Here is a 57,671-nt window from a genome sequence, read left to right on the forward strand (position 1 = left end):
CGACGTCACCGTCGAGGCGCACACCAGCGTGTTCACCGACCCCGCGATGCTGCCGCTGCTCACCAGGCTCGCCGAGCCGGCCTGCACGAGCGGCGCCGTCAGCCGTGACCAGGCCGACGAGTGGCTCACCGAGCAGCGCCGACGCGCCGAGGCCGACCGCTTCCTCCTCGCCATTCCGTTCTTCGTGGCCGCCGCCTCCGCCTAGACGAGCAGTCCGGCCACCCGCGGATGCCCCTGAGCATCGCCGGCCACGAGGCTGACCGAGACTCGTTGCCCGGGCGCACCACGAAGCGTCTACTGGTCAGAAGGGATCGGTGAACGACGTCGGCTTGCCGGTGGCGTGGGCGTATGCGATCTCCCTGCTCGTGGACTCGCCGATATACCCGCCTGGGTTGACGACCAGAACCCGGTCAGCCAGGTCGATCTTGCGCAGATGGAGGGCGTCCAGCGCGGTCTTCTGCTCGTTGGTGATCAACTCGTCTGCCTCGTGATCCTCGGCGCGCAGGAAGACGCCTGGCGCGACGACGATGACACCTGCGAAGGTCAGATCACGGTTCGCCGCGCTCATTTCGTCCACGAACCGGGTAGAGCCGCAGATGCAGACAATCTCAGGTCGGTCGGGCACGGCTCAGTCCTTCGGGTCGAACAGGAAACCGTCAGTGGCGCGTAGACATCGCAGACGGGCATACGAGCCAACAGTTTACGCAGCGAGATGGACACCACGCGGCTGCACCGTCGCAGGCGGGAGGCGTGGCCCGTGCTGGGAATGACGCTGCTCGACGCCGAGGTCTGGGGTGCACCCGGCTCACCAGCCTCCTTTAGCAACACGGCCTAGTTCAGAGAAGCTTGCGTCCGATGCTCGCTCCTCCGGCCCGACCGTCGCAGCGAGACCGGTTAACCGAGATTTGCGACAACCTGATCGATCGGATCGTCGAAGCGCGGCGCGAGAGCTGGCTCGGCAAGGTGGAATGCCTTGAAATCAGTCTGGCCGGCGCCGGGGGAAAGCTGCCCAACTCGAAGCCGTTCTCAAGCCGACGGTAGCGCGGTTCCGGGACCGGGTCCCGCACGTGTCGGCCTTGCGGCCGGAGTTGCTAGGGAAGCGGCGTCCAGCCCCAGGGGAGGCGTCCCCCAGTCCTCCCAGTCGAACAGGCAGAAGTGCGGGCTGGTCACGTTCGCCCAGTTCAGGTCCGCATGCGGGGAAAGTGGTGCTGATGGCCTCCGTGACGCGGCCCTGCGTGATGGTGACGGTGTCCGGCGTCGCGATACGGGTGGTGTGCTGCGCGGCCAGGCAGTCCAGCGAGGTGTTCAGCGTCGCCCACCACGTGTCCGAGAGGTCCGGGCGGACGGTCAGCGCTCCACCCGGCTTCACCGGGGCTGCGGGGAGGAGAGTCGTCTCATCGGCCCGCCACATCGCCCCGTCGGCCTCATCCAGCCAGGCCGCGCCTGCGGACCACTCGGGTTTGACGAGACGGGCCGGGAATCGAACGAGGCGCTGGAGTCGGAACCGGAGCCGGAGGGTGGCGACTCGGGCGCGGACATCCTCAAGTGCGTCGGCAGGCAGATCAAGGTGCTGCGGGAGCGGGCGCGGCTGAGCCGCATCGAATTGGGCGAACGGCTCGGCTACGGCCCGGACATGATCGCCTCGATCGAACAAGGGCAGCGCCCGCCGCAGCCGACCTTCCTGGACGACGCGGATGAGGTGCTGGACGCGTTCGGACTGCTGAGGGCGGCGAAGGACGAGGTCGCGAAGGCGAACTTTCCGACGTTTTTCCGCAACGTGGCGGGCGTGGAGACGCGAGCCGTGGAGTACCACGCGTTCGAAATCCAGGTCGTCAACGGACTCCTGCAGACCTGGCCTGGTTCAAGAGCAGCTACAGCAGCAGTGAGGGCGGCGCCTGCGTGGAGGTGGCCACCGACGCGGTCGCCGTTCACGTCCGGGACTCGAAGGACCCGCACGGTGCGCAGTTGACCTTTGCGTCGCCGGAGTGGGGCACGTTCATCGCAGCACTCTCACTCAAAAGCTGAGCTGCTCGTCCCCCGTGCGTCGCGCCTCAGTGCCGGATCAGGCCGCCGATCGGGACGGGAGCGACGTGGCCGGTTGCCGGAAGGGTCTGCGCCAGGGCGAGGCCGATGTCGACCAGTGATGAGCGGCGCAGGCCGGCGACGTCGGGGAGCGGTGTCCAGACTGACTCGGCGGTTTCGCCGTTCGGCTCAGGCCGGAGTTGGCCGCCGGTGATACGGACCTGGTAGAAGACGCCGACATTCTGGTGCTCGGGTAGACCGGGCAAGGGGCGGTCGGCCGCGGGAATCACCCTTGAGTCCACGCCCAGCAGGCGTTCGACCACCGCGTCGCAGCCAGTCTCCTCAGCGACCTCCCGAATCACCGCATCGATCGGATCCTCCGCATGCTCGACTCTGCCTCCCGGAAGAGTCCAGTTGGTCTCGCCCTTCGCTGGTACGTGACGGGCGAGCAGCACCCGCCCGCCCTTGATGCACACGGCGTACGCCGCCAGCCGGAAACTCATCCCCGCACCTCCCACTGAGTCCTCTCCCACATCCGAGATCCGCGCATCGCTCAGGGCTGACCTGCCCGATCACGAGACCGGTTCAGGGCCGAATATCGCCGTTTCCGTGTGTCTGGGCCCGGATAGACACCAGCAGAACAATCGCCTAAGTACAGAGTGTCAGCCCGCACATGAACGGCAGTACGGGGCAGGGGGCCGCCAGGGCCCCTCGTTCCCTCGACGCCATCGGGAGCGGCCGTTGTTGATACTTCTGGATCATGCGCTTCCGGCCGACGCCCTGTCTCTCGTGCGCGGTTCGGAGGTGTGCTACCGGCCCGCGCTGGCCCGGCGGCGACGGGAGGGGCGAGGCGGGCGGGGTGATGTGCTCGCCAGGCGGCGACCGGACGCGCTGCTCACGCGGAGCGTGCCCGATACGGCGGAGGCGGCGGCCTGGCGTGGCGCGGCGGGGCGCGAGGCCCCGCTGGTCGTGGTGGTGATCCCGTCAGGGTCGGAGGGCGGGCAGGCGCGCCCTGTTCCCGACCCGGCGGCGGGCCCACAGCTGATCGTGCGGCGTCTGCGGGAGCGGTCCCTGGCGGGCCGGGAGCCGCCCGCCGCGCTGTACGCCCGTGCCCTGGCGCTGGCGGAGCGCAGCTGGGTGACGGCGGTGACGGCACCGGAGCTGTCCGCCCGGATCACCTCCGGGCGGCACCGGCGCGGCTCAGTGGCGCTGGTGGGCGCCGGGGTGGTGAACCTCGTCACCGGACTGCGATTACTCCGAGCGGGCCACGAGGTGTCCGTCTACGACAGCGCGCCCGACCCCAGATCGGGTGCCCACTGGATGGCCTACGGAGCCAGCAGGGGCGGTGGCGACGGGCGGATGTTCACGCTCACCGAGACCGACGGCTACCACGGGAACGCGTTATCCGGTCCGGTCCCGTTTCTCCGTGAGCCCAAGGACAACGGCTGGTGCCTCGCCGTCCCGTCCGCCCTCCGCGAGGAGGAACGGGCCTGGGTCCGGGACAACGCGCGGATACCGCCGTGGCTCGCCCGCTCGTACACCGAAGACGTGCTGCTCTTCAATCAGGTCGCCAAGGAGTCGTGGGACGGACTCGCCCGCAGTGAGGCCGCGCTCTTCCACGACGTCGGGCTGCGCCACGGCATCCTCCGCCTCTACACGGATCCGGGAAAGCTCCGCGCCCACTTCGCCCGGCAGCGCCACCTCAGCGCCGCCCGCGCGGTGTTCTCCCCGGCCGAGGTGGCAGAGCGGTATCCGGCGCTCGGCGGGGCCTGTGCCTCCGGCCTGCTGGCCGGGGGCTTCGAGGTAACCGGATTTACCGTTCAGATACACCGCTTCCTGGCCCGGCTGATCGGCCTGCTGGAGGACGGCGGGGCCGCGTTCCACTGGGGGCAGCCGGTCGAGGCTCTGCGTGGCGGGCCGGGCGCGCCGCTGGAGGGGCTGTGCCGCGCGGGCGTGCCGGTGCACGCCGACAACTATGTGCTCTCGCCGGGCGTGTACGGCGGTGACCTGCTGCGCGGCACGGCCACGGACGGGCTCGTCCACGGTGTGGTGGGCACCTGGCTGACCCTTCCGAACGTGCGGCCCGCGCTCAGAAACTCCCTGAAGATCAGCAGAACAGGTCACCTGACGGAGGACGCCAACGTCACCGTGACGGCCGGACCGGGCGGCGAGTCCACGCTGGTCGTCGGGTCGGGCTACGGCTGGACGGGCGCGGACCCCACGCACATCGACCCGGCCCGGCTGGATGTCCTCCACCTGGCCGTCGAGGACACCGCGGCGACGTTCTTCCCGGAGGCGTTCGAGGAGGCGCGCCGGACGGATTTGCTGCGGCGGAGCCGGAGGCACTGCGTGCGCCCGTGGACGGCGTCGAGCCTCCCCGTCCTGGAGGTCGCGCCGAACGCGCACGGCGGGCTGGTCGTGGTGACCGGCGGTCACAACACCGGCGGATTCGCGCAGGCCCCCGTGGTCGCCCAGGCCGTCGCCGCCGCCCTGCACGGCGAGGCGCATCCGATGCACACCCGCTACCACCCGGACCGGCTCCGCGTTTTCTACCGGCAACGATGAGAAATCGCAACGATGAGAAACAATGAGAGACGAGAAAGGGCCGCTATGACGATGGAAGAGAACTGGCGAAAGCGCGGCAGCTCCTTCGGCCAAGGCGTCCAGCAGTACGAAAGGACGCGCCCCGGCTATCCGCCGGAGAGTTTCCGCTGGGTAGCGGGCGAGGAACCGCGCACGGTGCTCGATCTCGGTGCCGGCACGGGCATTCTCACCCGCGCGCTGCTGGCCGACGGCCACCGGGTGATCGCGGTCGAGCCGGACGAGGAGATGCGGGAGGCGCTCAGCGCGTCCGCGCCCTCGGCGACCGCGGTGGCCGGGAGCGCGGAGAACATCCCGCTCGAGGACGCGAGCGTCGACACGGTCGTCGTCAGCCACGCCTACCACTGGTTCGATCCCGGCCCCGCGCACGCGGAGATCGCCCGGGTGCTGCGCGCGGGCGGGGTCCTCGCCGCCCTGTGGAACCTCCGTGACGAGGAAGTTCCCTGGTCGGCGGAGCTGTCCCGGATCCTCGCCGACGAGGACACCGGAACGGACCCGGAGACCCCTGCGGCGATCATGCTGCACGGCACCCTGGCCGCGCTGCGCGCCAACGACCCCGAACGGCTCTCGGGATGGTTGCGGAATCCCACCTTCGGGCCTCGCTTCGGCCCGATCGAACGTGGTTTCTATGAACACGCGGACCGGAAAACCGTCGAGTCCCTCATCGAACTCATCAGCTCTCGCTCCTATTATCTGAACTGCTCGCCGCAGCGTCAGAAGGAACTCAGGGAGAAGATCCGGCAACTCGCCCTCACCCATCCCGATCTCGCCGGACGTGAGGAATTTGATCTACCGTATGTGACCGTCGTCTTCAAGGCGCAACTCCTTCCCTGAACAGCCCGGACGCCCTGACCACCAGACCGTCCGATCCGCGAAGACCGTCCAGTCCGGGCAACCCGCCCGGCCCACCGGCCCGCCCAGCACAGGAGCCACCGTGCTCGTTCCCGTCGCACCGTCCGTATACAGGTCGCCGGACGGCAAGGACATCCGCTGGGCGGGCTTCTTCACCGGCCACCGCGTCCTGGACGAAGGACGCGTGGCCGGTACCGCTCAGCAGCTTCTCGGGATGGACTGCGCCTCCGTCGCGGAGCACGCGAAAAGGGAACTGTCGCCCTACTACGCGGATTCCGCCGGGAAATTCCCCGCGCTGCTGCTGCACTCCGCCACCCCCACCCTGCGGTCACTCGACGGCGACCTTGCCTCCCTCGTGGCGGATCAGGTCCCGCACGACGTGGCGACCTATGTGGAGGCCCGCTCCGTCTTCCTCGGCGCGGCCGCGGATCTCGCCGTCGGCCGTACCGCGCCATGGGCCGAAGCGGTCGGTCACTGGAGGATCCCGGCCGTCGACGTGGGCGACGTGGAGCACTACTACCTCAGCCACGCCCTCCTCACCCTCGCCATCGACCACGAGCGGGGTGCCGACACGCCGCTGGGCCGGATCATCGGCTGGCTCCGTGACCGCCCCGAAGCGGTGATCCGGCTGTACGCGCTGGACCTGGAGATGCAGATCTTCCTGCTGTGGCTGCGCCGCAAGACCGGGCGGCACAGGCTCGTCACGGACGCGAACAGCCCCGCGGTCGCCACCCGGTGGAACCGCAAGGCCCATCTGCACCCCACCGTCGAGGCCGCCCGGACACTGGCCGAGGAGGGACTGTCCGCCGACGCGCTCCTCATCGCGGAGCAGCTGCTCAGCGAGGCACATCAACGCCTCGGCCTGCGGATCCCCGTACTCCCCGGCTACACGGTGCCGCGCGCGGGAGTGTCCCGCGAGGCCTTCGTGGCCGGGGTGCTCGACGCCGCCGAACTGCTCCGTACCCGCTACGGGCTGCGTGCGGCGGCGCTCAAGCCGAGTGAGGCGGGCGACGGTGCCCGGATCGTCGGCGACCTCGACCTCACCGATACCGCACGCCTCGCGGCGGAGGCCCGGGCGGCCCATCCGATGGGGGACGACTGCCTGCTGGAAGCCTGGGTCGACTTCCTCCCGGCGGAGCTCGACGGTGCGCGTCTGCCCGTCGTCCCCTCCGGGCAGTTCCGGTACGGGCTCGTCGCCGACGGCCTCACGCTCCAGACGCTGGACGGGTTCTCCTGGCGGGGCAACAGCTCCCTGGACGAGAGCGGCTGGGTCACCCTCGGCCTGCCGGGCGAGGCGTACCGGACGATCCGCGAGGCGCTCCACGCCATCCGGGCCGCGTTCGTCGGCCCGGAGAGCCTGCGGGACGGCAGCCATCAGGGGCTGGCGACCGGCGGCGTCGACTTCGCCGTCGGCAGCGTGGGCGGCCGGTTCGGCGACCGGCTGCTGGTCGGCGCGATGGACTTCAACCTCTCCTCGCACGGTTCCGAGTATCTGCGGACCTTCCAGGACCTCGCGCGGCGCGAGGGCGTCTCGGACCGCTACGCCGCCACGCGGGTCTTCCGGCCCGCCGCCACCCACACCCTCGCCCGGATGGAGGCCACCGCGGCCGCTCTGGCCCCGCCGGGCAGCATGATGCGGGCTGTGGCCTGCGTACCGGAACGCTGGGGAATGGTCGCCGCGACAGGTCCGGACCCGGGCACCGCGGCACACCGGACCGAGCAGCTTCTCGCGACCCTGCTCGAAGCGCACCACCCTCGGTGAACACCGCTCCGTGATATGCGAGTATCCCGGTCACGGGCGGCTCCGGTCACGGAGTCACCCCCGCTCGTACAGCAGGCCGTTCCGGGACCCGGGGCGGCCTCCGTGCTCCGAGACAGGAGGCGCCGATGGCGCAAGCGCAGACGCACGAGATCGATCCGTCCTTCCTCGAACTCCCCTTGCGCGCGCTCGCGGACGCCGCGCTCGCCCGAGCGCGGGCGCTGGGGGCGGGGCACGCGGACTTCCGGTTCGAGCGGGTCCGGGACGCCTCGTGGCGGCTGCGTGACGCGCGCCTCGCGGGATCCTCGGACAGCACCGACTCCGGTTACGCCGTACGGGTGGTGCACGGCGGGGCCTGGGGGTTCGCCTCCGGCGTGGATCTGACGATGGACGCGGCGGCCCGGGTGGCCACCCAGGCCGTGGAGATGGCGAAGCTGTCGGCCCGGGTGATCGAGGCGGCGGGCTCAGAGGAAAGGGTCGAGCTGGCCGACGAGCCGTCGCACGGGGAGCGGACCTGGGTATCCGCGTACGAGGTCAACCCGTTCGAGGTACCGGACGCCGAGAAGACCGGGCTGATGGCCGAGTGGAGCGAGCGGCTGCTGGGCGCCGACGGAGTCAGCCATGTCGACGCGACGCTGATGACCGTTCAGGAGAACAAGTTCTACGCCGACACGGCGGGGACGGTGACCACGCAGCAGCGGGTCAGGCTGCTGCCGCAGCTCACCGCCGTGGCGGTTGCGGAGTCCGGCGACTTCGACTCGATGCGCACGCTCGCGCCCCCGGCAGGGCGCGGCTGGGAGTACGCACGGGGCACCGGCTGGGACTGGGACGGCGAGCTGGCGCGGATGCCGGAGCTGCTCGCGGAGAAGATGCGCGCGCCCAGCGTCGAGCCGGGGGCGTACGACCTGGTGGTGGACCCGTCCAACCTCTGGCTGACCATTCACGAGTCGATCGGCCACGCCACCGAGCTGGACCGGGCGCTGGGCTATGAAGCGGCGTTCGCGGGCACCTCGTTCGCCACCTTCGACCAGCTCGGCACGTTGAAGTACGGCTCGCGGCTGATGAATGTGACCGGTGACCGCACCACCGAGCACGGCCTGTCGACGATCGGCTATGACGACGAGGGCGTGGCGGCACAGTCCTGGGACCTGGTGCGGGACGGCACGCTGGTGGGCTACCAGCTCGACCGGCGGATCGCCAGGCTGACGGGCCTGGGCCGCTCCAACGGCTGCGCGTTCGCGGATTCGCCGAGTCATGTCCCGGTCCAGCGGATGGCGAACGTGTCGCTGCAACCCGCACCGGACGGGCCGTCCACCGAGGAGCTGATCGCCGGAGTGCGGCGCGGGGTCTTCGTCATGGGTGACCGGTCGTGGTCCATCGACATGCAGCGGTTCAACTTCCAGTTCACCGGCCAGCGTTTCTACCGGATCGAGAACGGCAGGCTGGCCGGTCAGCTGCGCAACGTGGCCTACCAGGCGACCACCACGGACTTCTGGGGCTCGATGGAGGCGGTCGGCGGCCCGCAGACCTATGTGCTCGGCGGGGCGTTCAACTGCGGCAAGGCGCAGCCCGGACAGATCGCCGCCGTCTCGCACGGCTGCCCGTCCGCGCTCTTCCGCGGCGTCAACATCCTCAACACCACCCAGGAGGCCGGTCGATGAGCAAGCCGCACGAGATCGTGGAGCGGGCGCTGGAGCTGTCCCGGGCGGACGGCTGTGTCGTCATCGCGGACGAGCGGTCCTCGGCCAATCTGCGCTGGGCGGGCAACGCGCTCACCACGAACGGCGTGACGCGGGGCCGCGAGCTGACCGTCATCGCCACGGTCGACGGCGGACAGGGCACCGCCTCCGGTGTGGTTTCACGCTCCGCCGTGACGGCCGCCGAACTGGAGCCGCTGGTGCGGGCGGCGGAGGAGGCGGCCCGTGCCGCCGGACCAGCCGAGGACGCGCAGCCGCTGGTCGAGGGGGCACCCGCGTCCGCCGACTTCACCGACTCCCCCGACGAGACCTCCCCCGAGGTGTTCGCGGACTTCGCGCCCGCACTCGGCGAGTCGTTCGCACGGGCGCGGGCCGCAGAGCGCGAGCTGTACGGGTTCGCCAGCCACGAGACGGTCTCCAGCTATCTGGGCAGCTCGACCGGGCTGCGGCTGCGGCACGACCAGCCGACGGGCACGCTGGAGCTCAACGCCAAGTCCGCGGACCGTACGAGGTCGGCCTGGGCGGGCCGGTACACCCGCGACTTCACCGACGTCGATCCGGGCGCCCTCGATGCCGAGCTGGCCCTGCGGCTGAGCTGGGCCGAGCGGCGCGTCGAGCTGCCCGCCGGACGCTACGAGACGCTGCTGCCGCCCACCGCCGTCGCTGACCTGCTGATCTACCAGCTGTGGTCCTCCGGCGCGCGGGACGCCGCCGAGGGCCGCACCGTGTTCAGCAAGCCCGGCGGGGGCACCCGGGTCGGTGACACGCTCTCCCCGCTGCCGCTGACACTGCGCAGCGATCCGGCCGCACCCGGGCTGCAGGCGGCGCCGTTCGTGATGGCGCACACCTCGGGCGACGACGTGTCGGTCTTCGACAACGGGCTGCCTCTCGCGCCCACCGACTGGGTACGGGACGGCAGGCTGGAGCGGCTGCTCAGCACCCGGCACAGCGCCGGGCTGACCGGACTGCCGGTGGCGCCGCCGATCGACAACCTGCTGCTGGACGCGGGCGGCACCGCCTCGCTGGAGGAGATGGTCTCCCGCACCGAACGCGGGCTGCTGCTGACCTGCCTGTGGTACATCCGGGAGGTGGACCCGGCGACGCTGCTGCTGACGGGGCTGACCCGGGACGGGGTCTATCTGGTGGAGGACGGCGAGGTGAAGGGCGCGGTCAACAACTTCCGGTTCAACGAGTCGCCGGTCGACCTGCTGACACGCGCCACGGAGGCGGGGCGCAGCGACCGTACGCTGCCGCGCGAGTGGTCCGACTACTTCACCCGCGCCTCGATGCCGCCACTGCGGGTGCCGGACTTCAACATGAGTTCGGTCAGCCAGGGCGTGTGACCACCGGGCCCCCACGGTGAACGCGGCGGCGGGCCGCCCGCCGCCGCGCTGACGACGCTCCCCCTGGCGCGGGGGAGGTCGTTAGACTCGCTGTCGTCCCATCCGCAACCCGATCCCCAGGACGACAGACGTGACACGCCTCGGCGACTCCGTAACGCGCGCCAGCGAGCTGCTGGCCCAGGACCTCTCCATCGACAAGACCGTCGAGCAGTTGCTCACGGAGACCGGGTCGCGGCGTTCGCTGGATCTGAGCGATCTCTCGGCGACGGAGCAGGCCGCGCTGATCGCCGCCCGCGCGGTGGACGTGCTGCCGTCGGAGGAGAAGCTCGCCGAGACGATCGCGGCCAAGCGTGCCGAGGGCAAGGGGCTGCAGGTCAAGCTGGGCATCGACCCGACGGGGGCCGAGGTGCACCTCGGGCACGCGGTGCCCGTGATCATCCTCAGCCGCTTCCAGCGGATGGGGCACGAAGTCACCCTGATCATCGGCGACATCACCGCCAAGATCGGCGACCCGTCGGGCCGTACCGCCGAGCGCCCCGCGCTGACGGACGCGGACATCACCCGCAACCTCGCGGGCTACCGCGACCAGGTCAAGCCGTTCTTCGACTTCGAGAAGGTGCGCTTCCGGCACAACAGCGAGTGGCTGGCCGGGCTCACCTTTCCCCAGCTGATCGGCATCCTCTCCCAGGTGCCCGCCTCCCAGCTGCTGCAGCGCGACGACTTCCGCACCCGGCTGGCGGCCGGGTCGGGTCTGACCATGTCGGAGCTGATCTACCCGGTCGCGATGGCGGTGGACTCGGCGGAGATCGCGACGGACCTCGAGCTCGGCGGCATGGACCAGCTGCTCAACATGCAGATGGGCCGCAAGGTGATGGAGATCTACGGGCAGCGCCCGCAGCTGATCGCCACCAACGCGCTGATCGAGGGCACCGACGGGTCCGGCGCCAAGATGTCCAAGTCCAAGGACAACTACGTCGCGCTGAACGCGTCCGCCGAGGACGTCTTCGGCAAGATCATGTCGATTCCGGACCGGCTGATGGCCCCGTACCTGCGGGCCTGGACGGAGTGGACGGACGCCGAGATCGACTTGGCGCTCGCCCGTGTCGAGGCGAAGACGCTGCATCCGATGGACCTCAAGCGCGTTCTGGCGGGCGATGTGGTCACCGCACTGCACGGCATCGACGCGGCGATGGCGGCGCGGCATGGCTTCGCCGCGCAGTTCTCCCGCAAGTCCTTCGCGGAGGTCGGGACGCTGCCCTCGGTGGACCTCGCCGAGCACGGCAGCGAGGGCATCGCCGCCCTGCTCAGCAAGGTGCTCGAGTTCACTCCGAGCGCCTCGGCCGCCCGCCGGATCGCGAAGCAGAACGGGCTGCGGCTGATCGTCGAGACGGACGGCGGCCAGCGCGCGCTGGTGCTCGCGGAGGCCGACGCGTTGCGCCCGCTCGGCGAGGTGGTGCCGGAGAAGCTGGCCGAGGCGGACCTGAGCGGCGCGGTCTACCTCAAGGCCGGGCGCAAGATCGCGGAGGTCCGCGGGCTCTAGGGCCTGGCTCTGGCGCCCTTGTTCTTTCCTCTGAGGGTCGCCCAGAGCGGTGTGCCGAGAGCGACCACCAGGACGGCCCCGGCCAGCTGCAGCAGATGCCGGATCCAGTCGATTCCCTTCGTGTCGTCGACCCCGATACCGGAGGCGACGGCGTTCCCCAGAATGCTGCCGAGGATGCCGAAGATCACCGTCAGCCAGAGCGGAATAGCCTGTTTGCCCGGCAGTACGGCGCGGGCGAGCACGCCCAGCACCAGTCCCACCAGGATTGCCCACAACCAGCCCATGTTCTCGCCTCCGCGGATCGGCGGGCCCGCGTACGCACCCGTGCTTGTACCTGCGCACACCTGTCAGTGTCGTACGGACGGGGCAGGGGCGCACGGCGGAAAGCGGCGCCCCCGGACACCGGAAGGGGGGTGCCCGGGCGTACCGTGGAGACGTCCGGATGCTGAGGTGGCCCGCGCTCGATCAGGTGGTGGATACGATGCGCAAGCAGAAGAGTCCCGAGGTCTTCCGGATCACCGGAGCCCGGCAGGGGCTGGCGGACGACGTGCGCGGCAGGCAGCGGCGCTATGTGATCTCCATGCTGATCCGCACTCTCTCGGTGGTGCTGACCGTGGTCCTGTGGAACGTGCAGCGACCACTGGCCGTCGTGACACTGGCGCTGGGTGTGCTATTGCCGTACGTGGCCGTGGTCATCGCCAACGCGGGCCGGGAGAACTCCCCCAGGATGCCGTCCAGCTACCTGCCGGGGCCCTCGCGCCCGATGCTCGACGCGACGACGCCCCCTCGGGAGACCGAGCGTGACGAGCCCAACAAGACGCCGCATGAACGGCGTTGAGCTGCGGAAGCCCATGTGATCCGGAAAACCTCAGAGCAATAGTGCGGTTCCGGTGCACTGCGCATGCCCCCGCATGCCATACTTCTGGAGCGCTCCGCATCCCCCGTCGGAGCGACGGACCGACGCCGGGCGGCTCCCCCCGTGGCTGCCCGGCGTCGCCATGTGCGGGGCCCGGGTGTTGCAATAGGGCCGTGATCCCTGCCGAGAACCCCGAATCCCCCCTCTGCTCCGCCAAGGCCTGCCGCGCGCCCGCCGTATGGGTGCTTGCCTGGAACAATCCCAAGCTGCACACCCCTGAGCGGCGCAAGACGTGGCTCGCCTGCGACGAGCACCGCGAACACCTGTCGTCGTTCCTGAATATGCGCGGTTTCCTGAAGGACGTCGTGCTGCTGACGGACTGGGAGTCCGCCGGCGGGGAGTCCGCGGGCGGGGGCTCAGCCGCCGATGGCTGACATCGGGCGGTCGGGCTGGATGAACGACGGGTCATCGATTCCGGCGCCCGCCTTCTTCCCCCACATCGCCAGCTTCCACAGCTCGGCGATCTCCTCGTCCTCCGCGCCGCTTCGCAGGGCAGCGCGCAGATCCGTCTCCTCCCGGGCGAACAGGCAGGTGCGCACCTGACCGTCGGCGGTGAGCCGGGTGCGGTCGCAGGCGCTGCAGAACGGGCGGGTTACCGAGGCGATGACGCCGACCCGGTGCGGACCGCCGTCGACGATCCAGCGCTCCGCGGGTGCGGACCCGCGCACCTCCTCGCCCTCGGGCGTCAGCGTGAAGCGGGTGCGCAGTGAGGCCAGGATGTCGCCGGCGGTGACCATGCCCTCGCGGTGCCAGCCGTGCTGCGCGTCGAGCGGCATCTGCTCGATGAAGCGCAGTTCGTAGTCGTGCTCGACGGCCCAGGCGAGCAGATCGGGGGCCTCGTCGTCGTTGAGCTCCGGCATCAGCACGGCGTTGACCTTGACAGGAGTCAGCCCCGCCGCGCGGCCTGCCGCCAGCCCGCGCAGCACGTCCGCGTGCCGCTTGCGGCGGGTCATCCGCTGGAAGACCTCGGGGCGGAGGGTGTCGAGCGAGACGTTGACCCTGTCGAGCCCCGCCGCGTGCAGCGCCTCGGCCGTACGCTCCAGGCCGATGCCGTTGGTGGTGAGCGACATCCGCGGACGCGGGTCGAGCTCGGCGCAGCGCTCGATGATGCCCACCAGGCCGGGGCGGAGCAGCGGCTCACCGCCGGTGAAGCGGACCTCCTCGATGCCCAGCCGGGTCACGGCGAGGCCGATCAGGCGGACGATCTCGTCATCGCTGAGCAGATCCGGTTTGGCCAGCCACTGGAGCCCTTCTTCGGGCATGCAGTAGGTACAGCGCAGATTGCAGCGGTCTGTCAGCGATACGCGCAGGTCAGTGGCTTTCCTGCCGTATGTGTCGAGCAGCATCTGGTGGCCCTCCCACGGTTGCTACGTGCTCCGCAGCGTACGTGACGCCTGTGACATTCAACAGTTCGTTGAATGCCACAGGCGTCAACCGTCCGTACGCGGGTGCCCAGCCGGGGTCGGGCGACCGGTCAGTGCGCGCCCGTACCCGTCAGGGACCGCACCTCCAGTTCGGCGAACTTCTTGCCGTCCTTGTCCTCGTCCTTGCTGAGGATCGATCCCAGCCAGCCGAGCAGGAAGCCGAGCGGGATGGAGATCAGCCCGGGGTTGCTGAGCGGGAACCACTGGAAGTCGACACCCGAGAACATCGCGTTCGGGCTGCCGGAGACGACCGGCGAGAAGAACACCAGGAAGACGGACGAGAAGAGCCCGCCGTAGATCGACCAGAGGGAGCCCTGGGTGTTGAACCTCTTCCAGAAGAGGCTGTAGAGGAGCGTCGGCAGGTTCGCCGAGGCGGCGACCGCGAAGGCGAGCGCCACCAGGAAGGCGACGTTGAGCTTGCCCGCGAAGATGCCGAGCACGATGGCGACGGCACCGATGGCGACCGCCGCCAACCGGGCCGCGGCGACCTCCTCCTTCTCCTTCGCCTGGCCCTTGCGGATGACGTTCGCGTAGATGTCGTGCGCGAACGAGGAGGACGAGGCGAGGGTAAGACCCGCGACCACCGCCAGGATCGTGGCGAAGGCGACCGCGGAGATCAGGGCGAGCAAGGTCGCACCACCCGCCGAGTCGGCGCCGCCGCCGATCTCCTGGGCCAGCAGTGGCGCGGCGGTGTTGCCCGCCGCGTCGGAGTCGGTGATCTCCTTGTTGGAGAGCAGCGCCGCCGCGCCGAAGCCGAGCGCGATGGTCATCAGATAGAAGACGCCGATGATGCCGATCGCCCAGTTGACCGACTTACGGGCGACCTTGGCCGAGGGCACCGTGTAGAAGCGGATCAGGATGTGCGGCAGCCCGGCGGTGCCGAGGACCAGGGCCAGGCCCAGCGAGATGAAGTCGATCTTCGAGGTGGTGCTGACGCCGTACTTCAACCCCGGCTCGAGGAAGGACGCCCCCTTGCCGCTGTTCTCCGCCGCGGCACCGAGCAGGGTGGAGATGTTCCAGTTGAACTTGTGCAGCACCAGGACGGTGATGAGCAGGGTGCCGACGATGAGCAGGCACGCCTTTATCATCTGCACCCAGGTGGTGCCCTTCATCCCGCCGATCGTGACGTAGAGGATCATCACGACGCCGACCAGCACCACGATGAGGTTCTTGCCCACGTCGCCGGTGACGCCGAGCAGCAGGGCGACAAGGGCGCCGGCGCCGACCATCTGGGCGAGCAGGTAGAAGATCGACACCACGATGGTGGACGTCCCGGCCGCCGTACGCACCGGGCGCTGGCGCATCCGGTAGGCGAGCACGTCGCCCATGGTGAAGCGGCCGGAGTTGCGCAGCGGTTCGGCGACCAGCAGCAGGGCGATCAGCCAGGCGACGAGGAACCCGATGGAGTAGAGGAAGCCGTCATAACCGGAGAGGGCGATAAGACCGGCGATCCCCAGGAAGGACGCCGCGGACATGTAGTCGCCGGAGATGGCGAGGCCGTTCTGGAAGCCGGTGAACGAGCGGCCGCCGGCGTAGAAGTCGGTGGCGTCCTTCGTACGCCGCCCGGCCCATACGGTGACGCCGAGCGTGGCGGCGACGAAGACCGAGAAGAGAGTGATGATCAGAGTGCGGTGCTCGCCTGCACCCTCCGCAGACAGCTGTACGAGCGAGTTCACGCGCCGCCCTCCAGACGCTTCTTGATGGCCTCGGCCCGGTCATCGAGCTTGGCCTCGGCATGACGGGAATACCACCAGGCAATGACAAAAGTGGTCACGAACTGGGCGATACCGAATACGAAGGCGATGTTGAGATTGCCGAGCACCTTGGTGCCCATGAAATCGCCTGCATAGTTGGACAACAGGACATAGAGGAAATACCAGATGATGAAGGCGACGGTGACGGGAAAAGCGAACGAGCGCTGCGCTCGGCGCAGTTCACCGAACTCGGCGCTTTGCTGAACCTCGAGGAAATCGGGGCGTTCCGACGGGGGATCGGAACTCGCTCCCTGCGGCAGGGTGACCACGGAGACTCCAGACAGAACGAGAGGGGACGAGCGGTGTGTCCTGGGTCACTTTTGGCCACACCGTCCGCGCATCGTAGAGGGACGAAGGTCCACGCAACCAGAGGGCGGCGGTCGAAAATCTGTAGCCACACCCGGTCGCGGCGATCTTTCCTGGCTGGTCCATTGCTGACCCGTACACATCAGCGATAACTTCCGGTCACCTGCAGGCACGAGCAAAGGACATGGAGACCCCATGGATTCGAAGCCCTTCAGACGACGGCGCGCCCTGGCGCTGCCGCTCGGGCTGGCCCTGACCGCCTCCCTCTTCGCGTTCCCGGGCGCGAGCACGGCGCTCGCCCAGGCGCCGTCCACCACGAAGTCCGGCGAGAAGCTCAGTTACGTCGTCAACACCGACACGGACGACGAGACGATCGAGCGGGTGCGGCGGGAGATCTCCGCGGCTGACGGAACCGTCATCTCGGCCCACGAGAAGATCGGCGTCCTCGTCGCGCACTCCCAGAACCCGGAGTTCGGCGCGACGATGCGCGCGGTCGAGGGGGTCGACTCGGCCGGGGCGACTCGTACCGCCCCGCTCACCGCCGCCTCCAGCACCGACGTCGGCAAGCCCGAATACCTCAAGAACCCCAAGGCCGTGGCCGAGAAGCTGGCCCGGAGCAAGGGCGCCGACGCGCTTCGCGGCGGGGGCGCGCGGACGGAGCCGCTGGAGTCCCTCCAGTGGAACATCCCGGCCATCAAGGCCGACAAGGCGCACAAAGTCAGCGAGGGCAGCAAGAAGGTAACCGTCGCCGTCATCGACACCGGCGTGGACGACACCCATCCGGATCTGAAGCCGAACTTCTCCGAGCGGCAGTCCGCGAGCTGCGTCGGCGGTACGGCGGACACCTCCCCGGGCGCCTGGCGCCCGTACGCCGAGGGCGGCAGCTACCACGGCACCCATGTCGCGGGCACCATCGCCGCACCGCGCAACGGAGTGGGCGTCACGGGCGTCGCACCCGGCGTGCAGGTCTCCTCGATCAAGGTTTCCGAGCAGCACAGCAGCCTCTTCTACGCCGAGGCCGTCGTCTGCGCCTTCACCTTCGCCGCCGAGCACGGTGTCGAAATCACCAACAACAGCTACTACGTCGACCCGTGGCTGTTCAACTGCCCCGACCAGGCAGACCAGGCCGCCATCGCGGACGCCGTCGGCCGTGCCGCGAAGTACGCCGAGCGCAAGGGCGTCCTCAACGTGTCCTCGGCGGGCAACTCCAGCCATGACCTCGCCGCCGACGAGATCACCGACGACACCAGTCCGAACGACACCACGCCGGTCACCCGCACCGTCGACCCGGCCGAGTGCGTGGACCTGCCCACTCAGCTCCCCGGCTCGGTAACCGTCTCGGCGACCGGCGCCCAGCCGCTGAAGTCGTACTACTCCAACTACGGCGAGGGCGTCATCGACGTCGCGGCGCCGGGCGGCGACAAGTACCAGATCCCCGGCGGTGACGCCAAGGACGGCAGGATCCTCTCCACCATGCCGGACGGCGAGTACGCCTTCCTCCAGGGCACCTCGATGGCCGGTCCGCATGTCGCGGGCGTGGCCGCGCTGATCAAGAGCGAGCACCGGCGGTCCACGCCGCAGGAGCTTCAGTGGCGGATGAAGGCCTGGGCGGACAACCCGGGCTGCCCGACGGAGCCGTACGACCCGGAAGGGGACGGCGAGGTCAACGCGGAGTGCGCGGGCCACCAGAAGGTGAACAGTTTCTACGGTTACGGCATCGTCGACGCCCTGGACGCCGTACGGAAGTAGCCACGCAGAAGTAACCGCACAGGCGTCACGCTCAGCAGTGATCCTCAGCGGGGGGCCGGGTCCGGACGGGCCCGGCCCTCCGCTGTCAGCCCGCCGCCCGGGGCCGCCGAGGGCGCTTCACAAGAGGTGGACGGCGGCTGCCACCCCGGGCCGCGCACGACCCGCCCCACCCGCTCGGACCAGCTGCGAGCGGCCCGCACATCGCGCCCTATCGCCGCGTACTCATGCGTCGCCACCCGGAGCGGGTTGAAGGTCTCGATGTTCTTGGTGAGGCCGAACACACAGCTCTCGGTCTCGGGTACGAACGAGCCGAAGAGCCGGTCCCAGAGGATCAGGATGCCGCCGAAGTTCCGGTCGAGGTAGCCGCCCTGGGAGGCATGGTGCACCCGATGGTGTGACGGCGTGTTGAAGACGAACTCGATCGCGCGCGGCAGCCTGCCGATCCGCTCCGTGTGGATCCAGAACTGGTAGACGAGGTTGACGGCGGAGAGGAACGCGAGCGCCGCCGGATGCACGCCGAGCACGATCAGCGGGAGATAGAAGGGCCAGACCGTCCAGGTCGTCCAGGGCTGGCGCAGCGCCGTGGTGAGATTGAACTTCCGGCTGGAATGGTGCACCACATGACAGGCCCACAGAATCCGGATCACATGGTGTCCCCGGTGCGACCAGTAGTAGCAGAAGTCCTGGCCGAGCAGCATCAGCGGCAGCGTCCACCACAGCACCGGAATGTGCAGGGGCGTCAGTTCGTACACCCCCGCGTAGACCGCGACGATCGGGATCTTCCAGAGGGCGTCGAAGGCGAGGCTGCCCAGCCCCATGGTGACGCTGGTGGCCGCGTCCCTGGTGTCGTAACCGGCCGCGTCCTCGTCCGGACGCAGGCGGTAGCTCACCATCTCGAGGACGCTGAGCAGCACGAAGGCGGGAACCGACCAGAGGAGGACGTCGGGCAGGTGAGACAACATGTCAGCAAAGTAAATGCCCTCGCGGCCCATGACTAGGGGTGGTTACCGAGAAGTAAGAAGAAGTCTCCGCACACCGCCGCAGGCGCCGCGCCGCCCGACGAGCCGTCACCCCGTCATCTCGTCGCCCCGCCCGCACCCTTCGGGCCCGCGTGGGGCCGGACGGGTGTCATGCACTGTCAGTGCCGGGCCGTATCCTCTGGGACCATGCTCGAAGACCAGACGGCACGTCCGGATGAGAGCGCGGGGGCGGCACACATCCCCGCGCAGTCCACCACCGGCCCCAACGACGCCGCCGGGTCCCCCGGTCCCCGATGGCCGTCGGGGTATCCGGACGGCTACGCGGTGGTGGACGTCGAGACCACCGGCCTCGCGCGCGACGACCGGATAGTCTCCGCTGCCGTCTACCGTCTCGACTCCCGTGGCAACGTCGAGGATCACTGGTACACCACGGTGAACCCGCAGCGCGACCCGGGCCCCACCTGGATCCACGGGCTCACCTCGAAAGTGCTCGCCGACGCCCCGCTCTTCGACGAGATCGCCGACGACTTCGCGCAACGGCTCGCGGGCCGGGTGCTGGTGGCGCACAACGCCATCTTCGACTGGTCGATGATCGCGCGGGAGTACGCACGGGCGCAGCGCACCGCACCCGTCCGCCAGCGGCTGTGCACCATCGCCCTCTCCAAGGAGCTGGCCCTGCCGCTGCCCAACCACAAGCTGGAATCGCTGGCCGCGCACTACGGCGTCGTGCAGCAGCAGGCGCACCACGCGCTCGACGACGCCCGGGTGCTGGCGGAGTCCTTCCGGCCGAGCCTGCACCTGGCCGCCGAGAGCGATGTGCAGCTTCCCCTGCTCGCCTGCCAGCCGCTCACGGAGTGGTCGGAGCCCCTCAGCACCGGCGGCTCCGCGGGCTCCGCCGCGCGCTCCGGCCCTCGGGCGTTCGGCACCTGGCGCCAGTCCCGTAAGCGGCCCGCCTGCCCGCACCCGAATCCGGGGCGGTACGAGCCGGGCGGGCCCCTCGTCCAGGGCATGCGGGTGGCGATCTCCGGCGACACCTCGGTGGAGCGCGAGCTGCTGGAGGACCGCGCCGCCGAGGCCGGGCTGCACATCGCGACGAGTGTGTCCCGGCTCACCAGCGTGGTGGTGACCAACGATCCGGACGCCATCACCTCCAAGGTCGCCAAGGCACACTCCTTCGGCACTCCGGTGATCGACGAGGCCGCCTTCAGTCAGCTCCTCCGGGATGTGGCCCCCGCGCCCGAGGTCTGACGGGCCTCGCGATACCGTCGATGACCGTGTACCGGTTCCTGTTGTCCCGGCAGTGGGTGTGTCTCACCCTGCTCGCCCTCGCGCTCATCCCCGCGACGGTCGAGCTGGGTTTCTGGCAGTTCCACCGCCACGAGGCGCGGGTGGCCCACAACAACCTGATCGCCGACAGTCTCGCCGCCCCCGCCGTACCGGTCACCGAGCTGACCGGAGTCGGCCGCCAGCCCGCCGACAGCGTGCGTTTCCGTACGGTCACGGCGACCGGCAGCTACGACACGGAGCACGAGGTCGTGGTCCGGCAGCGTACGGCCGCCGACGAGAACTCGATCGGCTACTTCGTGCTCACCCCGCTCGTCCTGAAGGACGGCGGCGGTCAGGAGGGCAGCACGGTCCTGGTCAACCGCGGCTGGATCGAGGCGGGCGGGGACCTGACGAAGTTCCCCGAGGTGCCCGCCGCCCCCGAAGGGCAGATCACGGTCACCGGCCGGATGATGGCCGACGAGACCACCGCGGACAGCGGCATCAAGGACAAGCCCGGCCTGCCGCCCCGTCAGGTGATGCTCATCAACAGCGAGCAGCAGTCCGAGGTTCTGGACAAGCCGGTCCTCGGCGGCTACATCCAGCTGACGGAGTTCACGCCGAAAGCGGCGGGCAAGCAGCCGCAGCCCGTGCCCGAACCGGACCACGACAGCATCGGCGCGCACATGGCGTACGCCGTGCAGTGGTGGCTCTTCACGGCGTGCGCGCCCACCGGATGGGTGATTCTCGTCCGCCGCGAGCGCCGCGACCGCGCGGCGGCGGCGAAGGCCGGGACCGCTGCCGAATCCGCGGACGGGACCGAGACCGCGCGAACGGCCGCAGGTGCGGAAGGCGCCGAGGACCGGAACCACGGCCAGGACGCGGAGACAGACGCGGAGACACCGGCAGTCGGCCAAGGCGCGCTGGGGAAGTAGCACCCTCGCGCCCGCGAGTGCGCGGCCTACGCCCCCGCGAGGGTGCGCCCGGAGTCCACCCGGCAGACTGGCCCCCATGAATCTTGGGCTGAAGGACCGCGTCTACGTCATCACCGGTGCCACCCGCGGGCTGGGCTTCGCCACCGCCGAGCAGTTGGTCGCCGACGGAGCCAAGGTGGTGCTCACCGGCCGGACGGAGGACGCCGCGCAGCAGGCGGCCTCCCGGCTCGGCGCGAACGCGGCGGGCGTCGCCGCCGACAACGCCGACCCGGCCGCCCCCGCACGGCTCGTCGGGACGGCCCGTGACCGCTTCGGACGGTTCGACGGCATCCTGATCAGTGTCGGCGGCCCGCCTGCCGGGCCGAGCGAGTCGATCACCGACGAGCAGTGGCAGGCCGCCTTCGAGTCGGTCTTCCTGGGCGCGGTACGCCTCGCCCGTACGGCCGTGGGCGCGCTCGGCGAGGGCGGCGTGATCGGCTTCGTCCTCTCCGCCTCGGTACACGAGCCGATCCCCGGCCTGACCGTCTCCAACGGGCTGCGTCCGGGGCTGGCGGGCTTCGCCAAGACACTTGCCGGTGAAGCCGGTCCGCGCGGAATCCGGGTACTGGGACTGCTGCCCGCCCGTATCGACACCGACCGGGTGCGGGAACTGGACGCGCTCTCCGGCGATGTGGAGGCGGCGCGTGCGCGCAACGCGGCCGCCATCCCGCTGCGCCGCTACGGGACACCGGAGGAGTTCGGCCGTACGGCGGCGTTCCTGCTCTCGCCCGCCGCGTCCTATCTCACCGGGGTGATGGTTCCCGTCGACGGCGGCGCGGGGCACGGCTTCTGACGCCACGCCACGCCACGCCGACTGGTCCCACGCCACGCCGGCGGGCCCCGCCGCGCCGCAGCCCGCCGTCAGCTGACGCGGCCGGCGCGGTGCCGCACGCTGCGCAGCCGCACCTCCGCCGGGAAGCGTGCCAGGCCCACCGAAGTCCGGGCGTGCTCCAGCGCCTCCGTGTGCAGCCGCTCCAGCGCGGTGGCGGGGCGCGCCTGCGGGGCGAGCAGCAGGCTCACCCGTGCCTGCGGCTTCGTACGCCGCCCGCGCAGTCTGACGCGTGCCCGCTCGACGCCCTCCAGGGACTCCGCCTCCGCGGCGAGCACGTCCTCCAGCGCCCGGCAGCGCAGCCTTGCGGCCGGTCCGTCGCCGTGGGGCGCACCGGCCGCCCCGTCGCTCTCCTCGGGCACGATCAGCACCTCCCCCAGCCTCCGGCGCCGGAGCTGAGCGAGCAGCCACCACAGCAGCAGCGCCAGCAGCACGCCCAGCCCGGCGAACACGACCGGCCACCACCAGCCCTCGTCCTGCCACCGGGCGCGGTCCGCGTCGGTGAGCAGCACATCGTCCGGGGTTGCCCATCGCCACCCGGCGCCCAGGCTGAACCCCCAGCGCTGCCGCAGATCCAGTCCGGCCACGAGCACCACCACGCCCGCAACCAGCAGCAGCGCTCCGGTCAGGCCGAGCAGCACTCGGTTCACCGTCCGCAGCACGGCGCACACCTCATCTCTTCGCCGGGCGGCGGACGTGGACGGACAGCCCCGGCTGCCGTGCCAGGCCCAGCTGCCGGATGCCGTCATCGAGCGCCGTGTCCAAGTCGCCGCGCACCTCATCCAGGTCGCGGAAGTGTGCCTGAGCCCGCGCCCTGATCCGGCGGCGGCCGACGGCGACCCGCACGGACTGGACCCCGGCGACCCGCATGGCGCGGTCCCGCAGCACCAGCGCCGCAGCGGTGCGCTCCAGTCCGGCCCGCACCCGCGGGACGTCCCGGCGCATGGCCAGCAGCCCGCGCAGTCCCGGCGTCACGGCCAGCACGATCAGCCACAGCCCCAGCAGCACGGCCGCGCCGGCTCCCACCAGCACCCAGACGTCGTCCAGGGGTCTGGTCGCCGACTCGTCCACGAGGGTGCGGCGCCAGGCCATGCCGGGACGGTCCAGCCGCACGGACACCAGGTCGAACAGCAGCAGGCCGAGGCCCGCGAGCAGCACCAGGGCCACGAGCAGGGCGGGAAGCCTGCGGCTCGACCAGAATCTGTCCGCCCGGCCGCCCTCGCCCCGGTGGCCGCCCCGGCTCTCGGCGTCGTACGCCGCAGTGGAGGCGGACTGCTCCAGACGGGTGGTGTCCGGCGGCTCCTCCCGACCACTCGGGGTGTGCTCGGCCACGTGCCCCGCCCTCTCGTCGCTCACCGGACCCTCCCGGGTGCCGTGCTGTCCAGGTGGGGCGAGTGCAGCCGGTCCACGCCGACGGCCACCTCCGGGACCTCCATGCCGACGAGCTCCGTCACCCGCGAGGCGACATGCGCGCGCACGGCGAGGCACTGCGCGGCGAGGTCCGAGGGGTAGGGAAGCGTGAGGGAAAGCTTCACCCGGGCCGAGCCGTTCCGGACCGTGACCGTGGCCTGCGGGGCCGCGCGCTTCCCGCCCGGAAGCCTGTCCGCCTCCGGACCGGTTCGCAGTGCCTCACGCGCCGCCCGCGCCGCGACCTTGGCGACCACCCGGTCCGCGATGCGCAGCCCGCCCCGCTCGCTGGGGGGCACCACGGCCACGGAGGCGGAGTCCTGCCCCGGACGCTCCTCTCGCGACGCCGCGTCCGGAACCGCCCTGCTCACCGTGTCCTGCGCCGGTCATCGCCACGCGACCTGTCGCGCGGGCGGAAGAAGTCGCCCAGTTCGAAGTCGCCCTCCAGAAACCTTCCTGCTCCGAATCCGACGGCACCCAGCGCCGCCACCAGCAGGAAGGCACCGAAACCGCCGAAGTAACCGGCGAAGCCCAGCGCCATACCTGTGATCAGACCGACCACGGCCATGCTCATCGTGCGCTCCTTCGCTTATCGGATTCCGGCCTACTGCAGGCGCGGCTTGTCCGATTCCTCTTCTTCATCTTCCTCGTCGGGGAGCCTCACGTCACCGACGGCGATGTTCACCTCGATGACTTCCAGGCCGGTCATCCGCTCGGTCGCGGCGACGACGTTCTCCCGCACGGAGCGCGCCACCTCCGAGATCGACACACCGTACTCGACAACGATTTCCAAATCGAGGGCCGTTTGGAGCTCGCCGACCTCGGCCTTGACGCCCCTGGCCGCGGCCCCGCTGCCGCCCGGCACCCGGTCGCGTACGGCCCCGAACGTACGGGCGAAACCGCTGCCCATGGCGTGCACGCCCACGACATCGCGGGCGGCCATGCCGGCGATCTTCTCGACAACGCCGTCCGCGATCGTCGTCCGCCCCCGCTCGGCCGGGGCCTCCTTGCCGCCCCTGCTGCTGAGCGTCTTCTGGCTACTCGCGCCGGCGGACTGTGCGGCGGTGGATTCCTTCTCATTGCGCTGTGCAGTGTCGGACATCGCCTTCACCTCATCTCGGGGCGGAACGGCCGGTACCGCCGCTCCACTGCCCACGTTAGATCTGCCCGCCGCCCTCCGCCTCGCACACACGGCGCCAAACGGGTGACGCTGCCGACGAGGGCGGCCCCGATCCGGGAGGGTGGGGTACGAAACCGCCGGGCAGGGCCCGGAAGAGACGGACCGAAAGAGGGAGAGGGGGCCCGCAGTGAACGCGATGGGCACCGATCCGCTGACCGAGGCGGTACGACGGCAGGTCGCTCTGGGGCGGCTGGTACCGCTCGGGGGCGCGGACGACGGAGCGTGGATCACCGAGCAGGCGGCGGCGGGAGTGCTGCGCGGCGCCGCCGCCGGGTTGGGCGGCGTACGCCCGGGGCGGTTGCGGCTCGCTCCGGCCGCTGCCGGGCCGTCGGATGCTCCCCCACACGGGGCGCCGGAGGTGCCGCCACCGCCGGGCGCCCTGCCGCACGGGCCGCTGCGGCTGTCGGCCGACTTCGAGGCCCCCGGGAACCATCCGCTGCGTCCGCTGGCGGAGCGGCTGCGGGCGGCGCTGTACACGGCGGCGACGGAGCGGCTGGGGCTGACCGTCTCGGAGGTGGACCTGCGTGTGACCGGGCTCCTGGAGGCAGTCACGGGAGCGGAGGAGCAACCGGAACTGGGACCGGAAGAGGAGCGCGAAGCAGAACCGGCAGTGGCACGAGCAGGCGAACCGGGACCGGGGCCCGGCCAGGAGGGTCCGGACCCCACAGCCGAGGCCGTGGCGCATGCGGCGCTCGGCGCTCCCGGTGTGGCCGGGCTCGCTCCGGTACTGGGCGCGCACTTGCTGCACACGTACGGCAGCGGAGACCACGCCGTGCACCTCGTCGAGATCGCCACCGCCGCGAACCACCGCGCCCTGGATGTCGCGCGCGGAGCCCGCGAGGCGGTGATCGCCGCCGTACGGGAGCCCACGGAGCCGGGCCCGGGGCCCTTCCCGGCGCGGCAAGTGGCCGTGGCCGTCCTCGTCACCGCGATCCGCCGCGCCGCACCGCCGCCCTCCGCCGCGCACCCCGCCGAGACCCGCGTGGGGAGGGAGGGGGCTCAGTCCGCGAGCCCCGCGAGGTCCCGCAGCCGACGGCCCTGAGCCGCGCGCTCGGCGACCCGCTGCTCCTCGTGCGTACGGCTGCCCGCGCCCGCCAGCAGCGCCTTCGTCTCGATCACCGCGTCGCGCGGGGCGGCGAGCAGCGCGGCGGCCAGGTCGGAGACGGTCGCCTCCAGTTCGGCGCCGGGAACGGTCAGATTGGCCAGACCGCAGCGCTCGGCCTCGGGCGCCTGTACGAAGCGGCCGGTAGCGCAGATCTCCAGGGCGCGCGCGTAGCCGACAAGCTCCACCAGCGGTTTGGTGCCCGTCAGGTCGGGGACCAGGCCCAGGCTGGTCTCGCGCATCGCGAACTGCGCGTCGTCCGCGCAGACCCGCAGATCGCACGCCAGCGCGAGCTGGAAGCCCGCACCGACCGCGTGTCCCTGCACGGCGGCGACGCTCACCACGTCATGGCGGCGCCACCAGGTGAACGCCCGCTGGTACTCCTCGATGAGCGCGTCCAGCTCCGCTTCGGAGCCCCGCGCCATCTCCAGGAAGGACGGCTCTGTGTCGAATCCCTCCGGAGTGAAGGCCCGCCGGTCGAGCCCGGCGGAGAATGACGGCCCCTCGGCGCACAGCACCACGACCCGCACGTCACCCGGCACCATCCGCCCCGCCTCGGTGAGTGCCCGCCACATCGCGGGCGTCTGGGCGTTGCGCTTTGCCGGGTTGGTCAGCGTGACGGTGGCGATTCCGCCGTCCGAGGTGAGCAGCACGCCGTCCTGGTCCAGCAGGGGCTCGGGCATGGAAGTCCTCCGGTGGTTACTCAACAGTTGACTGAAGAGTAACCACCGGTGTGGACGCCCGGGAACCCCGTCAGGACGAGGCGGACTTCTTTCCCCGCGTGGCTCCGCCTCGACCGCGCAAGGCCACTCCGGATTCGCTGAGCATCCGGTGAACGAACCCGTAGGAGCGACCGGTCTCTTCGGCCAGCGCCCGAATGCTCGCACCGGAGTCGTACTTCTTCTTGAGGTCTGCCGCGAGCTTCTCGCGTGCAGCGCCGGTCACCCGGCTGCCCTTCTTCAGAGTCTCGGCCACCCGTGCCTCCTCATGGGAAGTGCGCTCTGTGACTCTCATGATCACCCCTCCGACCGCATCTGGCCACCCATTCGGCAAGGTCCGTCCAAGTCCGTGGACGCCTCGCGCCGGATTCGGGCAGCCCCGCACGGGCACCGAGGGGCCTCGCGCGTGTGCAGGCGCGCGAGGGATCCGATGAACAAGCAGGTCAGCGGCGTATCGCGGACGATTTCCGCCCTTCTCGGCGGGTGCTCTCCCGGGCCCCGCACGGTCCGAAGCGGTCGGGCCGCGGGCCGCGCCGGGTACGAGCCCTTCTCACTCAGATGATGGATCACCCATCGGCCGAATGATCCAGCAGGGATTGATCAAGCAGGAATTCAACAAGCGGTGCGGCCGAGCGAGGGTTGCTCAGGCGAGCGCGACCAGATCGGCGTAGTCCTGCCCCCACAGGTCCTCGACGCCGTCGGGCAGCAGGATGATCCGCTCGGGCTCCAGAGCGTCCACCGCGCCCTCGTCGTGGGAGACCAGCACCACCGCACCGGTGAAGTTGTGCAGGGCGTCGAGGATCTCACCGCGGCTCGCCGGGTCAAGGTTGTTCGTCGGCTCGTCCAGCAGCAGCACGTTCGCGGAGGAGACCACCAGTGTGGCCAGCGCCAGCCGGGTCTTCTCACCGCCGGAGAGCACCGAGGCGGGCTTGTCCACGTCGTCGCCGGAGAAGAGGAAGGAGCCGAGCGTCTTGCGGATGGCGACCAGGTCCATGTCGGGGGCCGCCGTCCGCATGTTCTCCAGGACCGTACGCTCCGGGTCGAGCGTCTCGTGCTCCTGTGCGTAGTAGCCGAGCTTGAGGCCGTGGCCCGGGGTGACCATGCCGGTGTCCGGCTTCTCCACGCCGGCGAGCAGCCGGAGCAGGGTGGTCTTGCCCGCACCGTTGAGGCCCAGGATGACGACCCTGGAGCCCCTGTCGATCGCCAGCCCGACATCGGTGAAGATCTCCAGCGAGCCGTACGACTTGGAGAGCTCGTGTGCCATCAGCGGGGTCTTCCCGCACGGTGCCGGATCCGGGAAGCGCAGCTTCGCCACCTTGTCGGACCGGCGTTCGGCCTCCAGGCCGGACAGCAGCTTCTCGGCACGCCGGGCCATGTTCTGCGCGGCGACGGCCTTGGTCGCCTTGGCCCGCATCTTGTCGGCCTGCGAGTTCAGCGTGGCGGCCTTCTTCTCGGCGTTGGCGCGCTCGCGCTTGCGCCGCTTCTCGTCCGACTCACGCTGGGTGATGTACTGCTTCCAGCCCATGTTGTAGACGTCGATCTGGGAGCGGTTGGCGTCCAGATAGAAGACCTTGTTGACGACGGTCTCCACGAGGTTGATGTCGTGGGAGATCACGATGAGGCCGCCGCGGTAGGTCCGCAGGAAGTCCCGCAGCCAGACGACGGAGTCGGCGTCGAGGTGGTTCGTCGGCTCGTCCAGCAGCAGGATGTCCGCGTCCGAGAAGAGGATGCGGGCCAGCTCGACCCGGCGTCGCTGACCGCCGGAGAGCGTATGGAGCGGCTGGCCGAGCACCCGGTCGGGCAGTCCGAGACTGGCCGAGATGGTGGCGGCCTCGGCCTCGGCGGCGTATCCGCCCAGGGTGAGGAACTGCGTCTCCAGCCGCTCGTACTTCTTCATCGCACGTTCCTGGGTGGCGCCCTGTCCGTTCGCCATCCGCTCCTCGTTCTCCCGCATCTTGCGGATGACGGCGTCGAGACCGCGCGCGGAAAGGATCCGGTCGCGGGCGAGCACGTCGAGGTCGCCGGTGCGGGGGTCCTGCGGCAGATAGCCGACTTCGCCCGAACGGGTGATGGTGCCGGAGGCGGGGGTGCCTTCGCCCGCCAGGCACTTGGTGAGGGTGGTCTTCCCGGCGCCGTTTCGGCCGACGAGGCCGATGCGGTCGCCCTGCGCGATACGGAAGGAGGCGGATTCGATGAGCAGGCGGGCGCCTGCACGCAGCTCGAGGCCGGAGGCGGTGATCACGGGACTAGCTCCAGGGCAGTATGAAGGACGTGCGTACGAGGGACCGGGCGGGCGAAGACGTACGGACGTCTAATGCACAAGGAGAGAAGCCATACGGACCAGTCTAACGGCGGTGGGCAAATCGATTTCCGCCAGTGTCCGGCGGGCCCGGGACGGGAGGCGTCGGGGCAGGCCAGGGAGGCAGGGCATCGGGGCGCAGGACGCACGGCAGGAGCGCCGGGGCGCGGACACCAGGACGGGACGGACGGCGGGGACGGGACGGACGGCGGGGACGGGACGGACGGCGGGGACGGGACGGACGGCGGGGACGGGACGGACGGCGGGGACGGGACGCCGTCCAGCGGGCCCGTCCCCTCGGGCAGCGCCCTACCCGTCGCCCGTGTGCACCTGGAAGGCCGCCCGGCGCACCGCCTTGGCGAGTGCCGGGTCCGGGTGCGCGGCGGCGAGCGCGACCAGCACCTGCACCGTGCGCGGATGCCCGGTCGCCCGCACCTCCTCCAGCAGGGAGGGAACGCTGCCCTGCACTGCCGTGTCGAGGTGGTCGACCAGGAGCCGTCCCTCCCCGTGGTCCGTGACGGCGGCGGCGGTGTCCACCCACAGCCAGGTGGCCTCCTCCCTGCTGAGCACGCCGGGCGCCCCGCCCGCCAGCTCCTCGGGGTCGGCACCCTCCTGCTCGGCCAGCCAGAGCAGCGCGTACGGGCGCAGCGTCGGTTCCTCGGCGGCGGCGCGTACGTCCGGCTCGGCGGGTGCGCCGACGACGCGCAGCGCCTCGAAGGCGAGCCCGCGGATGAGGGCGTCCTCGCCGCGTGCGGCCTCCAGGAGCCCGGTGACGGCGGGGCCCGAGGTACGGGCTGCCAGCCAGGCCCGGTACTCCGCCCGCGCCGGGCCGGGGGTGAGCCGGGCGCAGCCGCGCAGCATGTCCTCGGCGGACTGCTCGATGTTCCCGGCCGGGCTCTGCGCGGCCACGCAGATCTGCTCCAGCTTGGTCCACACGGCCCAGTTCCCCAGCGGGGTGAGCACGGCCGAGCCGGTGGTCCGCGGGTCGTCGCCGTCGGAGCAGCGGGTCAGGGCACCGACAGCGGCGAGGCCGTCCAGTGCCCAGTCGAGCAGCACCGGCAGCAGCGCCGCGGGGTCGTCCTCACCGGGCGTGTCCACATCAGCCGCCGGATCGGAGCCGTCCGCTTCCGGCTCACGGTCGGTGCGCAGTTCGGTACGCAGCTCGGTGATCCGCTGGACCAGCAGGTCGAGCAGGGCGGGCAGGGTCACCGGCCCGGCGGACAGGTGCAGCAGCGAGAGCAGCTGCGGCATGGCCACCACGATCTCGCCGACCAGGACGGGGTCGGCGGCCTCGGCCGGAGCGGGGCGCGCCAGCGACCAGCCGTCGAAGAGAGCGACCCAGCCGCGCAGCACGGCGCTGTCGTCGCGCTCCCAGGCCCGCAGTCGCCAGCCGGGGCGCGCGGTGTCCCCGTGCAGCTCGATGAGCCCGGCGAGGCGGGCCCGGTCCCAGTCGGCCCGGACTCCTTCCGGGGGAAGGCGCAGCTCGGCGGCGGCCCTCTCGAAGGCCTCCGGCGTCGGTACGCCCGGGCTGGGCGGTTCGCCGGCCGCCCAGCGGGCCATGCGTACCGCGCCGCCCAGTACCGCCCGGGCCTGCCGGGCGAGTACGGCGGGCGGCGGGGTGCCTTCGGGCGGCCTTGGTCCGGACGCGTTGGGCGCGGGCCACGAGCGCTCCCGTCCGGCCGCGCTCACGGTACGGCGGGCGGCGGCGATGGGCCGTCGGGGGACAAGTCGCAGCTGGGTGTCTCGCGGTGTACGGGACGTCACAGGGGCAGTCTTCATCCTGTGAGGGGAAAACCCCAAACGGAAGCACATTCCGCTCACTTGAGCGGCATTCGGAAGCCGTTTCGTCACCCCTACCCGGGCCTCACATGGCGGGCATAACGGAACAGAAAGGGACAAGTGAAGCCTGGGAGGTAAGGGGTTCCGGAGAGGCCGGGGAGGCCGGGAGAAATTTCAGAGGAGCGGGGTCAGGAACCTGCGCACGGTTTCCTCGTACCCCGCCGGGTCGGCGTTCCACATCGCGGCGTGCGGGGCGTGCGGGACTACGTGCAGGGTGATCAGATCCGGATGCCGGGCGGCCAGCCGCCGGGAGGACTCCCAGGGCGCGACGGTGTCGTCCGGTCCGTGGAAGAGGAGGATGGGCACCGACAGCCCCGCCGGGTCCGCGAGTTCGGGCGGGGGCTCCTGTGCGTTGTCGAGCCCGATGCGCCCCTCGGCCGCCCGTACCGCCAGGGGCAGCAGCGCGTCGGGCACACCGCGGGAGGCGGCCAGCGCGCGCAGGGTGGTGCGCCGGTCCAGGACCGGCGAGTCGAGTACGAGCCCGCTGACGCGGTCGCGCAGCGTCGAGCGGGCGGCTGCGTGCAGCGCCATGGTCGCGCCGGTGGACCAGCCGTGCAGGACGAACCGCTCGGCGCCGTAGCCGAGGGCGTAGCGCATGGCCGCGTCGACGTCTCGCCATTCGCGGGCGCCGAGAGCGCCGGGGCCGTTCGCGCCGCCAGGTGTGCCGGGGTCGCCCCGGTAGGCGAGGTCGAGGACGGGCAGGTGCTGTCCGTGCAGGAAGGGCAGCACGGACATCGGCTGTTCCCGGGTGGAGCCGAGGCCGTGCACGGTGATGACCCAGGTGTCGCGCTCCCCGGGGAGGAACCACGCGGGGAGCGCGCCGGTCTCACCGGGGATCTCCACCTCGGCGTAGTCCAGGCCCAGGGCATCGCGCGGATTGCCGAGGTGGACAAGCGGAGTGAGCCGGAGCTTGGTGCCCGGGGCGAGGCTTCCGTGGGTGATGCGCTCCAGGCGGCGTACGGCGGTATCCGCCTCCGCGGCCCCCTCCGAGGTCGCCCCCGGGTTTCCGGCCGCCTCCCCCAGCACCGGGCCCACGACGACGTGGCAGCCCCGGCCGCTCAGCCCGTAGCGGCCCGGGAGCCGGGCGGTGAACGACCGGGTGAGGGCGATCCACCCCTCGGTGCCGGACGTCTCCCCGGTGCCGGAGTTGCCCTCGGAGAAGGAGTGCACGGTGAGCTGGGGGCCGGCGAAGCCCGCGGGCAGCCGCGCAGGCCCGGCGCGCGCCGGGCGCAGGGCTGCGGCAGCGGCGCCCCGCCCGGCCGCCACCGCGGCCACACCGGCACCCAGCACAGTGGTGGCGGCAACGGCCGCCCTCGTCAGCAGGCGCATGTCAACCAGTGTGGGCCCGTACGCGGATGTCGGCCAGTTCTCAGCGACGCTCGGGTGACCGGGAGGTGTCCGGCGCCGGCTCGGAGTCCGGCTGCCCGTAGTCGCGCAGCCTCGCAGCGGTGCGGTCGATCTCCTCACGGGTGAGCAGCGCGGGGGTGCGCCCGGGCACCGAGGAGGCGGTGAGCCAGACCCGGCACATCCACTCCAGCTGGGCGGTGCGGTCGTACGCCTGGCTGAGGCTGTCACCGTGGACCACGGTGCCGTGGTTGCGCAGCAGGCAACCGCTGCGCCCCTCCAGCGCCGTCATCATCCGCGCGGCCAGCTCCCCACTGCCGTACGGGGCGTACGGAGCGACCCGTATCAGGCCACCCAGGGCACCGGCCATGTAGTGGATCGCGGGGAGCTCGTCGACGAGCGTGGACACCGCGGTTGCATGCACCGCGTGGGTGTGGACGACGGCGCGGGCGTCCGAACCGGCGTACACGGCAAGGTGCATGGGCAGCTCACTGGTGGGCTGCAGCCGCCCGGCGACGGGGCGGCCCGCGAGGTCGACGGCACAGAGTTCATCCGGCCCGAGACGGTCGTAGGGGACGCCGGTCGGCGTCACGAGCACCGTGTCGCCGACCCGGACCGAGACGTTGCCCGAAGTCCCCACCACCAGGCCGTCGGTGACCGTCCTGCGCGCCGTCTCCACCAGCTCTTTCCACGCTTCCGCAAGGGTTCGTCGCATGCGCGCACACTAGCTGCGGGCCGGGCGTTTCAGGTCGGTTACCGCCTCTGACAAGACACCAGCGACGCAGTGCGAATCTGCTGTTACTCTGAGTGGTGGCACGGTCACAACACACCTCACCGAGTGACACCCTGATGCCTGCCTCAGTTCATCTTCCGTTCACTCGCGATCCTTAAGTTCACCGTGTCACTGACCTTCGAACTGATTGCCTGGGTGAATGGAACACATCACGCTTCTCATCGGGATCGTGATCGTCACGGCCTTGGTGTTCGACTTTACGAACGGCTTCCACGACACAGCCAACGCCATGGCCACCACCATCTCCACCGGGGCTCTCAAGCCCAAGACGGCGGTGGCGATGTCGGCGGTCCTCAACCTCATCGGCGCCTTCGTGTCAGTCGAGGTCGCCAAGACCATCTCCTCGGGCCTGATCAACGAAGATTCGGGCATCCAACCCGAAGTGATCTTCGCCGCGCTGGTCGGTGCCATCATCTGGAACATGCTGACCTGGCTGGCCGGGCTCCCCTCCAGCTCCTCGCACGCCCTGATGGGCGGGCTCCTCGGCGCGACCGTCGCCTCGGCGGGCTTCGGCGCCGTCAACGGCGACGTCGTGATCATGAAGGTGCTGATCCCCGCCCTCGCCGCCCCGCTGGTCGCCGGGCTGGCCTCGCTGCTCGCGACCCGGATGTCCTACCGCCTCACCCAGGGCGTCGACGAGAAGCAGACCGCGAAGGGCTTCCGCGCCGGGCAGATCACCTCCGCCGGCCTCGTCTCCCTCGCGCACGGCACCAACGACGCGCAGAAGACCATGGGTGTGATCACCCTGGCGCTGATCTCCGGTGGCGCGCTGGGCGCCGACGCCGACCCGCCGTTCTGGGTCATCGCCTCCGCGGGGATCGCCATCGCGGCCGGCACCTACCTGGGCGGCTGGCGCATCATCCGCACCATGGGCAAGGGCATCACCGACATCAAGCCGCCGCAGGGCTTCGCCGCCCAGACCAGCGCGGCGGCCACCATCCTGGCCTCCTCCCACATCGGTTTCTCGCTCTCCACCACCCATGTCTGCTCCGGCGCGGTCATGGGCTCGGGGCTGGGCCGCAAGGGCGGCGTCGTGCGCTGGTCGACCGCGGGGCGCATGTTCATCGGCTGGGGGCTGACGATTCCGGCGGCCGGACTGGTCGCGGGGCTCTCCGCGCTGCTGGCCGAGCAGGGTGACCTGGGCGTCACCGTGGTCGCGGTGGGCGCGGTCACCGCATGCGCCGCCATCTGGGTCGCCTCGCGCCGCCAGCCGGTCGACCACACGAACGTCAACGACGGGCCGGACCACACGGACCCGGAGCCCGCCGGAGTGGTCACGACGGCCATGCAGGTCGTCGCACCGCCCCCGGTCGGAAGCCGCGCCGAGGAGCCCCTGCCGCAGTCGGTGGAGAGCATTCCGCACCAGAACACCGCCGGTGCTCCGGCCGATGCGGCTGCTCCGGCTGGTGCCGCCGCAACTGCCGCCTCGGATGCCTCATCGAGTGCCCAGGCGAACAGCAACGCGTCGTCCGCCTCCTCCGCGCCGTCTGCCTCCAGCCTCTCCTGAAAGAAGCGGGAATCAAGCTATGGACATCGACTGGGCCGCTCTCGGCCAGGTCTTCGGCGTCAGCCTGGTGGCGACGGTCGGCCTGGTCGGCCTGTTCACCCTCGGGATCCTCGGAACGGCCAGCAAGGCGGACGGCACTTCCGCCGCCGCTCTGCCGCGCGTTGGGGCGTACGCCTGCTTCGCCGTATGCGCCTTGGCGGTGGCGTACGGCATCTATCTGATCGCTGCCTGACCCGGAGGGCCGCGGCGGCGCAACGCCAGCCCTGCCGCGGCTGCCAGCCGGATCACCAAGGCCCCGCTACGCCCCGCACCCGGCACGGGGGCTGCTCCACCACCGGACACGCACGCGCTGCGGCCGACCTGTCGCCGACCCCTGGGCCCTGCGACGCAGGGCTCCGGCCTTCCCTGCGGGCGATATCAAAGCCCCACTGCACAGGCCCTCATGGCCGGATCGGGACCGCTCCGCCCTGGGGCGTGTTTCGAAAGTCCCGCCTGGCCCGCGACGCCTGGCACACACGCTCGCCGCGTTGTCGGAATCGCCCGAGTAACCCACTACGAGGGCGCTCCTCCGCCTCGCGAGCACGGGGCACCAACCGCCGTGAGTTGATCCTCAAGGACCCACCGGACACGCCCTGGTGCTGACAGCCGGGCGTCCGGACTGGCCCGGTGAGCGGGCGCTGCGCGCGTGCGCGGCGGCGTGCGCGGCCCTGCGCGCGGCTCGCGCGTGTGCCTCCTCACACTCCCCCGTCGCAGGTCAAGGCCGGGTTGACGGCCGTTGGCGCGCGTGGTGAACTGCCCGTGCCATACGGCGGCAGGAGAGGAAGTCCGGTGTGAATCCGGCGCGGTCCCGCCACTGTCACCGGGGAGCGCTCCCCCAACCCAGAGTCACGGCCCCGGAAACGGGGCTGGAAGGCCGGGGGTAGCGCGGATCCGGGAGCCAGGAGACTCTTCGTCGCCGGTCACGTCGAACCAGGGCGCGGACCCTGAGTGAGGACTTACGCCATGCGTGGCTTTCCGGCCGTACGCCCTGCCCTTCTTTCCCGCCGTACGCCACCGCGCCGCCGTGGCGCGCCCGAGCCGTTCCGCCGAGGCATGACGGCGCGCTGAGCGATGCGGGCTCAATCCGCCCACGGCTGGGGAACCGCCCTGGGCTATCTCACAGATCTGGTGTTCGCCGACCCTCGGCGCGGCCATCCGGTGGCCGCCTTCGGGCTCGCGGCGGCACGGGCCGAGCGCGCCCTGTGGCGCGACGGCAGAGGCGCCGGAGCGATGCACACCGCCCTGTGCGTGGGCGGTGTCGCCGCGCTGGCGCAGACCGCGACCATGGCGGTGACCGCAGCGACAGACCCCGAGAGTCCGGCGGGGTATCCGAGGACGGCCGACGGCACCCGTCAGGCACATCCTGCCGGGCAGGTTGGGCAGGCCGCACTGAGCGCGGCGGTCACCTGGTCCGTGCTGGGCGGCAGTTCGCTGGCACGGGAGGCGCGGGCCGTCGGCGCGGCGCTCGACGCAGGAGAGCTGGACACGGCCCGCGCGCTGCTTCCCCGCCTCTGCGGCCGGGACCCGCAGGCGCTGGACGCGGACGCCCTGGCAAGAGCCGTTGTCGAATCCGTCGCCGAGAACACCTCCGACGCGGTTGTCGGCGCGCTGTTCTGGGGCGCCTTCGCGGGCGTGCCCGGCATGGCCGCCTTCCGCGCGGCGAACACGTTGGACGCGATGGTCGGCCACAAGTCCCCGCGCTACCGCCGCTTCGGCTGGGCAGCGGCCCGCCTGGACGACGTGCTGGGCTGGCCCGGCGCCCGGCTCACCGCCGCGCTCGCGGCCCTGGCCGGGCCGGACGGCGCGGGCGCGCTGCGGGCCTGGCGTGCGGACGCCCGCCACCATCCCAGCCCCAACGCGGGCCCCGTGGAGGCCGCGTTCGCGGGCGCGCTGGGCGTACGGCTGGGCGGCACGCTCGCCTACGCGGGCCGCGTCGAGCACCGGCCGCTGCTCAACCCCGGCGGCCGGGCGGTCACTCCGGCCGACATCGAGCGTGCCGTACGGCTGGCGCGACGGGTCGGCACGCTGGCCCTGGCACTGACCCTGACCACCCGCGCGGCGGCGGCCCAGGCGGCCGCCACCCGCCGCAGCGGCTCGCACCGACGAGGGGCGATCCGGTGAAGGACGCTTACGGACTGCTGGTCGCCGGGACCACCTCGGACGCGGGCAAGAGCGTGGTCACCGCGGGCATCTGCCGCTGGCTCGCCCGCAAAGGGCTCAAGGTCGCGCCGTTCAAGGCGCAGAACATGTCGCTGAACTCGTATGTCACCCGTGACGGTGCCGAGATCGGGCGGGCGCAGGCGATGCAGGCCGCTGCCGCACGCGTCGAACCGAGCGCCCTGATGAACCCGGTGCTGCTCAAGCCCGGCGGGGACCACAGCAGCCAGGTGGTGCTGATGGGCAAGCCGGTCGGCGAGTTGAGTGCCCGCGGCTACTTCGGCCCCGCAGGCCCCCACCGTCCCGACGGCTCCGACCGCTCCGACGGCCCCGACGGCCCCGGCCCGCGGCCGGAGGGCAGGCGGGCGCTGCTGGGCACGGTCACCGCCTGCCTGGAGGAGCTGCGGGCAACCCACGACGCGGTCATCTGCGAGGGCGCCGGAAGCCCGGCCGAGATCAACCTGCGGCGCGGCGACATCGTGAACATGGGTCTGGCGCGGGCAGCCAGGCTGCCGGTCGTCGTCGTCGGCGACATCGACCGCGGGGGTGTCTTCGCCTCCCTCTTCGGCACCACCGCGCTGCTGGCCGAGGAGGACCAGGCGCTGGTCGCCGGGTACCTCGTCAACAAGTTCCGGGGCGATGTCAGCCTGCTGGAGCCGGGGCTGGAGATGCTGCGGCAGCTCACCGGACGGCAGTCGCTGGGCGTCCTGCCGTACGCGCAGGGGCTGGGCATCGACGAGGAGGACGGCCTCCGGCTGTCGCTGCGCGGCGCGGTGCCCCAGAGCGGCTCCGTCGCGGCGCCGCATGGCGCTGATGTGCTCCGGGTCGCCGTGCTGCCGGTGCCGCTGATGTCGAACTTCACCGATGTGGACGCGCTGGCCGCCGAGCCGGGCGTCTCCGTGCGGTTCACCGACCGCCCCGAGGAGCTGGCGGACGCCGATCTCGTGGTGGCGCCTGGTACCCGGGGCACCGTCGGGGCGCTCGCCTGGCTGCGCGAGCGCGGGCTGGCACAGGCGTTGGAGCGGCGGGCCGCCGAGGGGCGCCCGGTGCTGGGCATCTGCGGCGGCTTCCAACTGCTGGGCGAGCGGATCGAGGACGAGGTGGAGTCCCGCGCGGGCGTCGTGCGGGGGCTCGGTCTGCTGCCGGTGCGGGTGCGGTTCGAGAAGGCGAAGACGCTGGCCCGGCCGGTGGGCGAGGCGCTGGGCGAACGGGTCGAGGGTTACGAGATCCACCACGGCGTCGCCGAAGTCCTGGGCGGTGAAAGCTTCCTGCGCGACGGGCGGGGCGCAGCGCTGGACGGCTGCCGGGCAGGAGCCGTCTGGGGCACCCACTGGCACGGCTCGCTGGAGAGCGACGGCTTCCGGAGGGCGTTCCTGAGCCGGGTGGCGCGGGACGCCGGGCGTGACTTCACTCCCGCGCCGGACACCCGTTTCGCCGTGCTGCGGGAGGAGCAGCTGGACCGGCTCGGGGATCTGATCGAACAGCACGCCGACACGGACGCGCTGCTGCGGCTGATCGAGCACGGCGCTCCGGCCGGACTGCCGTTCGTCCCGCCGGGAGCACCGTGATCTCCGGCCGCACGCACCGCTCGCACCCCACACACCGCGCACACCGCGCACACCGCATCCGCCCCGCACATCCCCTGACGACTCTGCTGGGAGCCGCATGAGCACCGTTGTGCTGTTGTCCACCGCCGATACGGATCTGCTCGCCGCCCGGGCGTCCGGCGCCCCGTACCGGATCGCCAACCCCAACCGGGTCGAGGTGGCCGCGGAACTGCCGGAGCTGCTCGCCGGTGCCGACGTCGCCGTCGTGCGGCTGCTCGGCGGGAAACGGGCCTGGGAGGACGGGCTCGCCGCGCTGCGGGCCTCCGGAATCCCGACCGTGCTGCTCGGCGGCGAGTCGGTGCCGGACGCCGAACTGATGGCCGACTCCAGCGTTCCGGCCGGGGTGGTCGCGGAGGCGCTGCGCTACCTGGTGGAGGGCGGCCCGGAGAACCTCGCGGAACTCGCCCGCTTCCTGTCGGACACGGTGCTGATGAGCGGGGAGGGCTTCGCTCCGCCGCACCGGATGCCGGAGTACGGACTGCGCGGTGCGCGGACGTACGACGACTCGCGCCCCACCGTCGGCGTGCTCTTCTACCGGGCGCACGAGCTGTCCGGGAACACCGCGTTCGTCGACGTGCTGTGCGAGGCGATCGAGGGCCAGGGGGCCAACGCGCTGCCGGTGTACTGCGGTTCGCTGCGCGGTGCGGACCAGGGTCTGTACGAGCTGCTGGCCCGCGCCGACACCCTGGTCACCACCGTGCTGGCGGCGGGCGGCACCCGTGCCTCCGACGCCTCCGCCGGGGGCGACGACGAGGCGTGGGACATCGGCGCGCTCGCGGAGCTGGACGTGCCGCTGATCCAGGGGCTGTGCCTTACCGGTTCGCGGGAGGCGTGGCAGGGCTCCGACGCCGCGCTGTCCCCCATGGACGCCGCGATGCAGGTGGCGATCCCGGAGTTCGACGGCCGGCTGATCTCCGTCCCGTTCTCCTTCAAGCAGGACGGCCCGGACGGGGTGCCGGTCTATGTCGCGGACCCGGAGCGGGCCCGGCGCGTCGCGGGCACCGCGGTGCGGCACGCCCGGCTGCGGCACACCCCGAACGCCGAGAAGCGGCTGGCGCTGGTCTTCACCGCCTACCCCACCAAGCACTCACGCGTCGGCAACGCCGTCGGCCTGGACACCCCCGCCTCCGCCGTGAAGCTGCTGGACGCGCTCAGCGGCGCCGGCTACGCGATCAGCGACTACCCGGACGGCGGTGACGAGCTGATCCACCGGCTGATCGCCGCGGGCGGCCACGACGTCGAGTGGCTGACGGAGGAACAGCTCGCCACGTCGACGGCGCGGGTGCCGCTGGCGGACTACCGCCGCTGGTTCGACACCCTGGATCCGGAGCTGCGCGCGAGCATGCTGGAGCACTGGGGGGAGCCGCCGGGCTCGCTCTACCTCGACGGCGAAGACATCGTGCTGGCCTCACTGCGGTTCGGCAACGCCGTGATCATGATCCAGCCGCCGCGCGGCTTCGGTGAGAACCCCATCGCCATCTACCACGACCCGGACATGCCGCCCTCGCATCACTACATGGCCGCCTACCGCTGGCTGGAAACCCCGGAGGCCGAGGGCGGTTTCGGCGCCGACGCGGTCGTGCACCTCGGCAAGCACGGCACGATGGAGTGGCTGCCCGGCAAGGGCCTGGGCCTCTCCGGCCGCTGTGCGCCCGACGCCGTGCTCGGCGACCTGCCGCTGGTGTACCCGTTCATCGTCAACGACCCCGGCGAGGGCACCCAGGCCAAGCGCCGGGGACACGCGACGGTCGTCGACCATCTGGTGCCGCCGATGGCGCGCGCCGACTCGTACGGCGAACTGGCCAAGCTCGAACAGCTGCTGGACGAGTACGCGCTGATCAGCGATCTCGACCCGGCAAAGGCACCGGCTGTGCGCAGCCAGATCTGGACCCTGGTGCGGGCCGCCGAGCTGCACCACGACCTGCATGTCGACGAGCAGCCGGACGAGGGCGAGTTCGACGACTTCGTGATGCATGTAGACGGCTGGCTTTGCGAGATCAAGGACGTCCAGATCCGGGACGGGCTGCACATCCTCGGCGGCGGCCCGGAGGGCGAGGCGCGGGTCAATCTGGCGCTGGCGGTGCTCCGTTCGGCGCAGGTGTGGGGCGGCGTGGGCGGAGCGCTGCCGGGGCTGCGGGCGGCGCTGGCGGCGCACTTCGGGCTCTCCGAGTCCGGGCTGCTCGCCGAGCCGGGCGCCAAGACCAAGGTGCCCGAGGCGCTGACCGCGCTGGCGCCGGGGCCCGCACGCACCGCCTCCGACGCGGTCGACCTGCTGGAGCGGCTCGCCCGCGAGCTGGCCGAGGCCATGGAGGCGCGCGGCTGGGCGGCCGAGGCGGTGGGCCCGGTGGCGGCGGGCGTGCTGGGGGCGGAAGTCCCGGACGCCCTGGCGGTGCTGGAGTTCGCAGCGCGGGAGGTCGTGCCGAGGCTGGCCCGGACGACGGACGAGATCGCCAATGTGCTGCACGCCCTCGACGGCGGCTATGTGCCCGCCGGGCCGTCCGGTTCGCCGACGCGCGGACTGGTGAACGTGCTGCCGACGGGCCGCAACTTCTACTCCGTCGACCCGAAGGCGATTCCCTCCCGGCTCTCCTGGGATGTGGGCAGCGCGCTGGCGGACTCCCTCGTCAAACGGCATCTGGACGACAACGGCAGCTATCCGCGCTCGGTCGGGCTGACGGTGTGGGGCACCTCCTGCATGCGCACCCAGGGCGACGACATCGCGGAGATTCTGGCGCTGCTGGGCTGCCGCCCCACCTGGGACGACGCCTCCCGCCGGGTCACCGGCTTCGAGATCGTGGACCAGGAGGAGCTGGGCCGTCCGCGCATCGATGTGACGGTACGGATCTCCGGCTTCTTCCGGGACGCCTTCCCTCATGTGGTGGGGCTGATCGATGACGCGGTGCGGGCGGTGGCGGAGCTGGACGAGCCCGCGGACGTCAACTTCATCCGCGCACACGCCGACGAGGACACCGCCGCGCACGGCGACCGCCGCCGGGCCACGGCCCGTGTCTTCGGCTCGAAGCCCGGCGCGTACGGCGCGGGGCTGCTCCCGCTGATCGACGCCCGCAACTGGCGCTCGGACGCCGATCTCGCCGAGGTGTACGCGGTGTGGGGCGGCTACGCCTACGGGCGCGGCCTGGACGGGCGGGCGGCGCGGGGCGACATGGAGACGGCGTTCCGGCGCATCCAGGTGGCGGCGAAGAACGTCGACACGCGCGAGCACGACATCGCCGACGCCGACGACTACTTCCAGTACCACGGCGGCATGGTCGCCATGGTGCGCCATCTGACCGGAAGCTCCCCCGAGGCGTACGTCGGGGACTCGGCCGTGCCGGATCACGTGAAGACGCGGACCCTGGGCGAGGAGACCCACCGGGTCTTCCGGGCGCGGGTGGTCAACCCGCGCTGGATGAGTGCGATGCGGCGGCACGGCTACAAGGGCGCCTTCGAGATGGCGGCGACCGTCGACTACCTCTTCGGCTACGACGCGACGGCCGGTGTCGTGGACGACTGGATGTATGAGCGGCTGGCGGCCGAATACGTCTTCGACCCCGAGAACAGCGACTTCATGCGGAAGTCCAACCCCTGGGCGCTGCGCGGCATCACGGAGCGGCTGCTGGAGGCCGCCGAGCGGGAGCTGTGGGAGGAGCCGGACCAGGAGACCCTGGACCGGCTCCGGCAGACCTACCTCGAACTGGAAGGCGACCTGGAGGGCGACCAGTGAGCACTCTCCACCCACCCCACGCAGCACCCCAGGAAGGGACCGCAGCATGAGCACGCCCTACCCGTTCACGGCGATCGTGGGCATGCAGGACCTGCGTCTCGGGCTCGCCCTCAACGCGGTGAACCCGGCGATCGGCGGCGTACTCGTACGCGGTGAGAAGGGCACCGCCAAGAGCACCGCCGTGCGGTCGCTGGCGGCGCTGCTGCCCAGCCTGCGCGTCGTCGCGGGCTGCCGCTTCTCCTGCGACCCGGACGCGCCGGATCCGCAGTGCCCCGACGGCCCGCACACCGACACGCCCGGCTCGGCGCGGCCCGCGCAGCTCGTCGAACTCCCCGTCGGCGCCTCCGAGGACCGGCTCATCGGCTCGCTGGACATCGAGCGCGCCCTCGCCGAGGGGGTGAAGGCCTTCGAACCCGGCCTGCTGGCGAAGGCGCACCGGGGCATCCTCTATGTCGACGAGGTCAACCTCCTTCAGGACTTCCTCATCGACGCCCTGCTCGACGCTGCCGCGATGGGCGCCTCCTACGTGGAACGCGAGGGCGTCTCCGTACGGCACGCCGCCCGCTTCCTGCTGGTCGGCACCATGAACCCGGAAGAGGGCGAGCTGCGGCCGCAGCTGCTGGACCGTTTCGGGCTGACCGTCGAAATCGCGGCCTCGCGGGAGACGGACGAGCGGGTCGAGGTCGTACGGCGCAGGCTCGCCTACGACGCGGACCCCGAGAGCTTCGCCGCGGGCTGGGCGGAGGACGAGCAGGCCCTGCGGCAGCGCATCGTCGCGGCTCGCGCGCTGCTGCCGCGGGTGCGGCTCGGCGACGCGGCGCTGCGCCAGATCGCGGCGACCTGTGCGGCGTTCGAGGTGGACGGCATGCGCGCGGACATCGTGATGGCCCGTACCGCGGCCACGCTCGCCGCCTGGGCGGACCGTACGGACGTGCTGGCGGAGGACGTACGGCAGGCCGCGCTGCTGGCGCTCCCCCACCGGCGGCGCCGCTCGCCCTTCGACGCACCCGGCCTGGACGAGGACAAGCTCGACGAGACCCTGCGGGAACAGGCCGGTCCGGACGACGAGCCGGACCCGGACGGGCCGGACAGCCCGGACGGCGGCGGTCCCGGCGGGCAGCCGCCGCAGGACGGCGGAGACGGCGGCAGCGGGCCGGAACCGGAGGGGGCACGGGACCAGGCGCCGGACCAGGCTCCTGGCAGCCCCGACGCCTCCGACCCCTCCGGGCCCTCCGAGGACCCCGCGCTCCCCGGCCCTCGCCCCGCCGGCCAGGAGCCGGACCCGGACCGCGACCCCGCCGACTCCCCGTCCGGCCACAGCCGTGAGAAAGCCCCCGCCCGCGCCTCCGAGCCCTTCCGTGCCCGCCCGCTGACCGTCCCCGGCATCGGCCAGGGCGCGGCGGGACGGCGCTCGCGCGCTCGTACCGCGCACGGGCGTACGGCCGGAGCGCGTACCCCGCGCGGCACGCTGGGCGCGCTCCATCTGGCCGCGACGGTCCGCGCCGCCGCGCCGTACCAGCGCACCCGTGGCCGCACCGGCCCCGGCCTGCTGCTGCGCCGGGACGATCTGCGGGAGGCGGTACGGGAGGGACGTGAGTCGAATCTGGTGCTCTTCCTCGTCGACGCCTCCGGCTCGATGGCGGCCCGGCAGCGGATGAGCGCGGTCAAGGGCGCCGTGCTCTCGCTCCTGCTGGACGCCTACCAGCGCCGCGACAAGATCGGCCTGGTCACCTTCCGCCGCGCGGACGCCGAGGTCGTGCTGCCGCCCACCTCGTCGGTCGAGGCCGCGGCAGCACGGCTGGAGACGCTGCCCACCGGTGGCCGCACCCCGCTGGCGGCCGGGCTCGTCAAGGCCCGCGAAGTACTGCGGATCGAACGCATGCGCGACCCATCCCGGCGCCCGCTGCTGGTCACGGTCACCGACGGGCGGGCCACAGGCGGCCCGGAACCGGTCGTACGGGCGCGGCGGGCCGCGCGGCTGCTGGCGGCGGAGGGCACGGCATCGGTCGTCGTCGACTGCGAGTCGGGGCCGGTACGGCTCGGGCTGGCCGGCGCGCTCGCCGGAGAGCTGGGCGGCGGCCCGGCCGTGACCTTGGACGAGCTCCGCGCGGACACCGTGTCCGCGCTGGTCAAGGACGTACGGAAGAGGGCCGCGTAGTGCCGAAGGGACAGCCGGAAGTCGTACCGGACGACGGGCTCACCACCCGTCAGCGCCGCAACCGGCCGCTGCTGGCGGTGCATACGGGAGTCGGCAAGGGCAAGTCGACGGCGGCCTTCGGGCTCGCGCTGCGGGCCTGGAACCAGGGGTGGCCCATCGGGGTGTTCCAGTTCGTGAAGTCGGCCAAGTGGAAGGTCGGCGAGGAGCGTGCGCTGCGGGTACTCGGCGACTCGGGCGAGGGCGGCTCCGTCGACTGGCACAAGATGGGCGAGGGCTGGTCCTGGATCCAGCGGGACGCCGAACTGAGCAGCGAGGACGCGGCCCGCGAAGGCTGGGAGCAGGTGAAGCGGGACTTGGCCGCGCAGACCTACCAGCTCTACGTACTCGACGAGTTCGCGTACCCGATGCACTGGGGCTGGGTGGACACCGACGAGGTGATCGAGGTGCTGCGCGCCCGCACCGGGACCCAGCATGTACTCATCACGGGCCGCAACGCGCCCGCCGAACTGATCGCCACCGCCGACCTGGTGACGGAGATGCACAAGGTCAAGCACCCGATGGACGCCGGTCAGAAGGGCCAGCGGGGCATCGAATGGTGAGTGTTCCACGGCTGGTGATCGCGGCACCCTCCTCGGGCAGCGGCAAGACGACGGTCGCCACCGGACTGATGGCCGCGTTCACCGCGCGCGGCACGGTGGTCTCGCCGCACAAGGTGGGACCGGACTACATCGACCCCGGCTACCACTCCCTGGCCACCGGCAGGCCCGGCCGCAACCTGGACGCGTACCTCTGCGGCCCGGAGCGGATCGTGCCGCTGTTCCTGCACGGGGCGGCCGGGGCCGATCTCGCCCTGGTCGAGGGCGTGATGGGCCTCTACGACGGCGCCAGCGGCGAGGGCGAACTGGCCTCCACCGCGCACACCGCCAAACTCCTGCGGGCACCGGTGGTACTGGTGGTGGACGCCTCCGCGCAAGCACGGTCGGTGGCGGCACTGGTGCACGGCTTCGCCTCCTGGGACCCGGAGGTCCGGGTCTCCGGAGTGATCCTCAACAAGGTCGGCTCCGACCGCCACGAAGCGGTGCTGCGCGAGGCGCTGGACGGAGCCGGAGTCCCGGTGCTGGGCGCCCTGCGGCGCGCGGGGACCCTGCACGTCCCCAGCCGCCACCTCGGCCTGATCCCGGCGGCCGAACGCCACGCCGAAGCTCTGGCCATGGTCGCGGCCCTGGGCGAACACGTACGCCTCGGCTGCGACCTGCACGCCCTGCACGCTCTGGCCCGCAGCGCCCCACGTCTCGACGCCGCGGCCTGGAACCCCTCCGACGCACTCCCGCCCACCACGCCGAGCCCCCGCCCGCACCTCCGCGGCGCCCCAGCACCCCCCGCCACAGGCGGGCGTGGCAGCCCGACCCGGAGCGTAGCCCCGGCGCCCGGCAGCGGGCTCACGGCAGCCCGCCCCACCACAGGCCCGGACACCGCCCCGACGCGGGGCGAGAGCCCGACCCACCACGCGGGGGACGCCAGCCCGGCGCGGGGCGCAGCCGCGGCGCGCGGGGGCCGGGACTGCGTCCCCAGCTCCACCGCAGCACCGGGCGAAGCCCCTGCGCACGGCAGCGGGGCCTGGGGCGAAGCCCCGGATTCGGCAAGGGGCGGGACTGGGGAAACCCACCCCGCCGCAGGCGCGGAGGCCAGCACGGCGCGGGGGCGCGGGGTCCGGGGTGAAGCCCCGGTTTCGGGAAGGGGCGGGACTGGGGAGAGCCGCCCCGTCGTGGCCGTCGCCGGCGGCCCCGCCTTCACCTTCACCTACGCCGAGCACGCCGAACTGCTCCGCGCCGCCGGCGCCCACGTCGTCCCCTTCGACCCGCTGCACGACGAGGCCCTCCCCCCGAACACCCGCGGCATCGTCCTCGGCGGCGGCTTCCCGGAGATGCACGCACCGCAGCTCGCCGCCAACGCTCCCCTGCGCGCGGCCGTTGCCGCTTTCGGCGGCCCCATCGCCGCCGAGTGCGCCGGGCTGCTGTACCTGGCGCGGGAGTTGGACGGCGTGCCGATGTGCGGCGTGCTGGACGCGTCTGCGCGGATGACGGGCCGGCTCACTCTCGGCTACCGCGAGGCTGTCGCGCTGGAGGACAGCGTGCTGGCCACGGCGGGCACCAGGGTGCGCGGTCACGAGTTCCATCGCACCGTGCTGGAACCGCACGCGGGCGACGGAACGGGCTCCGCCCCCGCTTGGGGCTTGGTCCGGCCGGAGCGCCGTATGGAGGGTTTCGTGCAGGGCGAGGTGCATGCCTCGTATCTGCATCTGCACTGGGCTGCCGCACCGGAGTTGGCCCGCCGGTTCACAGAGAGGTGTGCGGCATGAGCAGCCGTGAGCGAGAGGCCCGGCTGACCGGGGTCGGGGTGGGTCCGGGTGATCCGGAGTTGGTCACTGTGAAGGGGGTGGGGGCGCTGCGCGCCGCCGCTGTGGTGGTCGTACCGGTGATGGAGGACGCCGGGGTCGGGCGCGCGGAGGCGACGGTGCTGCATTATGTCGATTCTGCGAAGATTGTCCGTGTTGTCTTCGCGTTGAACGAGCGCACGGACCGTTCGCGCCGGGAGGCGGCCTGGGACGCGGCGGGTGAGCGGGTGGCCGAACTGCTGCGCACGCACGGTTCGGTGGCTTTCGCCACGATCGGCGATCCGAACGTGTACTCCACATTCAGTTATCTGGCGCAGACGGTCGGCGCGCTGGTGGAGGGGCTCGCCGTGGAGACGGTCCCCGGTATCACCGCGATGCAGGACTTGGCGGCGCGCAGCGGGGCTGTACTGACGGAGGGCACGGAGCCATTGACTCTGGTGCCTGTCACCGCCGGCTCGGCGGTGCTCAAGGATGCGCTGGAGGGGCCGGGCACGGTGGTCGCGTACAAGTTCGGTCGGCGTGCGGCCGAGGTCGCCGGGGCGCTGCGGGCGACGGGCCGCGCCGAGGGTGCGGTCTGGGGTTCGGCGCTGGGGCTGCCGGAGGAGTCGATCCGCCCGGCCGCCGCGCTGGGTGACGAGCCGTTGCCGTATCTGTCCACCCTGATCGCCCCCGCCCGCCGCGACTCCCGTGGAGGAAAGCTGTGAACGCCGAGACCACCACCGCACGAGCCGTTCAGGCGCAGGCGAAGGCAAAGGTGACCATCGTGGGTGCCGGGCCTGGTGCCGCCGATCTGCTGACGTACCGGGCCGGGCGGGCCATCGCCGAGGCGGACGTGGTGATCTGGGCCGCGAGCCTGGTGCAGGGGGAGGTGCTGGAGCACGCGCGGGCGGACGCGGAGATCCTGGATTCGGCGCCGATGTCGCTGGAGGACGTCATGGCCGTGTACGCGCGTGCTGTGCGCGAGGGGCTGCGGGTCGCCCGTGTCCACTCGGGTGATCCGGCGCTGTGGGGCGGCACTCAGGAGCAGGTGGACCGCTGTGCGGAGCTGGGCATCGAGGTGGAGATCGTGCCCGGGGTGTCTGCCTTTTCAGCGGTCGCGGCGCTGGTGGGGCGGGAGTTGACGGTGCCGGAGGTGGCGCAGTCGGTGATCCTGACCCGGCTGGGCGGGGGTAAGACGCCGATGCCGCCTGGTGAGGAGGTGCGCGAGTTCGCCCGGCATGGGACGACGATGGCGCTCTTCTTGTCCGCCGCGCGTTCGGGGCAGCTGGCCGTGGAGCTGCTGGAGGGCGGGTATCCGACGGAGACGCCTGTCGTCGTCGCGTACCAGGCGACGTGGCCGGAGGAGCTGATCGTGCACTGCACGGTCGGCACGCTGGAGGAGACGGTCAAGGAGCACAAGCTCTGGAAGCACACGCTCTTCCTGGTGGGCCCGGCACTGTCCGCGTCGGGGACGCGCTCGCATCTGTACCACCCGGGTCACTTCCATGGTTTCCGCCGTGCGGATCCGGCGGCCCGGCGCGTGCTGCGGGCGCAGGATTCGCGGCAGGCGAGCCGATGAGCGAAGGCGGCGCCCTGATCTCCGTCCTCGGCACCGGCACCGGCACCGGCACCGCCACCGGCCCGCCCGCCCGCTCCGCGCTGTACGGGGCGACGCTGGTGGCGGGTGCGCGGCGGCATCTGGAGGCCGCCGGCGTGCCGCCGGACGCCGAGCGGCTGGTGCTGGGCCCGCTGGCCCCGGCGCTGGAGACCATCGCCGCCCACCTCGCCGCCCCCCTGGGGATGCCCGCAGACACGCCCGCCTCCGCTGCCCGCCGCCGGGTCGTCGTCCTGGCGTCCGGCGATCCGGGGTTTTTCGGGATCGTGCGGGCGCTCGCAGCCCGGTTCGGGCCGGAGGCACTGTCGGTGGAGCCGTCGGCGCCGTCCGTCGCTGTGGCGTTCGCGCGCGTCGGGCTGCCCTGGGACGACGCCGTGGTGGTGAGTGCGCACGGCCGTGACGCGCGTACCGCCGTCAACGTCTGCCGTGCGCACCCGAAGACAGCGGTCCTCACCGGGCCCGGTGCGGGGCCGGCGGAGCTGGGCGCCGCGCTGGCGCGGTCCGGCCTCACGCGCACTCTGGTGGTGGCGGCGGCGCTCGGCTCGGCGGAGGAGAGTGTGCGGCGGCTGACGCCCGTCGAGGCGGCGGAAGCGGACTGGCCGGAGCCGGTCAGCGTGGTCCTCTGCCTCGACGAGTCGCGCGCCGTCGCACCCGCCCGGCGCACGGTCGCCGGGCCGCCTGGGCCGGCCGGGCCCACGGGCTCCCCGGGGTGGGCGCTTCCCGACGAGGAGTTCGCCCACCGCGATTCGATGCTCACGAAGTACGAGGTACGTGCCCTGGCGCTGGCCCGGCTCGGGCCGCGTACGGGTGATCTGGTGTGGGACGTGGGCGCCGGTTCCGGTTCGGTCGGCGTCGAGTGTGCCCGGCTGGGCGCGGCGGTCGTCGCGGTGGAGAAGACCGGCGAGGGTGCCGCCCGCGTGCGGGCGAACGCCGCCGCGCACGGCGTCGACATCCAGGTTGTACACGGCACGGCCCCCGCCGCACTGGACGGACTGCCGGAGCCCGACTCCGTGTTCGTCGGAGGCGGCGGCCGGGACCTGCCTGCCCTGGTCACCGACTGCGCCCGCCGCGCGCGCCGCCGCGTGGTGGTGACTCTCGCCGCGCTGGACCGGGTGCCCGCCGTACGGGCGGCGCTGTCCGACGAGGGCTTCGCCACCGACGGGGTCCTCCTCCAGTCGGCACGCCTGGCGCCGCTGCCGGGCGAGGTCACCCGGCTGGCCGCGATCAACCCGGTGTTCGTGCTGTGGGGCACACGCCCCTCCTCCGACTCCGCCTCCGACTCCCTTCTCCAAGGAGCCCTCTCTTGACTGGATTGACCGGAGACACCGGATCGATCGGACTCGTCTCCGCCACCGCCGCCGGTGCGCTCGCCCGTGACCGGCTGGCCACGGTGTGGCCGGGCGAGGCGAGGGTGTACGAGGGGCCGACCGTGCGCGAGGCCGTCACCCGTGCCTTCCGCGAGTGCGACCAGCTGGTGTGCTTCCTCGCGACGGGCGCGACCGTACGGCTGCTCGCTCCGCTGCTGTCCGCCAAGTCGACCGATCCGGGGGTGGTCTGCGTCGACGAGGCGCAACGGCACGCGGTGGCGCTGCTGGGCGGCCACGGCGGGGGCGCGAACGCGCTGGCACAGGCGGTGGCCGACGCGCTGCCGGGCTGTGCTCCGGTGGTCACCACGGCGACGGACGCCGTCGGCATTCCCGGTCTGGACACGCTGGGCTGGCCCGTCGAGGGCGCCGTCGCCGCCGTCTCCCGTGCCCTGCTGGACGGTGACACGGTCCTGCTGCGGGCCGACGCGCAGTGGCCGCTTCCGGCCCTGCCGCCCCATGTGGTTGCCGTCGGCCCGGACGGTTCCGGCGGCCCGGACGCCTCCGGCGCGCCCGTACTCCGGGTCACCGACAGGGTCGTGCCCTCGGATGCCGAAGAGGCGGTGCTGCGCCCGCCGTCGCTGACGGTCGGTGTCGGTGCGAGCCGGGGTGTCCCGGCCGAGGAGGTGCTCGAACTCGTGGCGCTGGCCCTGGCGGACGCGGGGCTCGCCGCGGCCTCCGTCACCGAGCTGGCGACGGTCGACGCCAAGGCCGCCGAGCCGGGGCTGCTGGCGGCGGCCGAGCGGCTCGGGCTCCCGCTGCGCACCTATCCGGCAGAGGTTCTCGCCGCCGTCGAGGTGCCGAATCCCTCCGAGGCGCCGCGTGCGGCCGTCGGTACGCCCTCGGTGGCCGAGGCCGCCGCCCTGCGCGCCGCCACCCCGCCGGGCCCGGCGCCGGACGGCACCACGCCGGACGGCACCGCCGCACACGACGCGGCTTGGGACCGCACCGCCGCGCTGCTCGTCCCCAAGCGGAAGTCCGCCCCCGCAGGCCGCGCCGCCATGGCGACCGTGGCCGTGGCCAGGCGCGCAGGGCGCGGGCGGCTCGCGGTTGTCGGTCTCGGCCCGGGAGCCCGCGACCTGCTCACCCCGCGGGCGCGCGCCGAGCTGCGCCGTGCCTCCGTACTCGTCGGCCTCGACCAGTACGTGGACCAGATCCGCGATCTGCTCCGCCCCGGCACCAAGGTGCTGGAGTCGGGCCTCGGCGCCGAGGAGGAGCGGGCGCGCACCGCCGTCTCTGAAGCGCGTGCGGGCCACGCGGTGGCGCTGATCGGCAGCGGTGACGCGGGGGTGTACGCGATGGCCTCGCCCGCGCTGGCCGAGGCGAGTGCGGACATCGACGTCGTCGGGGTGCCGGGCGTGACCGCCGCGCTGGCCGCCGCCGCGGTGCTGGGCGCGCCGCTCGGCCACGACCATGTCTCCGTCAGTCTCTCGGATCTGCACACCCCGTGGGAGGTCATCGAGCGGCGGGTCCGCGCGGTCGCCGAGTCCGATCTCGTGGTGACCTTCTACAACCCCCGCTCCCGTGGCCGGGACTGGCAGCTCCCCCGTGCGCTCGCCATGCTCGCGGAGCACCGCGCCCCGGCCACACCGGTGGGGGTGGTGCGCAATGCCAGCCGTCCGGACGAGAGCGTCACGGTCAGCACGCTGGCCGGGCTCGACCCGGCCGTCGTCGACATGATGACGGTCGTCACCGTGGGCAACACGGCGACCCGTACCGTCGCGGGCCGGATGGTGACTCCGCGCGGCTACCGGTGGCAGGCGACCGGTGCCCGCGGTGACGGCCTCGGCGATGCCCGCTCCGACGTCGGCTCCGCCGGAGGTGACCGGTGATCCGCCGCACCGTCCATCCCATCGAGCAGGAGTCCTACCGCATCCTGCGCTCCCGGATCGACACCTCGGCCCTGCCGCCCCTGACGCGGGCCGTCCTCGAGCGGGTGATCCACTCCAGCGCCGACCTCGGCTACGCAACCGACCTGGTCATCGACGAGAGCGCCCTGCGGGCCGCGCACGACGCGCTGCACCGTGGCGGCGCGAGCGTGGTCACCGACGTCGAGATGGTCGCGTCCGGGATCACCCGCCGCCCGACCGTGTGCAGGCTGGCGGACGCCACGGCTGCTCCCGGGCTGACGCGCAGCGCCCACGCCGTCCGGCTCGCCTTCGAGCAGGTGGGTCCAGGCGCGGTCTGGGTGATCGGCTGCGCGCCCACGGCGCTTTACGAACTCATCGGTCTGCACGCGTCCCCGGCTCTGGTCATCGGCCTGCCGGTGGGCTTCGTCGGCGCGGCCGAGAGCAAGGCGGCGCTGCGCGAGAGCGGGCTGCCCGCGGTCAGCAACATCTCGGAGAAGGGCGGTTCGGCCGTGGCCGCCGCCGCTCTCAACGCCCTGCTCTACACGGACGGCACCCACGAGGCGCCGCCCGCCAGCATCCCCACCGCCCGACCCCGAACCACCAGGGAGAACCCGTGACCACCCCGCCCGCACTCCTCCTCGTCGGCCACGGCACGCGTGACGACGCGGGAGCCGACGCCTTCCGCTCCTTCGTCGCCGATCTGGGCAAGCGGAACCCGGAGCTCGCCGTCGCGGGCGGCTTCATCGAGCTCTCGCCGCCGCCGCTCGCCGACGCGGTCGCCGAACTCGTCGCGGCCGGGGTCAGCCGCGTCGCGGCCGTACCGCTGATGCTGGTCTCCGCCGGGCATGCGAAGGGCGACATCCCGGCCGCCCTCGCCCGCGAGAAGCAGCGCCACTCCGGCCTCTCGTACACCTACGGTCGCCCCCTCGGCCCGCATCCCGCGCTGCTGAGCGTGCTGGAACGGCGGCTGGACGAGGCGCTGGGCGAAACCCGGCGTACGCCCGCCGACCGTGCCGACACCATGGTGCTGCTGGTGGGGCGCGGCTCCACCGACCCGGACGCGAACGCCGAGGTGTACAAGGCGGCACGGCTGCTGTGGGAGGGCCGGGGCTACGCGGGGGTGGAGACGGCGTTCGTCTCGCTCGCGGCGCCCGACGTCCCCGCTGGGCTCGACCGCTGCCGCACCCTGGGGGCGCGCCGCGTCGTGGTGCTGCCCTACTTCCTCTTCACCGGCATCCTCCCGGAGCGGGTGCGGCAGCAGACGGCGGGCTGGGCGGCGGCGAATCCGGAGACGGAGGTCGTGTCGGCCGATGTCCTCGGGCCCACCGACGAGTTGGCGGATCTGGTGCTGGAGCGCTACCGCGAGGCGGTCGGCGGCGATCTGCGGATGAACTGCGACTCCTGTGTCTACCGGATAGCGCTGCCCGGCTTCGAGGACAAGGTGGGCCTCCCCCAGCAGCCGCACTACCACCCGGACGACGACGGCGACGGGCACAGCCACAGCCACGGCCATGGGCACGGGCACGGGCACGGGCATGTCCACGCAGGGTGAACCGGGCGAGCCGGGCGAGCCGGATCTGCGGCACCACGGAGACGCCGAACTGCGGGACGCCGGCGCCTCGCTGACGGACCTCGCCGTCAACGTCCGCGCCGGCACGCCCCCGCCCTGGCTCAGGTCCCGCATCGCCGCCTCGCTGGAGGGTCTGGCCGCCTACCCGGACGGGCGGGCCGCGCGGCGCGCGGTCGCGGCCCGCCACGGGCTGCCCGAGGAGTGCGTGCTGCTCACCTCGGGTGCCGCCGAGGCGTTCGTCCTGCTGGCCCGCGCTCTGCCCGCCGCCGAGGCGGCCGTGGTGCACCCGCAGTTCACCGAGCCCGAGGCGGCACTGCGGGCGGCGGGCCGTACGGTGCGGCGCGTTCTGCTGTCCGAGCGGGACGGCTTCCGCCTCACGCCCTCTCCGCGTCAGGCGGGGTTCGCCACGGCCGATCTGGTGGTGGTGGGGAATCCGACGAACCCGACCTCGGTGCTCCACCCGGCCGGGGCGCTGGCCTCGCTGGCGCGGGCGGGCCGCACCCTGGTCGTCGACGAGGCATTCATGGACGCGGTGCCGGACGAACGTGAGTCCCTGGCGGCGCGGGTCGCGGGCGGGCTGCCGGGGCGGCTCGTCGTGCTGCGCAGCCTCACCAAGACCTGGGGACTGGCGGGCCTGCGGATCGGCTACGCACTGTCCGACCCGGAGACTATTGCCGCGCTCGCCCGCCATCAGCCGCTGTGGCCGGTCTCCAGTCCCGCCCTGGCCGCCGCGGAGGCGTGCTGCGAGCCCGCGGCGCTCGCCGAGGCGGAACAAGCCGCCAAGGAGGGCGCCGCCGACCGCGCGTACCTGTTGGACCAGTTGTCCCGCCGCACCGCCCTGCGGGCGGCGGGACAGCCGGAGGCGCCCTTCGTCCTGGTACGGCACCCGCGCGCGGCTTGGCTGCGGGCCCGTATGCGGGAGCGGGGCTTCGCCCTCCGGCGGGGCGACACCTTCCCCGGTCTGGGGCCCGAGTGGCTGCGGCTGGCGGTGAGGGACCGGGAGACGACCGACCGGCTGGTGCAAGCGCTGTCGGCGGCCGGGGCGGGAAGCTGATCTTCGTCGGTCGACGCTTCGGACACGGTCCGGCGGCGAAGGTGTCCGTATCGTCGACCGACGAGGATCATTTCTGGGTGCTCACGGCATGACCCGTCCACGCAGGACCACGTGGCGGGGGTGCGCCAGCACGCGGACGTCCGCCCGCGGGTCCGCCTCATAGACCACCAGGTCCGCCGGTGCCCCCTCGGTCAGCCCCGGGCGGCCCAGCCACTCCCGGGCGCCCCAGGTGGCGGAGGAGAGCGCCTCCAGCACCGGTATGCCCGCCCCCTGCGCCAGTTCGGCCACCTCCTGGGCCACCAGGCCGTGCGCCAGCGAGCCGCCCGCGTCCGTGCCGGTGAAGACCGGGATACCGGCGTCGTAGGCGGAGCGCACCGTGTCATAGCGCCGTTCGTGCAGCCTGCGCATATGGTCCGACCAGCGCGGGTACTTGCCCTCCCCGCCCTTGGCGAGGGTCGGGAAGGTCGCGATGTTGACAAGGGTGGGCACGATCGCCACTCCTTGTGCGGCGAAGAGCGGAATCGTCTCCTCGGACAGCCCGGTGGCGTGCTCGATGCAGTCGATCCCCGCCTCCACCAGGTCCCGGAGGGAGTCCTCGGCGAAGCAGTGGGCGGTCATCCGGGCGCCCTCCTCGTGTGCCGCGGCGATCGCCTCCTCCAGGGCCCAGCGCGGCCAGCAGGGCGTCAGATCGCCCTCCTCGCGGTCGATCCAGTCGCCGACGATCTTCACCCAGCCGTCGCCGCGCCGCGCCTCCCGGCGCACGTACGCCGCCAGGTCCCCCGGCTCGATCTCGTGCGCGTAGTTGCGGATGTAGCGGCGGGTGCGCGCGATGTGCCGGCCGGCTCGGATGATGCGCGGCAGGTCCTCGCGGTCGTCGATCCAGCGCGTGTCCGCGGCGGAACCGGCGTCCCGCAGCAGCAGCGCCCCTGCCTCCCGGTCGGCCAGCGCCTGCTTCTCCGTGATCGCTTCGTCGACCGCGCCGTGGGCGTCCAGGCCGACGTGGCAGTGGGCGTCCACCAGACCGGGCAGCACCCAGCCGGTGAGGCGGCCCGCGTCGGGGCCGAGGGCTTCGGCCGGCGGGCGGACGTAGGTGATGCGGCCGTCAACCACCCACAGCTCGTCCCGCACGTCCTCCGGACCCGCGAGCACCCGTCCCTTGATGTGGAGATTCCCGCCGTCAGTCATGACCCGCACTGTACGATCCCGCCGCGCGGCCCGGCATCCCGCACCCGTGCACTCACGCCGCACGCGCGACGGATCTGCGCGAGGCCGTCACACGGCATTAACCGGGAATTCCGGAAGTCACCTGCGTGAGCCTATCCCTATATTCATCTCAGGATATACTTCAGCGGATCTTCGCACTGTTTATCGAGGGTAGCCGCCCATATTCTTCTGCCCGCTTTCTGGCACCTCAAACACCGAGATTCCGCTTCGTCGGCAGACCTCGGACGAGGGGCGCGCAGCAGTCGTTACATCAATGTGACGGACTCCACACAGTGCCCGTATCACCCCACAAAACAGGGATATGACCACCGAAAACGCAGCCGTTCTGGCCTCCTGCGCGCCCTCGCGCGATACCATACGACCCCCCTCCTACGTAACCCCAACCGACGATGCGGTTTCAGAATCTCCTCGGTAAATTTGATTCGCATGACCGCCGCACAAGCAGACCATGCACGTGCCCCTAGTGATTTCCTGGAAATGCCGGAGGGACTGAAGCTCGACACTCCTCGACTGGAGGACGGAGGCGCAATTTGGCGAATCGCCCGCGACTCCCGGACGCTCGATCTCAACTCCTTCTACAGCTACCTTCTGTGGTGCCGTGACTTCGCCGACACCTCAGTGGTGGCCCGAGGTGCGGACGGCGCACCGGTCGGTTTCATCACCGGCTACCGGCGCCCGCAGCGCCCCGGCACCCTGCTGGTCTGGCAGGTCGCAGTCGACCAGGCACAGCGCGGGAGGGGTCTCGCCGCGGCAATGCTGGACGGGCTGACCACCCGCACCGCCCGGGATCTGGGCGTCGAAAGCGTCGAAACCACCGTGACCCCGGACAACGTGCCCTCGAACCGGCTCTTCACCTCCTACGCCGGGCGGCACGGCGCGGCGGTCGAGCGCGAGGTGCTCTTCGGAGGCGAGCTGTTCCCGGAGAGCGGCCACGAGCCTGAGGTGCTGTACCGAATAGGTCCGGTCGCCTCCCTGGTGAGCCGGCGGCCCCCGGCGGCCGACCAGGTACGCGCCGACCGGCCCTGAGCACAGACCGGCTGCCCGGCGCGGACCCCCCGCGCGGTGCGCGGCGGAGGCCGGGCCACGGAGCGGCCGGGAGCCCGTCAGGCCCAGTCAGGAGCCCGTCGAAGCCGTCGGAGGCGACCACGGACCACATCCGGGCAACCACACCCCCCAGAGACTTTCCCCACGTGACTCATCCCAGGAGCAAGCTGTGACCATCACCCAGCCGGATCTAAGTGTCTTCGAGACCGTCGAGTCGGAGGTGCGCAGCTACTGCCGTGGCTGGCCCACCATCTTCGACCGCGCCCAGGGCGCGCACATGTACGACGAGGACGGCCACACGTATCTCGACCTGTTCGCCGGAGCCGGGACACTCAACTACGGCCACAACAACCCCGTACTCAAACGCGCGCTCATCGACTACATCGAGCGCGACGGCGTCACCCACGGACTGGACATGTCCACCTCCGCGAAGCGCGCGTTCCTGGAGACCTTCCAGGAAGTGATCCTCAAGCCGCGCGGCATGGACCACAAGGTCATGTTCCCGGGCCCGACCGGCACCAACGCCGTGGAGGCCGCACTGAAGCTGGCGCGCAAGGTCAAGGGCCGCGAGTCCATCGTGTCCTTCACCAACGCCTTCCACGGCATGTCGCTGGGCTCGCTCGCCGTGACCGGCAACGCCTTCAAGCGCGCCGGTGCGGGCATCCCGCTGGTGCACGGCACCCCGATGCCGTTCGACGACTACCTCGACGGCGCGACGCCGGACTTCATCTGGTTCGAGCGTCTGCTCGAGGACCAGGGTTCCGGACTGAACCAGCCCGCCGCCGTCATCGTCGAGACGGTGCAGGGCGAGGGCGGCATCAACGTCGCGCGCCCCGACTGGATGCGCGCCCTGTCCGACCTGTGCAAGCGGTACGACATGCTGCTCATCGTGGACGACATCCAGATGGGCTGCGGCCGCACAGGTGCCTTCTTCTCCTTCGAGGAGTCGGGCATCGAGCCGGACATCATCACCCTCTCCAAGTCCATCGGCGGCTACGGCATGCCGCTCGCGCTCACCCTGTTCAAGCCGGAGCTGGACATCTGGGAGCCGGGCGAGCACAACGGCACCTTCCGCGGCAACAACCCGGCCTTCGTGACGGCGACCGCCGCACTGGAGACGTACTGGACCGACGGGCAGATGGAGAAGCAGACGCTCGCCCGCGGTGAGCAGGTCGAGGCGGCGCTGCGCGGGATCGCCGAGGAGCACCCGGACGGCATCGTGGGCTACCGCGGCCGCGGCCTGGTGTGGGGCATGGAGTTCCATGACAAGGACCGTGCAACGGCCATCGCCAAGCGCTCCTTCGAGCTGGGCATGCTGATCGAGACCTCCGGCCCGCAGAGCGAGGTCGTCAAGCTGCTGCCCTCGCTCACCATCACCCCCGAGGAGTTGGACGAGGGGCTGCGCGTGCTGGCACGCGCCGTCCGCGAAACCGCTTAGCCCGTTCGGGCGATCCTCTAGCGGCCGGCCCGTCCCTCATCATGGGACGGGCCGCCCCCTTTTCGCGGGCCGTCCCGTCAAGTCCCCGCCGGGTCCTCCCGGGTTTCCTGACGGATCGGGCCGGGACGGTCGCCGCGAGACAACCGGCCACAGCCGTGGTCCCCTGGAAACACAGGTTCAAGAAAGGCACACTCAGTGATCGTTCGTTCTTTTCAGGACATCGAAGGCACAGACCGCGACGTCAGGTCCGCCTC

Annotated in this window: 51 protein-coding genes, 2 pseudogenes and 1 riboswitch (1 of these 54 running past the window's edge); of the genes and pseudogenes, 34 read left to right on the top strand and 19 right to left on the bottom strand. The window is 71.9% G+C overall.

What is annotated here, in order from left to right:
• Positions 1-205 (top strand): annotated as a pseudogene (locus LHJ74_RS28285) (hypothetical protein); the annotation flags it as partial.
• Positions 206-301: 96 nt separating this feature from the next.
• On the opposite strand, the gene LHJ74_RS28290 reads toward LHJ74_RS28285, so the two are convergent.
• Entirely contained in the window at positions 302-625 is a 324-nt protein-coding gene (locus LHJ74_RS28290; protein WP_260221056.1) for a hypothetical protein, read from the bottom strand.
• Between the two features lie 648 nt (positions 626-1,273).
• Here LHJ74_RS28290 and LHJ74_RS34535 point away from each other — a divergent pair.
• Together LHJ74_RS34535 and LHJ74_RS28305 are read left to right on the top strand one after the other, a co-directional pair.
• Positions 1,274-1,714, top strand: a pseudogene (locus LHJ74_RS34535) (helix-turn-helix domain-containing protein); the annotation flags it as partial.
• Between the two features lie 191 nt (positions 1,715-1,905).
• Complete coding sequence (locus tag LHJ74_RS28305; RefSeq protein WP_375546855.1) at positions 1,906-2,025, top strand: DUF397 domain-containing protein; 120 nt, start codon at positions 1,906-1,908, stop codon at positions 2,023-2,025.
• A 26-nt stretch (positions 2,026-2,051) separates the two neighbouring features.
• On the opposite strand, the gene LHJ74_RS28310 is transcribed toward LHJ74_RS28305, so the two are convergent.
• Complete coding sequence (locus LHJ74_RS28310) at positions 2,052-2,525, bottom strand: NUDIX hydrolase (protein ID WP_260221057.1); 474 nt, start codon at positions 2,523-2,525, stop codon at positions 2,052-2,054.
• A 238-nt stretch (positions 2,526-2,763) separates the two neighbouring features.
• Between LHJ74_RS28310 and LHJ74_RS28315 the strand changes: the two genes are divergently transcribed.
• From LHJ74_RS28315 to tyrS, 6 genes are all read left to right on the top strand, one after another.
• On the top strand, positions 2,764-4,587 hold the full coding sequence (locus LHJ74_RS28315) for an NAD(P)/FAD-dependent oxidoreductase (protein ID WP_260221058.1): 1,824 nt from the start codon (positions 2,764-2,766) through the stop codon (positions 4,585-4,587).
• A 45-nt stretch (positions 4,588-4,632) separates the two neighbouring features.
• Positions 4,633-5,457, top strand: a complete 825-nt coding sequence (locus tag LHJ74_RS28320; protein WP_260221059.1) for a class I SAM-dependent methyltransferase — start codon at positions 4,633-4,635, stop codon at positions 5,455-5,457.
• Positions 5,458-5,557: 100 nt separating this feature from the next.
• On the top strand, positions 5,558-7,237 hold the full coding sequence (locus LHJ74_RS28325; protein WP_260221060.1) for a hypothetical protein: 1,680 nt from the start codon (positions 5,558-5,560) through the stop codon (positions 7,235-7,237).
• A 125-nt stretch (positions 7,238-7,362) separates the two neighbouring features.
• A complete protein-coding gene (locus LHJ74_RS28330) occupies positions 7,363-8,895 on the top strand; it encodes a TldD/PmbA family protein (protein ID WP_260221061.1) in 1,533 nt (510 codons plus the stop codon).
• Positions 8,892-10,274, top strand: coding sequence for a metallopeptidase TldD-related protein (locus LHJ74_RS28335; RefSeq protein ID WP_260221062.1), 1,383 nt, complete (start codon positions 8,892-8,894; stop codon positions 10,272-10,274). The genes LHJ74_RS28330 and LHJ74_RS28335 overlap by 4 nt, the downstream gene beginning before the upstream one ends.
• Positions 10,275-10,404: 130 nt before the next feature.
• Positions 10,405-11,814, top strand: coding sequence for a tyrosine--tRNA ligase (gene tyrS, locus LHJ74_RS28340; RefSeq protein ID WP_260221063.1), 1,410 nt, complete (start codon positions 10,405-10,407; stop codon positions 11,812-11,814).
• Here the strand turns inward: tyrS and LHJ74_RS28345 are convergent.
• A complete protein-coding gene (locus tag LHJ74_RS28345) occupies positions 11,811-12,098 on the bottom strand; it encodes a GlsB/YeaQ/YmgE family stress response membrane protein (RefSeq protein ID WP_260221195.1) in 288 nt (95 codons plus the stop codon). The genes tyrS and LHJ74_RS28345 overlap by 4 nt on opposite strands.
• Positions 12,099-12,295: 197 nt before the next feature.
• Between LHJ74_RS28345 and LHJ74_RS28350 the strand changes: the two genes are divergently transcribed.
• Positions 12,296-12,652 carry a DUF3099 domain-containing protein gene (locus tag LHJ74_RS28350; RefSeq protein WP_260221064.1) on the top strand — a complete coding sequence of 119 codons (357 nt, stop codon included), beginning with the start codon at positions 12,296-12,298 and terminating at the stop codon, positions 12,650-12,652.
• A gap of 191 nt (positions 12,653-12,843) precedes the next feature.
• Positions 12,844-13,104, top strand: a complete 261-nt coding sequence (locus tag LHJ74_RS28355) for a hypothetical protein (RefSeq protein WP_260221065.1) — start codon at positions 12,844-12,846, stop codon at positions 13,102-13,104.
• On the opposite strand, the gene moaA is transcribed toward LHJ74_RS28355, so the two are convergent.
• From moaA to LHJ74_RS28370, 3 genes are all read right to left on the bottom strand, one after another.
• Positions 13,087-14,076, bottom strand: coding sequence for a GTP 3',8-cyclase MoaA (gene moaA / locus LHJ74_RS28360; RefSeq protein WP_260221066.1), 990 nt, complete (start codon positions 14,074-14,076; stop codon positions 13,087-13,089). The genes LHJ74_RS28355 and moaA overlap by 18 nt on opposite strands.
• 128 nt (positions 14,077-14,204) lie before the next feature.
• Positions 14,205-15,830 (bottom strand): monocarboxylic acid transporter, encoded by a 1,626-nt coding sequence (locus LHJ74_RS28365; RefSeq protein ID WP_260221067.1) that lies wholly within the window; start codon positions 15,828-15,830, stop codon positions 14,205-14,207.
• On the bottom strand, positions 15,827-16,168 hold the full coding sequence (locus LHJ74_RS28370; protein ID WP_260221196.1) for a DUF485 domain-containing protein: 342 nt from the start codon (positions 16,166-16,168) through the stop codon (positions 15,827-15,829). The genes LHJ74_RS28365 and LHJ74_RS28370 overlap by 4 nt, the downstream gene beginning before the upstream one ends.
• Before the next feature lie 241 nt (positions 16,169-16,409).
• On the opposite strand from LHJ74_RS28370, the gene LHJ74_RS28375 reads away from it, so the two are divergent.
• Positions 16,410-17,963: a S8 family peptidase gene (locus tag LHJ74_RS28375; RefSeq protein WP_260221068.1), complete on the top strand. Its 1,554-nt coding sequence runs from the start codon at positions 16,410-16,412 to the stop codon at positions 17,961-17,963.
• A gap of 44 nt (positions 17,964-18,007) precedes the next feature.
• Here the strand turns inward: LHJ74_RS28375 and LHJ74_RS28380 are convergent, their stop codons facing one another.
• Entirely contained in the window at positions 18,008-18,925 is a 918-nt protein-coding gene (locus tag LHJ74_RS28380; RefSeq protein ID WP_260221069.1) for a sterol desaturase family protein, read from the bottom strand.
• A gap of 204 nt (positions 18,926-19,129) precedes the next feature.
• Between LHJ74_RS28380 and LHJ74_RS28385 the strand changes: the two genes are divergently transcribed.
• The 3 genes from LHJ74_RS28385 (at position 19,130) to LHJ74_RS28395 (ending at position 21,973) form a co-directional block, all read left to right on the top strand.
• On the top strand, positions 19,130-20,191 hold the full coding sequence (locus LHJ74_RS28385) for a DEDDh family exonuclease (RefSeq protein ID WP_260221070.1): 1,062 nt from the start codon (positions 19,130-19,132) through the stop codon (positions 20,189-20,191).
• 26 nt (positions 20,192-20,217) lie between these two features.
• Positions 20,218-21,141 (top strand): SURF1 family cytochrome oxidase biogenesis protein, encoded by a 924-nt coding sequence (locus LHJ74_RS28390; protein WP_260221197.1) that lies wholly within the window; start codon positions 20,218-20,220, stop codon positions 21,139-21,141.
• A gap of 76 nt (positions 21,142-21,217) precedes the next feature.
• Entirely contained in the window at positions 21,218-21,973 is a 756-nt protein-coding gene (locus LHJ74_RS28395; RefSeq protein ID WP_260221071.1) for an SDR family oxidoreductase, read from the top strand.
• A 68-nt stretch (positions 21,974-22,041) separates the two neighbouring features.
• Here the strand turns inward: LHJ74_RS28395 and LHJ74_RS28400 are convergent, their stop codons facing one another.
• From LHJ74_RS28400 to LHJ74_RS28420, 5 genes are read right to left on the bottom strand one after another with little or no spacing between them, the layout of a single operon-like run.
• The gene (locus LHJ74_RS28400; RefSeq protein WP_260221072.1) at positions 22,042-22,680 is read right to left on the bottom strand and encodes an alkaline shock response membrane anchor protein AmaP; all 639 of its coding nucleotides are present in this window, start codon (positions 22,678-22,680) and stop codon (positions 22,042-22,044) included.
• Between the two features lies 1 nt (position 22,681).
• Positions 22,682-23,365: a DUF6286 domain-containing protein gene (locus LHJ74_RS28405; protein WP_375546856.1), complete on the bottom strand. Its 684-nt coding sequence runs from the start codon at positions 23,363-23,365 to the stop codon at positions 22,682-22,684.
• Positions 23,362-23,724, bottom strand: a complete 363-nt coding sequence (locus tag LHJ74_RS28410) for an Asp23/Gls24 family envelope stress response protein (RefSeq protein WP_260221073.1) — start codon at positions 23,722-23,724, stop codon at positions 23,362-23,364. The genes LHJ74_RS28405 and LHJ74_RS28410 overlap by 4 nt, the downstream gene beginning before the upstream one ends.
• 59 nt (positions 23,725-23,783) lie before the next feature.
• Entirely contained in the window at positions 23,784-23,990 is a 207-nt protein-coding gene (locus tag LHJ74_RS28415) for a hypothetical protein (protein WP_260221074.1), read from the bottom strand.
• A 30-nt stretch (positions 23,991-24,020) separates the two neighbouring features.
• A complete protein-coding gene (locus LHJ74_RS28420) occupies positions 24,021-24,518 on the bottom strand; it encodes an Asp23/Gls24 family envelope stress response protein (RefSeq protein WP_260221075.1) in 498 nt (165 codons plus the stop codon).
• Positions 24,519-24,732: 214 nt separating this feature from the next.
• Between LHJ74_RS28420 and LHJ74_RS28425 the strand changes: the two genes are divergently transcribed.
• The gene (locus LHJ74_RS28425; RefSeq protein ID WP_260221199.1) at positions 24,733-25,638 is read left to right on the top strand and encodes a hypothetical protein; all 906 of its coding nucleotides are present in this window, start codon (positions 24,733-24,735) and stop codon (positions 25,636-25,638) included.
• Here LHJ74_RS28425 and LHJ74_RS28430 read toward each other — a convergent pair.
• The 6 genes from LHJ74_RS28430 to LHJ74_RS28455 form a co-directional block, all read right to left on the bottom strand.
• Complete coding sequence (locus LHJ74_RS28430) at positions 25,596-26,381, bottom strand: enoyl-CoA hydratase/isomerase family protein (protein WP_260221076.1); 786 nt, start codon at positions 26,379-26,381, stop codon at positions 25,596-25,598. The two genes, LHJ74_RS28425 and LHJ74_RS28430, sit on opposite strands and share 43 nt — an antisense overlap.
• 70 nt (positions 26,382-26,451) lie before the next feature.
• On the bottom strand, positions 26,452-26,673 hold the full coding sequence (locus LHJ74_RS28435) for a helix-turn-helix domain-containing protein (RefSeq protein ID WP_260221077.1): 222 nt from the start codon (positions 26,671-26,673) through the stop codon (positions 26,452-26,454).
• A gap of 387 nt (positions 26,674-27,060) precedes the next feature.
• Positions 27,061-28,659 (bottom strand): ribosomal protection-like ABC-F family protein, encoded by a 1,599-nt coding sequence (gene abc-f / locus LHJ74_RS28440; protein ID WP_260221078.1) that lies wholly within the window; start codon positions 28,657-28,659, stop codon positions 27,061-27,063.
• A gap of 366 nt (positions 28,660-29,025) precedes the next feature.
• Positions 29,026-30,480 carry a hypothetical protein gene (locus LHJ74_RS28445; RefSeq protein ID WP_260221079.1) on the bottom strand — a complete coding sequence of 485 codons (1,455 nt, stop codon included), beginning with the start codon at positions 30,478-30,480 and terminating at the stop codon, positions 29,026-29,028.
• A gap of 189 nt (positions 30,481-30,669) precedes the next feature.
• Entirely contained in the window at positions 30,670-31,884 is a 1,215-nt protein-coding gene (locus tag LHJ74_RS28450; protein ID WP_260221080.1) for an alpha/beta hydrolase, read from the bottom strand.
• 40 nt (positions 31,885-31,924) lie between these two features.
• Positions 31,925-32,614 carry a class II aldolase/adducin family protein gene (locus LHJ74_RS28455; RefSeq protein ID WP_260221081.1) on the bottom strand — a complete coding sequence of 230 codons (690 nt, stop codon included), beginning with the start codon at positions 32,612-32,614 and terminating at the stop codon, positions 31,925-31,927.
• A gap of 217 nt (positions 32,615-32,831) precedes the next feature.
• Between LHJ74_RS28455 and LHJ74_RS28460 the strand changes: the two genes are divergently transcribed.
• From LHJ74_RS28460 to cobC, 15 genes are all read left to right on the top strand, one after another.
• Positions 32,832-34,199, top strand: a complete 1,368-nt coding sequence (locus tag LHJ74_RS28460) for an inorganic phosphate transporter (RefSeq protein WP_260221082.1) — start codon at positions 32,832-32,834, stop codon at positions 34,197-34,199.
• A gap of 19 nt (positions 34,200-34,218) precedes the next feature.
• Positions 34,219-34,431: a hypothetical protein gene (locus tag LHJ74_RS28465; protein ID WP_260221083.1), complete on the top strand. Its 213-nt coding sequence runs from the start codon at positions 34,219-34,221 to the stop codon at positions 34,429-34,431.
• A gap of 539 nt (positions 34,432-34,970) precedes the next feature.
• A riboswitch (cobalamin riboswitch) is annotated at positions 34,971-35,167 on the top strand.
• A 142-nt stretch (positions 35,168-35,309) separates the two neighbouring features.
• Complete coding sequence (locus LHJ74_RS28470; protein WP_260221084.1) at positions 35,310-36,359, top strand: cobalamin biosynthesis protein; 1,050 nt, start codon at positions 35,310-35,312, stop codon at positions 36,357-36,359.
• Entirely contained in the window at positions 36,356-37,963 is a 1,608-nt protein-coding gene (locus tag LHJ74_RS28475) for a cobyric acid synthase (protein WP_260221085.1), read from the top strand. Before LHJ74_RS28470 ends, LHJ74_RS28475 begins: the two co-directional genes overlap by 4 nt.
• Before the next feature lie 97 nt (positions 37,964-38,060).
• On the top strand, positions 38,061-41,726 hold the full coding sequence (cobN, locus tag LHJ74_RS28480; protein ID WP_260221086.1) for a cobaltochelatase subunit CobN: 3,666 nt from the start codon (positions 38,061-38,063) through the stop codon (positions 41,724-41,726).
• A 46-nt stretch (positions 41,727-41,772) separates the two neighbouring features.
• Positions 41,773-43,884, top strand: coding sequence for a putative cobaltochelatase (locus LHJ74_RS28485; RefSeq protein WP_260221087.1), 2,112 nt, complete (start codon positions 41,773-41,775; stop codon positions 43,882-43,884).
• On the top strand, positions 43,884-44,483 hold the full coding sequence (cobO, locus tag LHJ74_RS28490) for a cob(I)yrinic acid a,c-diamide adenosyltransferase (protein ID WP_260221088.1): 600 nt from the start codon (positions 43,884-43,886) through the stop codon (positions 44,481-44,483). Before LHJ74_RS28485 ends, cobO begins: the two co-directional genes overlap by 1 nt.
• Positions 44,477-46,243, top strand: a complete 1,767-nt coding sequence (locus LHJ74_RS28495) for a cobyrinic acid a,c-diamide synthase CobB (RefSeq protein ID WP_260221089.1) — start codon at positions 44,477-44,479, stop codon at positions 46,241-46,243. Before cobO ends, LHJ74_RS28495 begins: the two co-directional genes overlap by 7 nt.
• Positions 46,240-46,983: a precorrin-2 C(20)-methyltransferase gene (gene cobI, locus LHJ74_RS28500; protein WP_260221090.1), complete on the top strand. Its 744-nt coding sequence runs from the start codon at positions 46,240-46,242 to the stop codon at positions 46,981-46,983. Before LHJ74_RS28495 ends, cobI begins: the two co-directional genes overlap by 4 nt.
• Positions 46,980-47,837 carry a precorrin-4 C(11)-methyltransferase gene (cobM, locus tag LHJ74_RS28505; protein ID WP_260221091.1) on the top strand — a complete coding sequence of 286 codons (858 nt, stop codon included), beginning with the start codon at positions 46,980-46,982 and terminating at the stop codon, positions 47,835-47,837. The genes cobI and cobM overlap by 4 nt, the downstream gene beginning before the upstream one ends.
• A 14-nt stretch (positions 47,838-47,851) precedes the next feature.
• A complete protein-coding gene (gene cbiE / locus LHJ74_RS28510; RefSeq protein ID WP_260221200.1) occupies positions 47,852-49,180 on the top strand; it encodes a precorrin-6y C5,15-methyltransferase (decarboxylating) subunit CbiE in 1,329 nt (442 codons plus the stop codon).
• A complete protein-coding gene (gene cobJ / locus LHJ74_RS28515) occupies positions 49,177-51,069 on the top strand; it encodes a precorrin-3B C(17)-methyltransferase (protein ID WP_260221092.1) in 1,893 nt (630 codons plus the stop codon). The genes cbiE and cobJ overlap by 4 nt, the downstream gene beginning before the upstream one ends.
• Positions 51,069-51,704: a precorrin-8X methylmutase gene (locus LHJ74_RS28520; protein WP_260221201.1), complete on the top strand. Its 636-nt coding sequence runs from the start codon at positions 51,069-51,071 to the stop codon at positions 51,702-51,704. The genes cobJ and LHJ74_RS28520 overlap by 1 nt, the downstream gene beginning before the upstream one ends.
• The gene (locus LHJ74_RS28525) at positions 51,701-52,639 is read left to right on the top strand and encodes a sirohydrochlorin chelatase (RefSeq protein WP_260221093.1); all 939 of its coding nucleotides are present in this window, start codon (positions 51,701-51,703) and stop codon (positions 52,637-52,639) included. Before LHJ74_RS28520 ends, LHJ74_RS28525 begins: the two co-directional genes overlap by 4 nt.
• Positions 52,599-53,711, top strand: coding sequence for an Rv2231c family histidinol phosphate aminotransferase CobC (gene cobC / locus LHJ74_RS28530; RefSeq protein ID WP_375546857.1), 1,113 nt, complete (start codon positions 52,599-52,601; stop codon positions 53,709-53,711). The genes LHJ74_RS28525 and cobC overlap by 41 nt, the downstream gene beginning before the upstream one ends.
• 81 nt (positions 53,712-53,792) lie before the next feature.
• Here cobC and LHJ74_RS28535 read toward each other — a convergent pair whose 3' ends face one another.
• A complete protein-coding gene (locus LHJ74_RS28535) occupies positions 53,793-54,896 on the bottom strand; it encodes an amidohydrolase family protein (RefSeq protein WP_260221094.1) in 1,104 nt (367 codons plus the stop codon).
• A 465-nt stretch (positions 54,897-55,361) separates the two neighbouring features.
• On the opposite strand from LHJ74_RS28535, the gene ectA reads away from it, so the two are divergent.
• The 3 genes from ectA to LHJ74_RS28550 form a co-directional block, all read left to right on the top strand.
• Positions 55,362-55,961 (top strand): diaminobutyrate acetyltransferase, encoded by a 600-nt coding sequence (gene ectA, locus LHJ74_RS28540; RefSeq protein WP_260221095.1) that lies wholly within the window; start codon positions 55,362-55,364, stop codon positions 55,959-55,961.
• A gap of 187 nt (positions 55,962-56,148) precedes the next feature.
• Positions 56,149-57,417: a diaminobutyrate--2-oxoglutarate transaminase gene (ectB, locus tag LHJ74_RS28545; protein ID WP_260221096.1), complete on the top strand. Its 1,269-nt coding sequence runs from the start codon at positions 56,149-56,151 to the stop codon at positions 57,415-57,417.
• Between the two features lie 195 nt (positions 57,418-57,612).
• A protein-coding gene (locus LHJ74_RS28550; RefSeq protein WP_260221097.1) for an ectoine synthase crosses the window boundary here: on the top strand, positions 57,613-57,671 show its start. It continues 346 nt past the right edge of the window; the window shows 59 of its 405 coding nt (coding positions 1-59); it begins with the start codon at positions 57,613-57,615; its stop codon lies beyond the right edge, outside the window.

The organism is Streptomyces gossypii (genome assembly GCF_025165795.1).
GTDB classification, from domain to species: Bacteria; Actinomycetota; Actinomycetes; order Streptomycetales; family Streptomycetaceae; genus Streptomyces; species Streptomyces gossypii.

Coding starts and splice junctions, on each gene's coding strand:
- LHJ74_RS28310 (WP_260221057.1), bottom strand. CDS start 2,525: ATGAGTTTCCGGCTGGCGGCGTACGCCGTGTGCATCAAGGGCGGGCGG.
- LHJ74_RS28320 (WP_260221059.1), top strand. CDS start 4,633: ATGACGATGGAAGAGAACTGGCGAAAGCGCGGCAGCTCCTTCGGCCAA.
- LHJ74_RS28330 (WP_260221061.1), top strand. CDS start 7,363: ATGGCGCAAGCGCAGACGCACGAGATCGATCCGTCCTTCCTCGAACTC.
- LHJ74_RS28335 (WP_260221062.1), top strand. CDS start 8,892: ATGAGCAAGCCGCACGAGATCGTGGAGCGGGCGCTGGAGCTGTCCCGG.
- LHJ74_RS28345 (WP_260221195.1), bottom strand. CDS start 12,098: ATGGGCTGGTTGTGGGCAATCCTGGTGGGACTGGTGCTGGGCGTGCTC.
- LHJ74_RS28350 (WP_260221064.1), top strand. CDS start 12,296: ATGCGCAAGCAGAAGAGTCCCGAGGTCTTCCGGATCACCGGAGCCCGG.
- moaA (WP_260221066.1), bottom strand. CDS start 14,076: ATGCTGCTCGACACATACGGCAGGAAAGCCACTGACCTGCGCGTATCG.
- LHJ74_RS28375 (WP_260221068.1), top strand. CDS start 16,410: ATGGATTCGAAGCCCTTCAGACGACGGCGCGCCCTGGCGCTGCCGCTC.
- LHJ74_RS28380 (WP_260221069.1), bottom strand. CDS start 18,925: ATGTTGTCTCACCTGCCCGACGTCCTCCTCTGGTCGGTTCCCGCCTTC.
- LHJ74_RS28385 (WP_260221070.1), top strand. CDS start 19,130: ATGCTCGAAGACCAGACGGCACGTCCGGATGAGAGCGCGGGGGCGGCA.
- LHJ74_RS28395 (WP_260221071.1), top strand. CDS start 21,218: ATGAATCTTGGGCTGAAGGACCGCGTCTACGTCATCACCGGTGCCACC.
- LHJ74_RS28415 (WP_260221074.1), bottom strand. CDS start 23,990: ATGAGCATGGCCGTGGTCGGTCTGATCACAGGTATGGCGCTGGGCTTC.
- LHJ74_RS28420 (WP_260221075.1), bottom strand. CDS start 24,518: ATGTCCGACACTGCACAGCGCAATGAGAAGGAATCCACCGCCGCACAG.
- LHJ74_RS28425 (WP_260221199.1), top strand. CDS start 24,733: ATGGGCACCGATCCGCTGACCGAGGCGGTACGACGGCAGGTCGCTCTG.
- LHJ74_RS28430 (WP_260221076.1), bottom strand. CDS start 26,381: ATGCCCGAGCCCCTGCTGGACCAGGACGGCGTGCTGCTCACCTCGGAC.
- LHJ74_RS28450 (WP_260221080.1), bottom strand. CDS start 31,884: ATGCGCCTGCTGACGAGGGCGGCCGTTGCCGCCACCACTGTGCTGGGT.
- LHJ74_RS28455 (WP_260221081.1), bottom strand. CDS start 32,614: ATGCGACGAACCCTTGCGGAAGCGTGGAAAGAGCTGGTGGAGACGGCG.
- LHJ74_RS28460 (WP_260221082.1), top strand. CDS start 32,832: ATGGAACACATCACGCTTCTCATCGGGATCGTGATCGTCACGGCCTTG.
- LHJ74_RS28465 (WP_260221083.1), top strand. CDS start 34,219: ATGGACATCGACTGGGCCGCTCTCGGCCAGGTCTTCGGCGTCAGCCTG.
- LHJ74_RS28470 (WP_260221084.1), top strand. CDS start 35,310: ATGCGGGCTCAATCCGCCCACGGCTGGGGAACCGCCCTGGGCTATCTC.
- cobN (WP_260221086.1), top strand. CDS start 38,061: ATGAGCACCGTTGTGCTGTTGTCCACCGCCGATACGGATCTGCTCGCC.
- LHJ74_RS28485 (WP_260221087.1), top strand. CDS start 41,773: ATGAGCACGCCCTACCCGTTCACGGCGATCGTGGGCATGCAGGACCTG.
- LHJ74_RS28495 (WP_260221089.1), top strand. CDS start 44,477: ATGGTGAGTGTTCCACGGCTGGTGATCGCGGCACCCTCCTCGGGCAGC.
- cobI (WP_260221090.1), top strand. CDS start 46,240: ATGAGCAGCCGTGAGCGAGAGGCCCGGCTGACCGGGGTCGGGGTGGGT.
- cobC (WP_375546857.1), top strand. CDS start 52,599: ATGGGCACGGGCACGGGCACGGGCATGTCCACGCAGGGTGAACCGGGC.
- LHJ74_RS28535 (WP_260221094.1), bottom strand. CDS start 54,896: ATGACTGACGGCGGGAATCTCCACATCAAGGGACGGGTGCTCGCGGGT.
- ectA (WP_260221095.1), top strand. CDS start 55,362: ATGACCGCCGCACAAGCAGACCATGCACGTGCCCCTAGTGATTTCCTG.